Raw genomic sequence first — 45,029 nt, 5'->3', positions numbered from 1 at the left:
CCCCCCCCCCCGAGCGAGCAAAGCAAATGACCCGGGGTGTATAAGCCGAGGACCTAACGCACGGTGACTGCACCTGATTACTGGCTGACTAACGGAAGACCTAGCGTAAGAGGAGCGCCATCTATTTGCTATCATCCTGATGCTTTTTTGTGGCCGAATGCGCGAGCGACACGCCCACGTAGCGTCTCGCGCTGGCCACCGGCGGTCCGGCAATTCGACTATTCATGTAAGGCACGTTAATGATCTCCGAATTGGCAGTCTCGAATCTTTTAGGGCCATGGCGCGGGGATGCCCATACCGGGCTGATGCAACGCTGCAAGGAGTCATGGGATACACCGCTAGTGCATTTGAGCGATCTGATGGTCGCTACTTTTTTGAATCAGAATATCGCACCCGAACACCTGTTAATCGAGGCAAAACACCGCATCGAAGTGCGGGAAAGAGATGGCTCCGAATACTTCGACGGCCAGCTTCTCGAAGCGATGGAAAATGTGAGATCTCGGGGGCTGGATTTTTCTGGAGTTTGATATGGGGTTCTCCTCCACGCTATGGGCTTGGTACGGCCAGAATGAGTACAAGCAGGTTCTTGCCGTGTGCGAGGCCATCGAGGCGCTTGGGTTTCTGGCTCAAGCTTCGGACATACAGCAGGCAACTATCCCGGATTGCCCCGCCTGTGAAGTCTGGTCCGAGATGATTCTCCCGATAGAAAAGGTACTTTCAATCTGCGGCAGTGGGCTATCGGAGGACGTGAAGAGCCGGCTGGAAGACATTTGGGAGCGATGCAATAGCCTTACTGAGGCCGCATTTCACTGTAATGATCGCCTGATCTTTGATCACGCAGAATGGATGCCCATCAGGACACGAGCCACCGAGTTGCTGGTTTTAATGGAGTCGACGGAAATCCATCCATTCCTGGGTGACGTGCTATTGGACTGTAAAAAGTTGCTCTCGGAATAATTCGGTGAGTCTTTCAGGCGCACCAAAACGGTTTTACGTTTCAACCGTTGAGTGAATGCGCATCACCGCCGACCTGAATGAGCGGCAAGTCGGCGGTGCTGCGCAGAACGGTTACTGCACTCGCAGTTCCAGCAGTTCACCACCCTCTTCACTCAGACGCTGCAGATATGCACCGGCGTCAAGCAACTGATAAGGAAAGTAAAGACCTGCCGGAGTCGGCGGCTGACCATCCAGACCGAGCAATCGCTCGAGCAACATGGCGACGCTAAGGCCCGTCAACGCTGCAGCGCCTGCCGGGTGAACGAGGGCATGCCGGGTGTGCAACGGGCGCCCTTGGCGATCCTCACCCAGCAGTTCGATAAGAATCTCGGTCGACATCGGCCGTCCCGCGCGCCGTGAAGAACTCACCCCGCTGGCGAGATTGAACTGCACATTCGGTGCATCGGTGGCCGCCGCCAGCCCAGCGACATCGATGGACGAGAAACCGCTGGCTTGCATCGGCGTACCGTCCAGCGCTCGGAAATTGACTGTCTTATCCTGCCCTTCGCGCCAGATGTAATCGCCTTCGCGCCGAGTCAGGGCGGCGGGCAACATTTTGCTCAAGTGTTCGAAATCCTTGGCCACGGTGGGCCCGCCGCCGTCCTGCTCGTCGACCAACGCATCAATACGAATATCGCGCACCCGGGCAAAGGCCTCGGCAAGGTGCAACACCGCCACAGTCGTCGCGCCTACCATCCACTCATAACCCAACACGATGGGCGCCGCCTCAGGGCGATGGATGTAGCTCGCGATTTGCGGCGCTATCTCGAAAATGCCGGAAGAAATGCTCAGGTGCGGCACCTTGCGCCTCTGCGCGAAACGCAGCCCGACAAGAGAATGATCCATATAAAAAACCGCCACGGCACTGACCGGTCGATCACCCAGCCCCAGGTCATCGGCAGCCAGGTCAATGACCACGCCCTGCGCCCCGCCCATTTCCTCGGCGGCTTGCTCAGCCTTGGCCAGGTCTCGGCCGCCGATCAGCAACGGGACGCCGGGATAAGCAGCACGCAACGCTTCGGCAGAACGGTGGCCAATGGCGCCGGAACCGCCCAGGAACAAAATCGGATGAACTGACATGGGTATCCTTCCTCGTCTTTTTTGGGTTGCAACCTAGTGTTGGTGCGTGCCCTGTCGTGAGGGTTCCCGGCCATTGCCTGAGCTTGAAAGTAGACCGACGAATGTCATTTTGAACGGCGTGTTGATGCGGCGTGTTTAGGCGTTTTTCGTAGTTGTTTAAAAGACACGTCGCGTTACTTGCTTGAGGCTACAACGTCTTGCGTCATTACCTACGACTACGCCAGAATCCGCCGGCTTGTGCGCCTCAAGGGCCACCGGTAACTTGGTTCGCGTCACTGAATCCCAGTGATCGGGTTTAGTAGCCCGTGGTAAATGAAAGTGCACAAGCGTCCATTGGAAGGTATTCACTTACCTGCACTTGATGGCGGCTGTGCGTAGGGTGCCCTCGGGCGCGCCGGCTTTCTTCTTTTCCCCGGTCTACTAACCTGCGTACAGCTGCCACCCCCTGTTTAGTAGCTCGGAGCGGCGGCCACCCAACAGGAAAAAGAAGAAATGTTCAAGATCACGCCAAATCCGCCGGAAACAGATCCGGCCTCCCCGTATGAATCATCCGACTCAAAGAAATTCCACGAAGCCGCCGAACGCGCACTCGATCACTACCTCAAACCCGCCGACCAGATAATGGCCACACCGTACCGCCCCAGCACGATGTTCCAGGCCAACCCGAAAACCGCAACAGAGGAATTACTTGTCAACGCCAGTGAGTCGCTGGGCTCTGCTTCGGTGATGTTGGGCAATGTGATCGCAATGGTGGAAGGTCCGGCGCGCAAGACGCTTCAGTGCATTGCGCAAGTGGTAATGCTGGGAGAATTGGCGGTGAATCAAGCGCTGGATAATGTCGTGCCGGTAGATTGAGGGGGAATCCCTTTGTGGCGGCGGTCTGGCTGCTGTCACAAAGGGATCGAATTTGCATTTTGCGTCGGTTTCGGCCAGAAGCGAACTTCCTGTGGTCCGCTTCGAGACTACGACGCAAAACGCCAGCGCGCCACGCGCCCCTAAAGCTGCATGACTGCGAGCGCCCTGCGCAGGGGCTCGTCGGATATCTGGATAGGACCATGAAATGGCACGTCCATGTCCAAAACAAGGTATACGGACGCCGCAATGAGTAATGACGAGATGATGAACATTCCTATCACCATCGAATTACGGGGCGCGCGGTATCCAAAACTGGCGAAAATGAGCGTCAACCAGGCAACTAGCATCCCAATAAGCGGGCCAGGAATCGCTCCCTCGGATTGCTCTACGATCCTCCAGCGTTGCTCGATGAGCGAATGATATTGCTGACGAATATCCTGAAGCATCGTTTCATGGTAGCGGTCCGGGGGTTTGATAAGAGCCAAAGACTTGCCTATATCATCCAGGTATTTAGCCGCCTGGCTGTTACGATGCTGCAGCGCCTCGTCTCCCCGATACGGGGTCTCGATAGCGCGTTCAAGATAGGTGATCAGACGATTTCGCGTATCTTGCGCCGCATCGCCATAGCCCCGCAGTGTCCGATCAAAAATGATCATGCTGGTTGCATACCCATGGAAGTTTGCATCAATGGACTCGAAAGTGTTTTTGGCAGAATTGATCATCAAGCCAAAGACCAGCGATGTCATAACCACAAAAATATTGGCTACCAGACGAATGACGGCGTTGGTTTCGTCATCCCTGTGGTGGGATGCCAGCTTCGGGTACCACTGCATCATGAGAAGCGAGGCAGCAACGAGGCACGCAAAAATGGCCAGTGCGATCCAGAGAGAGTTCATACATCAGCGCCCCGATCAATTTGAGTCAAGTCTTGAAGGATAGACCGTTGGGTTCTCTCCGAATTCTGCTCGGCAGATACTGAGTTTGCAGTTCGGGAATGACCCCAATACTGGTTTGAACGCCAGCGCTGATCATCGGTAGATATGGGTAGTCGATGTCCACGCTCGCACCCAAGCAGTCACTGGATGTAATAGAGAACACGCGATGAAGCACGAATCACAACTAAAGGCTCTGCTAACTCACGACCCTGTAAGGATGAAAATCCTGCGCATCGCTCGCGATCTGAACTTGCCTGACTGCTGGATCGCCGCCGGCTTCGTGCGCAGTCTGGTATGGGACCACCTGCATCAACGCAAGCCTTCCGCGCTGCCCGATGACATTGATGTCATCTGGTACGACCCGGCACATGCCGATACACCAACGGATTCGGCTTTGGACAGAAAACTGTCGGGCCTGTGTAGTGAAGTGAACTGGTCTGTAAAAAATCAGGCGCGAATGCACCTGCGCAATGCCGATGTCCCTTATCGATCGGCGGCCGATGCAATGACCTGCTGGCCTGAGACTGCCACGGCCGTAGCTGTCAGGCTTGATCACCGCGATGAGATAGAAGTTTTGGCGCCGTTGGGACTGGAAGATCTGTTCTCGCGGGTGGTGCGGCCCACAGAACGATTCCGAACCGAAAAACATGCCATGTTTCTGGAACGCATTCGTGTCAAAGGCTGGCGTGAGACTTGGCCCGATTTGATCGTTGTTACCGATCGCTGAGGTTCACGCCCCAATCCGGTTTGTGCCACAAGCGGCCTTTCGCAGATAGCCCCTTCTGAGGCTATGATCGCAATACTCCAGCCTATCCCGAACAACGCCAATGCCCACCCCAAAAACCCGCCCAACCCCCGCCCCGCTCCTCAACCCCGGCGAATCCGTGGTCCTGTTCGATGGCGTGTGCAAACTCTGCAACGGCTGGGCACGGTTCCTCATCCGCCACGATCATCAACGTCGCGTGCGTTTGGCAGCGGTACAATCGCCGGAGGGACAGGCCTTGCTCGCGTGGGCCGGCCTGCCGGTCGATCAATTCGACACCATGGCCGTCATCCGTGACCGTCACTACTGGGAACGCTCGGACGCGTTCTTCGAAGTCATCAGCCAACTACCCGCTCGCTGGCAGCCACTGCGGTTGCTGCGCATCTTCCCGCGTGGCCTGCGCGATTGGGCTTACGACCGCATCGCGCTTAACCGCTACCGATTGTTCGGCAAGTACGACACCTGCCTGCTGCCCACCCCGGATCATGAACAGCGTTTTCTGAAAACAACGGCACCTACGTCAACAAGCTGAACAACTGCAGCGGTGTCATCTTCGTCACCATCATCAGCACGATGACAAACATCCCGGCAAACCCGAGCACGCCCATCCACAACCATTGGCGGTATACGCCCTGGTATTGCTCATCAAGCCCCGCCCCCGCTGCGCTCGCACTCGACGCCATGACGTAAAGCCGCTTCTGCAGGAGCAACACCGGCAGCCACAACGAGCCAACGCAGAAGAAGATGATCAGCGAGGTCAGCACCCAATCAGTACTCATCGACAACCCTGAAAGCCGCATCAGCAGATAACCGGTGATGATCTGCATAAACCCCGCTGGCGTGGTAATCCACGTGTCGAAGCCCACGACCATGCGCGCGACGTGCGCGATCACTTGCGGGTTGCGCGTGCGGCTGGCGGCGATCAGGTAGAGGTAGGAGCCCATGCCGAAACCGAACAGGAAAATCGCCGCGATGATGTGCAGGTACTTCAGGCACAGATAGAGCATGTCAGTGCTGCCCGTCCGAGAACTGCACGGCGAGGCTCAGGTTGGCCGGGTCGTTGATCGCGGCCATGTATTCGGCGACGCTGATTTCGCCCACGCATGGTCGGGCGCCGGCGGTCGGCACGTAGCCCTGGGCCATTTTCGTGGCCAGGGCCACGGCGGCGCAGCTGGGGATCTCTGGGCCTTTGTCGTTCAGGGCGGTGAGTTGCGCGGTCATCGACAGCGCTTTGCCGTCAACACCAAGGCCCTGCACGTCGATGTACATCGCGCTTTTGCCATCGCCGAAACGCTCGAAACGCGTGCCGAGGCGATGCAGTCTTCCGGCCCACAATGCATGGTCGCGCAGCAGCCCGACTTTCAGTGCCTGAGCCAGCAGACCGTTGGCGATGCCGCCGAGTTTAAGACCGGCGCCTGCCTTGAAGCTCAAGGTCTGCGCGCCATAACGAGCGGCGAAGATGTCCATGTCCGGGACATCAACGTTGGACAGCAATCGGGTGCCCATCTGCGGCATCTTGCGCAGGGTCAGGTCCAGCCAGCCGGAGACTTCATGCACCTTGCCGTTCTTGAGTTGTTTGATCGGTTTGCCGGCGTAAGCGAGTACGCCTTCGATGGTCGACAGGCCCGGCATTTTCGCCGAGGAAGAAATGCCATGCTCGATCGAGTCAATGCGCGAAAAGCGCTGGCGCTGTTCATCAATGATCGCCGACGACAGGGTTGGCACCGAGCTGCAACCACTGAGGATCGCCACGCCTGCTTGCTTCGCTTGGGCATCAAGCACATCGATGCCGTTGACGAAGGTGCGGCAGTCCGCGAGGTCGCAGTAATTCACGCCGGCGTCGATGCAACGCTGCGCCACCGCATAGGATTGCCCCTGAAACGGCCCGCCGGTGTGAACGACCAACTGAATGTTCAGTGCACGCAAAGCGGCTTCGAACTCCGCGCCCATCGCATCGCCGCACCAGCCTTCGCAGACGTTGCCCGATTGGCTGTTCAGCTCATCGAGTTTGCGCTGCAACTTGCGCGGATCACGGCCGGAGAGCACCAGGCCGATGTCCGGCATCAGCGCCAGATGCCGGCACACGATGCTGCCGAAGTTTCCGTAACCACCGACCACCATCACCCTGAACGGCATGCAATTCTTCCCTAAATCAATCCATCAAACAGGCGGGAAGGATATAGGGCCGGACGTCGGCAAGCCATTCAATCAGTTGATCGCCACCCATTTTCGGTACTGCCGGGTGCGCAAGGTATGTCCTGATTGTTGCACGAGCAGCGCGCACAGCGGTGACCCTGCTCCAGTGGTGTACGGTTACCTGCCACCCTACCGTTTGGACAAACGGAACACCGTCATCGGCCATTGCACCCGCGTCGTGCCGTCATTGAACAGACCGACACGATCCATTTGTGCAGCAGGCAGCCAGAGTGTGCCGTCGCGATCAAGAAACGGCGCATCGACCCAATGCAAGCGTGGGTCGACGATCAACGTCTCGATACGCCCATCAGGCCGGCGAACCCGTATGGCGTCTTGAGCCAGATCGGAGAAGTACAGATTGCCACTGGCATCCATCACGGTGCCCCCGGTGGGTGGCAGGTCAGCAAAGGGTTCAACGCGGCTGGCGAGTTGCGCAGGCGTCAGTGCAGAAGCGGTCAGATCAGCGATTCGAACCTTGGACCATGGGCCTTGCAGCGGCCCGAAATACAGCCATTCGCCGTTCGGACTGACCTCCAGTGGATCGGCATTGACACGAAGCGCAGTACCGTCCGGCGCCTTGAGCGTTTGGCCGCCGAGCACAATGTTTCGCTCATGGCCGGCCGTCACCGAACGATGCCCGTTCAGCACCCGTCTGGCGTCACCGCTGACGAGATCAAGGACGATGATGCCCGCGTTACCGGCGTCAGTCAGAAAGGCATGCTGGCCCTCAAAACGAACGTCATCGATGTAACTGCCAGGACGGGCGACTTCAGCAGAAAACGAATAACTTTGCACCACACGCTTTTCAACCAGATCGATGGCAACAAGTTTGGCGCCACCGGGTACAGGATTTCCGCCAAAATCCGCCGCCCCGGTGTCCACGACCCACAACACGGACTTTTCCAGGCGCAAGGCATTGATATTCACAAACGCCTTGCGCGGATCTTGCCCCGGCCCCCAGGCATTCCAGCTCGGGTCCGGGAAGGCCGAGCGCTGGCCCTGAGCATTGAAAACGCTGAGTTGCGAACCACTGCCGCCTGTCCAGCGAGGACCGGCAACATAAGTCTGACCGTCGAAACGGGCCACTGCGTTCCAGATCTGTTCGTTGCTTTGCAACGCAACCTCCAGCACCGGAGGTTGCGGGGACTGGCTTGCACACCCGGCCAGCACGGCTGCGAGCAGCAGCCCACATAACGAGGCGCGTGCGACTTTTACAGGCATGACGCCGAATTCGAAAAAAGTACCGAACGACATGGATCTGCCTCTGAGGTTGGTTGATGAAAGAAGCAACACGCGACGTGAAAGCTCAGCAGTTCCAGGGGGCTTCGGCGTCGGCGTCGATAGCGTATTTCGCCCGAGCCTGGGCATGTGCCTGCGGATCGACCGAAGCCAGCGCCGCCAAAACGATGTGATAGCGATCCACTTCAAAGAAGCTGCGCAACGCCGAGCGTGTGTCGCTGCGTCCAAATCCGTCGGTGCCCAGGCAGATGCACGGCGCCTGTAAATACGGCGCCACCAATTGTGCATAGGCACGCACGTAATCACTGACCGCCACGACCGGAGCGTTACCGGGCAGACAATGCAGCAGGTGACTCTGGCACTCGACATCGCCGCCGAACACTTGCTGGCGCTGTACCTCGCGGGCATCACGGGCGAGTTCGGAAAAGCTGGTCACACTCCACACTTCGCTGCTGACTTGCCACTCTTGATCCAGCATGTGCGCGGCGGCGATCACCTCGCGCAGAATCGCTCCCGAACCCAGTAAACGAACCGCCGGTACCTCCTCGCCATAGCGGGCATAGAGGCGCATGCCGCGAATCACGTCCGCGTGTTCGTCTGGTTCAAGTGAGGCCTGAACGTAGTTCTCGTTGGTTACCGTCAGGTAATAGAACTCATCCTCTTGCTGCTCAAGCATGCGCCGGGAGCCATGGTCGATGATGACCGCCGCCTCGCTGGCAAATGCCGGATCGTAGGCGCGGCAGTTGGGCACAGTGGCCGCCATCAACTGACTGGAGCCGTCCTGATGCTGCAGTCCTTCACCGGCCAGCGTTGTGCGCCCCGAAGTGGCGCCGATCAAAAAGCCTCTGGCGCGCTGGTCGGCCGCCGCCCAGATCAGATCGCCAATGCGCTGAAAACCGAACATCGAGTAGTAGATGTAGAACGGCAGCATCGGCTCGCCATTGACGCTGTAGGACGTGGCCGCAGCGATCCAGGAAGAAATCGCACCGGCTTCGGTGATGCCTTCTTCGAGCAGTTGCCCATCGGTGGACTCCTTGTAATAGAGCAGCGCGCCGGCATCTTCTGGCTCGTACAACTGGCCGACAGATGAATAAATCCCGATCTGCCGGAACAGATTTGCCATACCGAATGTGCGCGCTTCATCGGCGACAATCGGCACAATGCGCGGCCCTAATTGTTTGTCCTTGATCAGATTGGTGAACAGTCGCACCACCGCCATGGTCGTCGAATTTTCACGCTCATCGGCCTTCAGCGCAAAACAGCCATAGCTGTCGAGCGGTGGCACTGTTATTGGTGCAGCCACACCGTTGCGCTTGGGCAGGTAACCGCCGAGTGCCCGTCGTTGCTGATGCAGGTATCGCAACTCGGGGCTGTCGTCGGCCGGTTTGTAGAAGCGCATTTGTGCCACGGCCTCATCATCCAGCGGCAAGGCGAAACGATCACGGAATGCCTTGAGCATCTCGATATCGAGTTTTTTCTGCTGGTGCGAGGTATTGCGCGACTCGCCGATCTGGCCCATGCCGAAACCTTTCTTGGTTTTGGCGAGCACCACGGTCGGCCTGCCCTTATGCTTGCGCGCGGCCTCGAACGCGGCATGCAACTTACGAAAGTCGTGACCGCCCCGGCGCAACGCGTCGATCTGCTCCGGGCTCATGTCTGCAACCAACGCCTGCAACTGCGGGTCCTGGTCGAAGAAATGGCTGCGGTTATACGCACCGTCATTGGCCCCCAGATTCTGGTACTCGCCATCCACCATCCCGGCGAAGTGGCGCAACAGTGCATGGCCGTCATCGCGGGCAAACAATGGGTCCCAGTCCGAACCCCACAACACCTTGATCACATTCCAGCCGGCGCCGCTGAACAGTGACTCCAGTTCCTGAACGATTTGCCCGTTGCCGCGTACGGGTCCGTCGAGACGCTGCAGATTGCAGTTGATCACGAAGGTGACGTTATCGAGATTCTCCCGCGCTGCCAGCGAAAGCGCAGCGATGGACTCCGGCTCGTCCATCTCGCCATCACCAAAAACGCCCCAGACATGCCGCCCCTCCGTCGAGGCAATCCCTCGGTGCTGCAAATACCGCAGGAACCGTGCCTGGTAAATCGCATTGATCGGGCCAATACCCATTGAGCCCGTGGGAAACTGCCAGAAGTCGGGCATCAACCAGGGATGCGGATAGGAACACAATCCGCCACCCTTCACTTCTTGCCGGTAACGCTCCAGTTGCGACGCCTGCAAACGCCCTTCAAGAAAGGCCCGCGCGTACACCCCGGGCGCAGAGTGCGCCTGGAAGTAAACCAGATCACCCCGCCCGGCTTCGCTGTCCGCACGGAAAAAGTGATTGAAGCCGACCTCGAAAATTTCCGCCGCCGACGCATAACTGGCAATGTGACCACCCAATTCGCCATAGGCCTTGTTCGCCTTCGCCACCATGGCCAGGGCGTTCCAGCGAATGATCGAAGTGATGCGCTCCTCCATCACCAGATCCCCGGGATAAACCGGCTGCTGTTCGAGCGCAATGGTGTTCTGGTACAGCGAATACGCACTCGCCGTCGTTTGCACGCCGAGACGGCTGGCCTGCTCGGCCAGTCGCAGCAGCAAGAACCGCACGCGCGGTCTGCCACCTACTTTCGCGACACCTGCCAAGGCTTCCAGCCACTCATTGGTTTCAATGGCATCGATGTCTTCGTAAACCGGCGTCACGTGGGTTGGCCGTTGCGCGTTATCTTTCATGGCAGAACATCCTGACAGGTTGCGTGGACGACTGGATCAGTTCGAGACGTGCTCGAGAAATATCAGTTGCAGCGGCTCTTCCAGCAGGTCATCCGCCACGGCGGCAAAGCGCTTGAAGTAAGGCATGGCGAAATGCGCATCCAGTGCCGCCTGATCCTTGAAGGCCTCGCGCATGTAGAACGTGCCGCGCTGGTCGCGCAGTTCAAACAACACGTAATCGAGATTGCCCGGCTCTGCGCGTGTCGGCTCAACCAGCGCCAGCAAGCCTTCTTTCAAGGCCTGCTCCTGGCCTGACCTGGCCTTGAGCACGGCAATCGAGATCAATGTTTCTGTGGACTGGCTCATCTTCAATACTCCAGGGACCGGTTGCATTCAGAGAAAGGTAAACAGCGACTGGGACGGCAAGCGGGACTTGGGCAGGCCTGCGTTGAAGTCTTCGCTGCTGTGATAGCCGAGGCTCACCACGACCAGACTGGTGAACCCCTGTTCGCGCAAGCCCAGTTCACTGTCGAGGACTTTGCTGTCGAAACCTTCCATCGGCGTCGCGTCGATACCCAGCGAGGCGGCACCCAGCAGCAATGTGCCCAGCGCGAGGTAGGTCTGCTTTTCCATCCAGTGCTGCAGGTCTTTCTGATCGAAGCGATGCAGATCGACAAAACCGCGCCGTCCACGCTCCTGCCCTGCTCGCGCCTCGGCATTGTGAAAACGCCCGTCCATGGCTTCCTGAGCCAGCAACGCCTGCAGGTATTCCTCCGGCAGATGCGTGCGAGTGCAAAAGACGATGACGTGCGACGCGTTGAGTATTTTCGGCTGATTGAAGCTGAACGGTCCCTGAGTACTGTGGGCGATTCGGGCCCGGCTCTGATCACTCTCGGCAACCACGAAATGCCAAGGCTGGGAGTTGACCGACGACGGACTGTTACGCAGTTGTTCCAGCAGTAACTCCAGTGTGTGCCTGGGAATCTTGCGGTCGGCATCGAAAACTTTTGTGGTGAATCGGCGCTTGGCCAGAGAAACGAGATCCATGATTGAACTCCTGATCTGAAAAGTGAAAACGTAAACCTCAATGCCGCTTGGAAATCAGCGCGTCGGTGCCGGCGCTGCGTCGATCTTCAGACGCATCAGGCTGTAAGGTTTTTGCCGCTGATCCTGCCCGGAACGGAATGCCGCCTGGCGGTGCAACTGGTTGGCGATGAAATACAGATAGCCGTCGGGGCCAATCGACAATGTGTCTGGCCAGAGCAGGCGCGGGTCGTGTACCAGCGTTTGCCATTGGCCGTCCGGCAGGCGTTTGCGGATCGCGTTGTGCTCGTAATCGCCGGCATAGATGGCGCCGGCGGCGTCAGCCTCCAGACCATCGGACGCGCCCTTCTCCCCCAGATCCTGCACGGCGGCCGTCAGTTGCTGTTCACTGAAGTTGGCATCACGCAGCAACGCGGTGGACACCGAATACAGGTGCCGACTCGACAGCGGCGTGAAATACAGCGTCTTGCCGTCCGCCGACAGCGCGATGCCGTCCGAGGCCACGCCCAGCGGTTTGCGCTTGCCGTCCGGACTTTCAACGGTGAGTGGCAGGCCTTCAACCACCGGAACAAAAGTCGGGTCAACCGAGGTTGCCGGCACACCGCTCAAACGGCGCATTGCACTGCCGCTGGCGATGTCCATGACGATGATTGCGCCCGGTCCGCGCAGGGACGAGTCAGTGAGATAGACCGTACCCTCTGGGCCTTTGCGAAAGTCGAAACGCATGTCGTTGACGTAGGTACTCGGCAACATGACGTTGTCCGGGAACACCAGACGCTTGACGATCTTGTTGCTGACCAGATCCACCGCGATCAGCTTCGCGCCTTTGGGTTTTGGCTCTGCGAAACCCGGTGCGGCGGTATCGAGCAACCAGACACGGCCCCGCCCGTCGGCCACCACGCTTTGTACGCTGATCAGACCATCACTGGGATCGTTGAGGTTTTCCTGGTTGATCGCCGCGTTCGGGTAAGCCACGACTTTGCCGTCGCGGATCTCGCCCACGGTGAACGGCACGTTGTCGCCCCAACGCGGGAAGTTGACGAAGATTCGCCCGGTCTCGGTGACGGTCACGCCGGTGGGCATCGCGTCGTAGAACGCATGGACCTGTTCAAGCTTGCCGAACGATCGGTCGGCGGGGGCATCAGCCGGCAACGCGACGGCGCTGATTGCATGGGCGAACGGCGCTGCCATGACCATGGCCAATGCAGCAGAAAGCTTTTTCATACGCATGAGCTGCTCCTGACCGGCCCGCGTGCAGGCCCGTCTGAATGAGTGAAATCAGAAACCTTCGAGAACCAGTTTGCCTCGGGCCTTGCCGCTCTCGACCAAGGCATGGGCACGGCGCATGTTTGCCGCGTTGATCGCGCCAAAATGTTCACCGACCGTCGTTTTCAAAATGCCTTGGTCAATCAGATCGCTGACGCGATTGAGCAGGTGATGCTGCTCGATCATGTCCGGGGTTTCGTACAGCGAACGGGTGAACATCAGCTCCCAGTGCAGCGACAGCGACTTGCGCTTGAGCGGCATCACGTCGAGGCTCTCAGGATCGTCGATCACGCCCAGACGCCCTTGTGGTCGAAGCACTTCGATCAACTGGGCAAAATGCTGCTCGGTATGGGTCAGGCTGGCGACATGGCTGACCTCGTCGATGCCCAGTGCCTGCAACTGTGCGATCAACGGCTGACTGTGATCGATGACGTGATGCGCGCCCAATTGCCGGACCCAGTCAGCCGTTTCCTGCCGCGAGGCGGTGCCGATGACGGTAAGTCGCGTCAACTGTCGGGCCAGTTGCACCAGCATCGAACCGACGCCGCCCGCTGCACCCGTGATCAACAGGCACTTGCCCTGCCCTGAACCCTCGGTGACACCGAGACGGTCGAACAACAGTTCCCAGGCGGTGATCGACGTCAACGGCAATGCCGCCGCATCCGCTGCAGTTAATGAACGCGGTTTGTGCCCGACGATTCGCTCGTCCACCAGGTGAAATTCGCTATAACTGCCGGTGCGGGCAAGGGAGCCTGCGTAGAACACTTCGTCGCCAGGCTGAAACAGCGTCACTTCAGCGCCGACCTCGCGGACGATGCCGGCGGCATCCCAGCCGAGGATTTTCGGTTCTTTGGTGAAAGTGCCGGCGCGCACTTTGGTATCGACCGGATTGACCGACACTGCTTGAACCTCTACGAGCAAATCCCTTGGGCCGGGCGTCGGCACCGGGAGGTCGATGTCCTGCAACGACTGCGGATCCTCAATGGGCAAGGCGTGTTGTGTGAAGGTGATGGCTTTCATGGAAACTCGCTGTCTGAAGAGCTGATGTGCTCGCTTGTCGCCATCTTCGACTTCCCAAGCACAAAGAAAAACCAGCAGAATGCGCCAACACTTTCACTGCAGGAGTGAAAATGATCCGCATTGATGATCTTGGTTTGTTCACCCGCAGCGCCGCGCTGGGCAGCTTCACCGCTGCCGCCCTTGAGGCGGATTTATTGCCCGGTCAGGTTGCCGCGGCGATCAAGCGACTGGAGCGTGAGCTGGACGTGCGCCTGTTTGCGCGCACCACCCGCAGCCTGCGATTAACCGCCGAGGGCGAGCAATACTTGCCCACCGCCCACTCGGTGCTGGAGGCGCTCAAGCAAGGCAAGGAAAACCTGCGCGGTGAAACCGCCACGTTGCGTGGCGTGCTGCAAGTGACGGCGCCGTCGGATCTGGGGCGCAACATTTTGCTGCCGTGGCTCACGCTGTTTCGCCGCCAGCACCCGGAGCTGACCTTGCGATTTTCCCTGTCGGACCAGATGGCCGACTTGTTTCGTGACCCGGTAGACGTGGCGATTCGATACGGCTCGAATGAAGATGCCAACTACGTGGCGCTGCCGCTGGCACCGTGGAACCGGCGAGTGCTGGTCGCCGCACCGGAATACGTGGAGCGCCACGGATACCCGCAAACGCCGGTCGATCTGCACAACCACCCTTGCCTGCTCTACCAGCAAGGTGGCCGGATCTACGACAAGTGGAGCCTTGGCAGTGAAACGATCCAGGTCTCGGGACCGCTGTTCAGCGACGACGCCGACATCGTGCGCCGCTGGGCGTTGAGCGGCGAAGGCATCGCCAACAAATCCTGGCTGGACGTCAGTGCAGACGTGATCGCAGGACGACTGGTCGTGCTGCTGAAGGATTTTCCCGGCAATGCCTCACCGTTGAGCCTGGTGTGCCCGCATCGCAAGCAGATCACCCCGGCGGTGTCTCAGCTTTATACGTGGTTGAGTGGCCAGTTTGTCGCTCTGGAACGCATTCAATAGACTTCCTCCGTTGGTTGACACATTGACGAGACGCTCGTCGAATGTTCAGATGCCGGCCAGTTTCAGGTGTCCCATGCCGCCGTGCATGGGGTGAAACGGGAAACCGGTACGTTCTTTTCGAACAAGTCCGGTGCTGCCCCCGCAACGGTATGCGCGTGATGCTTTCAATACACCACTGTGGCCACACAGCCATGGGAAGGTGAAAGCCTCGATACGCGCGAGCCCGGAGACCGGCCTGGAAAGTGTTTGGCAAAATCCTGCGGTGGGCGGGCATGGGCCGGTATTGGCTGTGCGCGATGCCTTCTCTTGCATGCTCTTCTGCGAAGATCCTTTTCGAGAAGACAATGATTCGACCTTTCTACACCTCGGCTCCAACGTTCTTGTGCGGCTGCCTGTTCAGCCCTGTGCTGCTGGCCGACGACGCGCCACTGCAACTCAATCAGCAAATCGTTTCTGCACCGTCGGTGGAGTCCACCACCGTCGCCGACATGGCCAGATTCGGCAGCAAGGTCGAGATCGTCAGCCGCGAGCAGATCGAACGCGCCGGCCCCAGCGCCGATGTCAGCCGCGTGATGCAGATGTTCATTCCCGGCTTGTATGTCGCGCCGAAAAACGGCCCGTTCGACTACGGCACCTATTCGCTGCTCGGCGGGCGCAACGACGACACGCTGATCCTGCTCGACGGCGTGCGCCTGAACAATCGCCTGTACGGCGGCCTCTATCTGGACACCCTGCCGGCCAACGCCATCGAGCGCATCGAAGTGCTCAAGGGTGGCCAGAGCCTGTTGTTCGGCACCCAGGCCGTGTCCGGCGTGATCAATATCGTCACCCGCAGCCCGCAGTCGCGCAAAGCCTCCGGCGAGGTGAATCTAGGCGTCGACAGCTTTGGCGGCACCACCGAAGACGCCCGCGTCGAGAATATCTTCACCAACGGCTTTGGCGATCTCGGTCTGCTGGCGTACGTCAGCCACAACGTCTCCGACGGTTACCAGCCGTACCGCAACCGCGACCTGAAGAACGTCAGCGAGAAAAAGCGCGCCTACGAAGTCACCACGTTCGGCGGCAAGGCGATTCAGTCGTTCGAGGATGATGCGCGGCTGGAACTGTTCTACCAGTACGCCGACGCCAACCTCGACTTCGCCCGCCCGCTGGACAATCACCAGACCAACAACGACCGCGTGCAGCAGATCGCCACAGCGACCTTCGAACAAACCCTCAATGAACGCCTGAGCTACTTCGTCAAAGGCCATATCAACGACTGGGACACACGTTATACCCGCGTCAACAACGTCAATGGCAGCGGCACCAGGGTCATTAATCACAACGACTATTGGGGCTTCACCGACTGGGGTGTGCAGGCCGAAGGCAAGGCTCAATTGCCCGGCGGCCATGTGCTGGTGTTCGGCACCGACAATCAATGGTTCAAGGGTCAGGACGATGTGTTGATCATCGACAACGACAAGGCCGAAGCCCACGCGTTCTACACGCAACTGCGGCCGCAAATCGACGCCCTGCCCGACTGGCACCCGAGCATCGGCGTACGTCACGAAGCCATGAGCGGCGGCGACGGCGCCACGGTCGGCATGCTCACTTCGCTGTATGACCTCAACGACAACTGGTCGGTGCGCGGCCAATACGGTAGCGCCTACAAACTGCCGAACGCCGAGCAACTGTTCGTCAACGAGCCGGGCGACGAGATCGGCAATCGCAACCTGAAGCCGGAAAAAAGCCGCAACGCTGAACTCGGTGTCGACTACAAAGGCTTCTTGCTGGACCGTGAATTCAGCGCCAGCGTGACCCTGTTCAAACGCAAGATCGATGACCTGATTACCCTTGACGACATTCACTGGGTCAACGGTGAAGGCCTGGTGCGCATGCGTGGTTTCGAGGCCGACGCCAAGCTCGCGCTCAACGATCGGTGGAGCCTGCAAGCGGACATGACCCGCAACCTCACCGAATCGCGCAGCGGTGTGACCCTCAACGATATCCCGAGCTTCTTCGCCCGCTCGCGGCTGGGCTATGAATCGGAAAACCGCCTGTGGGGCGCCGGCGGTGCGATCCGTTACATCCGCGACATCAAGAGTTCCAAGCAAGTCGAATACGGCAATTATTCCGTGGTCGACGCCGACGCTTATCGCTACCTCGACAATGCCCACCAGCACCGCGTGAGCCTGCTGGTGGAAAACCTCTTCGACCGTGATTACGTCACCAGCCGTTCGAGCAACGTCGATAACCTCGGCCGGCCGTTCACCTCCGAAGTGCGCTACACGTACCGCTTCTGATGAGTGAGATCACAACCGTCGACGGCGTCGACACGCACCCGGACTGGTCGCAAGTGCCCGAGCATGCGCGCCATGTATTCGTCTGCACCGGCCCGCGCTGCACCCAGCGCGGCGCCTTGCAGTTATGGAAAACCTTGCGCCGGCATTTGCTGACACACGATCACATCGAGACGCCGTGCGGGGTCTTGCTGACCCGCACGCACTGCCAGTTTCCGTGCAATCTGGGGCCGATTGTGACGGTGTACCCGGAGCGCTGCTGGTATGGCGTGCGCAGCCATGAAGATGTGCAGCGGCTGGTCGAGGGACATCTGGTGGGCGGTGAAGTGGTTGCGGATTTGCTGATCAAGGCGCAGGTATGAGATCGATCCTGGTGGCGCTTGCCGCCCTGCTCTGCGCAATGCCCGTACTCGCCGACAGTTACCGCAATTGCGGCGAGCAATGGGACGCCGTAAAGCCTTCGCGCATCGTCGCGCTCAATCAGCATGCGGCCGATATCGTCCTGGTGCTGGGCGCCGGGCCAGCGTTGGTCGGCGTGGCCTATCTGGATGACACCGCTGCCGCTCAGCAGCCATCCGAGTATTTCGGTGTGCCGGTGATCGCGCGGCAGTACCCGGCCAGCGAAGTCCTTTATGCACAAAAACCGGATCTGGTGATCGGCGGGTTTGCCACAGCGTTCGGCGACGGTGTGACCTCGCGTTCGGGGCTGGCGCGCAATGGCATCGCGTCCTATTTGCTCGAGTCGGCCTGCAACGGGCATTCGCTGGATTACTTCGCGCAAGTTCGCAGTGACTTGCTGACCTTGGGCAAATTGCTGCACAAACAGCCACAGGCGCAGCAGTTGAGCGAGGCCATGGACGCCGATCTCGCCAGCGCCCGGGCCTTGGGCGCCACTGGCCAACCGCTGTCGGTGTTCTATCTCGACAGCGAGGTCAAAGGCCTCGACAGCGAAGGTCAACGCGGCTTTGTCACCCAGCTGTTGGCCGCTGCCGGTGCGCGCAATGTGTTCGCCGACATCAACCTTTATCGAGTAACCGTGAACAGCGAAACCCTGCTGGCCAGCGATCCCGACGTGATCCTGCTGGCCGACGCCGACTGGTCACCCGCCAGTCGCAAACGCGATCTGCTGAGCCACGACCCGGTACTGTCGCAACTGCGCGCGGTGCGGGAAAACCGAATGATCGACATCCCCTTCACGCACCTGCTGCCGACCTTCAACAGCGGTCGGGTCGCTCTGGAACTGGCCCGCCAGCTCAATGCCCTGAACAAAAATAAATGAACCCGCCGCCCCCCACGCCACCTAACGCACAGACCATCAGGAGGTAGCCAATGCAAATCGAAACCGTGTGGATCGTACTGGCGGCAGTTCTTCTGCTTATTGAACTCTGGGCCATCAATCGGGTGCGCAAGAGCGAGGGCAAAGCGAGCAATAAAGGCGTGTGGATTGTGCTGATCGTGTTTGTGCCGTTGTTCGGGTTGATTGCCTGGGCGTTGGCGGGGCCCAAGCACGTGGTACCGCAGTGAGCGTCAACGACAAGTCTTGAGTCTGCGCGGGCATTGATTGCCCGCGTTGTTTTTGAGGTCAGCGGTAGAACGGTGACAGCAGCATACCCCGCTTCGGCGCCTCGGCTGTGAACTGCAATGGTCGCACGACACACGTCATGCAGGCTGCATGAAGGCAGTTTGCCTAAGGCGCTGCAAGCCTTTGAAGCCGCAGCATTTTTCCGGATCGATAAATTGGCATGGCAAATGCCACAGGTTCAGAGCATTCACAGCGCCGTGAGAAAACGGCCTGTGTTCACTCCGTGACAGCCGAGGAACCATAATGAACGCCATCGACCTTCTCAAAGCCGATCATGTAAAAGTCAAAGACATCCTCAGCCAACTCAGCGACTCGACGGAGCGGGCGCTGAAAAAACGCGTGGAACTGTTGGGTAAACTGGAAATGGAAATCACCATCCATACCCGGCTCGAAGAGGAAATTCTTTATCCCGCGTTCAAGGAAGTAGGCGGCAAGGAACAGGACATCATGTATTTCGAGGCCAAGGAAGAGCACCGCACCGTCGACTCACTGGTGCTGCCTGATCTGAACCAGACCGATCCGGGCACCCCGGAATTTTCCGGCCGGGTAAAAGTGGTCAAGGAATTGCTCGAGCACCATATCGAAGAGGAAGAAACGGAAATGTTTCCTCAAGCAAAAAAACTCCTGGGCAAAGCCAAACTGGACGAGTTAGGCGCGCAGATGGAAGCCATGAAGGCCAGTTACAAGAAAGAAATGGCTGCCGGAAATATGGCCGCTTAAACCGTTGCCCGTGCCCAAGCCCGGCTTCGGCCGGGTTTTTTCTGATTGCTCAAATCACCCGCCCTGCTGCACGATCAGCCGTCGCCAACAGGGAATGTTGAAATGGAACAGAAAGCGCCTCAGCGAATCCAACCCGCCGACTGTGCGGACATGCAAGATATTCGAAGTGAAATCGACCGACTTGATCAAGCGGTGATCAAACTGCTGGGCAAGCGTTTTCAATACGTACTCGCGGCCTCGAAGTTCAAAACCTCGGCGACCTCAGTGCGGGCACCGGAGCGTTTTCAGGCGATGTTGGCAACCCGTCGCGACTGGGCCGAAAACGAAGGTTTGAATGCAGACGCCATTGAGAAAATGTACCGCGACCTGGTCAATCACTTCATTGCTGAAGAGATGAAGCACTGGGCGGCGGCACAGACGGACAGCTGACTGCTTTGGCACAATCGTCCGTTTGCTCCGAAGGCAGACAATCAAGGAGAACAGCATTGACGACGCCACCCAAGGACGCGTTCGCCTATCAGGAGGTCTACCACTACCTCCTCGGCCTGATCGAGGCGGCCAGTGGCACGACTGAGCAGAAACTGCCGTCCCTGCGACAACTGGCCCTGCGCCTTGGCGTTTCGGTCTCGACAACCAAATACGCCTATGCACTGCTCGAAGACGAGGGCCGGATCCACGCCAGAGCCAGGTTTGGCTATTTCACCCGGTCGATGCCGGCGGCACCTGTGGCGGCCAGCTCCGGCAATCTTCTCGACAGCGTCTTCGCCAGTGCCCGTCAGCCCGCCATGCTGGCGCTGAGCAGCGATGCCCCGGCGATGTTGCTGTCGCTGCAGGCGCCGTTGTTGCTGATGGAGCGCGAACTGACCCGCCAATATCCGCACGCCCACACGCCGCTCTATCAGCCGCTCGGCGAGCCTGAATTGCGCGAAGCCCTGGCGGAGCGTTACACCCGTTCCGCGCACAGCCACTGGCAGGCCGACCAGGTGTATATCGGCGCGGACCTGCGCAGCGTGCTGGAATTGTCGCTCAGCGCATTGAACCTGGGCGGCAGCGTAGCGCTGGTGGAATCGCCCTGCTCATGGGCGATTCTGCGCCAATTGCAGGCGGCCAATATTCGCGTCATCGAAATGCCCCTCGACGAAGACGGCTGCTTCAACCTGCCCGCGCTGAACGAACTGCTCACACGCGAACCGGTACGCCTGGCGGTGCTCTCCTCCACGGTGAATATTCCCCAGGGCCAGTTGATGCCGGCGCAGGATAAACAGCAGATCTGTGACTGGCTGGCCGAGCGCGATATCTGGTTGTTTGAAAACGATACGTGGGGCGAGTTGAGTTTCTCCGATTCACCCGCGCGCTATCGCGATTTTGCCGACCCGGACAAGCTGTTGGTGCTCTCGACATTCGACAAACTGATTGGCGGAGAAGCGCCGTACGGCTATGTGCTGTGCCGTCAGCATGCATCGCAATTTCATCGATTATTTATGCAGCGTGGATTTCGCCTCTCACCCGTTCGGCAGAAAGCAATTGCCAGACTCTACAGCTCCAGGCGCATCGACCAGCACCTGACCACCCTGCGAGCGATGTTGTTCAAGCGCATGCAACAGCTGCAAATCTTGCTGGAAGAACACGGCAACGGCCAGTGGCAGGTGGTCGTCCCGCAAGGTGGTGCGAGCTTCTGGCTCAAGGCTGTGCGGCCGATCGACATGCAACGGGTGTTCGAGCGCCTGCTGGCCGAACGAATCGTCATCGCCCCCGGCGAAATCTTCAGCCAGCAAGGCGCCTGGAAGCAGTACCTGCGCCTGAGTTACACCCTCGACTGGGACAAGGACATCGGCCACGCGGTGAAACGCCTGGCGCAGGCGATCACCGAAGAAAACCGCGCTTAAAGTCCATAGCAATGCCGTGCTTCAGGAAACCGGCCATGGCGCACATCCTCGGCAAACTGCGCACACGCCTCGCTGATCACCGCGCCGACATCGGCGTACCGTTTGACGAAACGCGGCTGATGCTCACCGCCCAGGCCGAGCACGTCTTCGGTGACCAGCACCTGCCCGTCGCAGGCCGGTGAGGCGCCAATGCCGATGGTGGGCATTGGCGAGTCCAGCGTGATCTGCCGTGCCACGCCTTCGGCCACACCTTCGAGCAACAGGCTGAAAGCGCCTGCGTCGAGATTGGCTCGCGCATCTTCGGCAATCACTGCGCCGGTTTCAGCGGTCAGGCCCTGGGCCTTGAAGCCGCCCATGACATTGACAAATTGCGGCATCAGCCCGACATGCGCCATAACCGGAATTCCGCGCGCCACGAGAAATTCGACAGTGGACGCCAAGGCCTTGTTTGCCTCCAGCTTCACCGCGTCGCAACCGGTGCGCGCCAGCACCTGAGCGCAATTTCGAAAGGCTTGCTCATTGGATTCCTGATAACTGCCGAACGGCATGTCGGCCACCACACAGGCCAGGCGCGTGCTATCGACCACCGCCCGCGTGTGGCCGATGATTTCTTCGAGCTGCATGCTCAGTGTCGAGGGGCGGCCATAACCGACCATGGCCGTGGAATCACCGACCAGAATGAAGTCGACGATCGGGTCGATCAGTTTGGCAATACTGCTGGAATACGCCGTGAGCGAGACGATTTTCTGTTGGCCTTTCATGGCAACCAATTGCGGTACGGTCAGGCGTTTGGTGCGGGTATGCTGGCTCATGGGCGGCTCCTTGAGACAGCCGTCCGTAAACAACAAATGTTGTCGAAATCAACGCGAAAATCTTCCATACAGTGCTCAATTCCAAAGGTTTCGAGCGGTCGATTATTCGCCTGACGTAAAAACATTCAATGCACAGATTTGCGTGAAAAAGCGACCCAGGTGCGGCCTGCTTCGTTGAAATGCACACAGGATCCGGGGTGCATTATTTCGCCGGTTACCGCAGGATGCGACGTACATGCACAGTCCAATCGATAAGTTTTGATCTCGGGCTACAACTCGAAACGGAAGTCACCTCATGTTCGAACGCAACAAACTGGTCCCGGAATTGATGGTGACCGACCTGCAAAACAGCCTGGTGTTCTGGGTGTCTTGCCTGGGGTTCAGCATTGCTTATCAGCGGCCCGAAGACGGTTTCGCCTATCTGGATCTGAATGGCGCGCAGGTCATGCTCGAACAGGTTGATCCGCACGCCGGTCAATGGTTGACGGCACCGCTGAGCAAGCCCTTCGGACGAGGTATCAACCTGCAGATCGACGTTGTGGCAGTCGCGCCGATCATCGGTCATCTCGGGCAGGCCGGTTTTTCGCTTTACCGTGATTGCCAGGACACCTGGTATCGCGCTGACAACGTTGAAGTCGGCCAGCGCGAATTCATCGTTCAGGATCCGGATGGTTATCTGGTCAGACTGGTAGAGCGCTTGGGTGAGCGCGCAATTTGAGCTTTATCCCGACGTAACGCTACGTTTCCCGAACAACACAGGAGCGCCATTCATGGAAGAAGTCATTACTTACCGAACCGCCACCGCCAACGATGCTCTGGCGATGTGCGATCTGGGCCAATTGCTCAACTCGGTCCACCACGCCGCCCGCCCCGATATCTACGCTGCCGCCACCGAAGACGTTGCCCGCGACTTGCCGCACTGGTCCGGCGTATTCGAAAAGCCTGGTCAGATCGTCTTCATCGCCAGCACCGGTGAACGGCCCGTCGCGTTCATTACCGCCAACCTGTCCGCCAGTTCCGGCCCGTTGATGCAGCCGCAGAATGTGGTGCGCATCGGTTCGGTGTGTGTCGCCGAACCGTTCTGGGGCAAAGGTATCGGTCGTACGCTGATTCAACGCGTCAAGGACTGGGCCATCGCGCACGATGCGCAGGATTTGCGCCTGACGGTATGGCCCTTCAACGAGCGCGCGGTGCGCATGTATGCCGAGTTCGGGTTCGAGACCCGCGCCTTTGAGATGGGCATGCGTTTGTAAGGACCGGGCAACGCCGACCATGAGTAAACCCTGCGAAATTTCCGCATGAACCCTATCGAATGGTTGGATCCTGCCGACAACATGCTGGTGGCCTGCGCAAGACTGAACGACGCACGTCCATCCCTTTTTAAGGGCCACTTTCCATTACGACTCAAGAGGCTGCACCCATGAGCAATGCCTGGAACGAAGGTTATTTCACCGACGAAGGCTACACCTACAGCTATAGCCGGGAAATCAATCCGGTATTCCAGCGTTACTGCCTGTTGTTGCGCGGCGTTGCCGGTCTGGACCATCCCGACGGTTATCACTGCGAACTGGGTTTTGGTCAGGGTGTGTCGATCAATATCCACGCCACGGCGAGCCCTGCAGGCTTCGTCGGTACGGACTTCCACCCCGGTCAGGCGGCCCATGCCATTGAGCTGGCGGAACTCAGCAACAACGGCGCAAAACTCTATGACGACAGCTTCGAGCAACTGCTGGCGCGTCATGATTTGCCGCAGTTCGACAGCATCAGCCTGCACGGCATCTGGACCTGGGTCAGCCGTGACAACCAGAAGCTGATTGTCGAGTTCGCCCGGCGCCACCTCAAACCGGGTGGTCATCTGTATGTCAGTTACAACGCATTCCCGGGTTGGTCGCCTGCCGCGCCGTTGCGCCAATTGTTCAGCCTGCACGACCGCTTCGCCAATCACTCGACGCGGGCGGATCAGCGCATTGACGCCGCGCTGCAGTTTTCCGAAGCGCTGCTGGCGGCCAACCCCAAGTACGCCATTGCCGCGCCAAGTCTGGGCGCCCGACTGCAGACCATCAAAGGTCAGGACCGCCAATACGTCGCTCACGAATATTTCAATCGCGACTGGAACTGCATGTACTTCGCCGACATGGTGGATGCGCTGGCCCCGGCCAAGCTTGATTTCGTGACGACAGCAGTACCGATGGATTCGGTCGATGTACTCAATCTGAGTGCCGACGCCCTGACCTTCCTCGACAGCATCGAGCACCCGGTGATGCGCGAGCAGGCACGTGACTACTTCGTCAATCAGTCGTTCCGCCGCGATCTGTACGTGCGTGGTGCCAACCGACTCTGCGCCGCCGAGCGCCGGTCGCGCATGCTCAATACGCGATTTGTCCTGATGCAACCGGCAGAAACCGTAGCGTCCAGCGTCACCGGCCCCGCTGGCGAAGCGTCTTTGCAAGCGGAAATTTACGGCCCGCTGCTCAATGCACTCGCGGGCCAGACGTATGAAGCCCAAACGATGCAACAGTTGCTCGATGCGGTGTCGCCAATCGCCTATGACGATCTGGAACAGGCCATCGCCATCCTGGTCAGCATGGGCGCGGTAGCCCCTTGCCAGAGTGAAGCCGCCGAGGCGCGGGTATACGAACGCTGCGCCGCGTTTAACCTGCAACTGTGCAAGCGCGCGCTGTTCAACGCCGACATTCAGGTGCTGAGCAGCCCGGTCACCGGTGGTGGCGTCATGGTGAGCCGCTTCCAGCAACTGTTCCTCATTGCAATCCGCCAGGGCAAACAGCACCCGGCGGAGTGGGCGCAACTGGCGTGGAGCGTCATCGCCGAACAAAACGAAGTGCTGGTCAAGGACGGCCAACCGCTGACCACTGCCGAAGCCAACATCGCCGCGCTGACCGAGCAGGCCCAAGTCTTTGCCGAGCAATCGTTGATCGTGCTGAGTGCTTTGAAAATCGTCTGATCGAGGTGAGTGGCGCGCAGTGGTACAGGCAGGAAATCTGCGGCCACTCGCGCCAGCAGCACACACCACTGCTGGCCATCAAAAACCCCACGGTCAACGGCGAGATCTCATAAGGGTGCCTTAATCAAACGCCCCGTTCAGCACCTCGTATATCAGACCGGTTGCCAGCGCGACCAATATCAAGTCCGTGCCCGCCTGCTGCCATTCGTAGCCATCGTAATGTGGCAGATGACCAACCAGGCGCCCATCGAGCTTTTTGGCGATACCGGGCGGCAGTGGTTTTCCGCGCGCAAGGTTCTTTTGAACCCCCGGTGGCAGCGAAGGGCCCGGGCTCCAGTAATCGCGATAGCCGCCAACAATCCCGAGCACATTGCCGCGATCGATGCTGGGGCCATGACTCCAGTCACCACCAGAATTGTTGCCCTTGTTGCCGTTACCTTTCTGGTTACCGTGGCCCTGCACATTCTGCGAATTACCCTTGCCATTGCCCTGGCCCTTTCCATTACCGGGATCAGCCAATGCCATCGCCGAACTGACCACCAGCGCAAGGGAAGTAATCGTTGCAATCAATGTGCGTGACTTGATCATGCGGCGCGCCTTCATGGTGGGTTGCTCCTGTGTCATCTTGACGTTACACATCAGCTTAGTTTATTCGGACTAGCCGCTCGTCGATTACAACCCAGTCCATCGACACTGCCTGACAGGAGCTATTTCATGGATTTGAAATTCAGCCACATCGACGTATTGGTCAACGACCTCGAAGAAGCATGCGCCTACTATGCGCAAATCCTCAAGGCACGAACCTCCACAACGCAGATCTGGAATCGTGGTGGCCTCCACGTGCGCTATGCCGTCGCGCTGATGGGTCAGGAGCGGTTCATGCTGGTCCAGCCACTGGCGGGGAATCTGAAGGAACTGCTGGATACCGTGGGCGAAGGCATGATTTATCGCCATTGCTACACCACCCCGGATATCGAGTTGGCCTACGACGAACTGCTCGCCAGCGGGGTTCAGCCGGAAGACGAGAACGGCCAGCCGTTGACCCGCGAGAACCTGCAATCGCCCTCCGGGGCCCGCATTATCTGGTTGCCCAAACGTTTCGGGCATTTCTCGATCGAGATTCTCGAAGAGAAGGCGCTGGGGGCGTTTGTCGAGGCGGCGTTTGCCTGAGGGTTGTGCGATATCCCTGTGCGTGACTTTATCGCGATGTGAGGAATGGGCATTGCCTTGGCCCGACGCTTACGTCAGGATTCGCCCCTTTTTGAGCGCAAGAGCAGGCCGGATAGAAAACATGAATCGTCAAAAGAAACTGCAGCAGCTGTTCAAGGAAAAGGCCAAAAAGGCCAGCGCCAAACTGGCACCGAAAAAGCCCAAGTACATCAGCAAGGCTGAGCGGGCGAAACTGGAGGCCGAGGCAGCGGTGGAACCAACCGATACCAGCGAGAGCTGATTCCTGCTCTACGAGAGCGGAGATGTTCAGCAGCGCCCGCTCGATACGGAGGTCGTTCTGCGCCACTCTCGCCTCGCTCCGTCGGCTACATCTTTTCGGTGCGGGCGAAGCAGGGAATACGTCAAGAAAGCGTTTTACACGCCAGCCAGCCCCCCCAGAACAAACTGCTGAAAAACCGCGTCGCCTCGCCAAACCCGGCCTCATGCAACAACGTCTGAACCGCCGCTTCGGAATGCGGCGGGTCGGCGCCTTGCAGAATCTTGCCCAACTTGGCCTTCACCTCCTCCGCACTGGCGCCCTGCTGCCGCCAACGCTGTCCCCACGCCTGGAGTAACAACGGTTGGCTGGCATAGGCGTAATGGTTGCCGGCGACAATCAGCGGCGCGCCCGGTTTGAGACGTGCCTGAATCGCTTGCAGGATCTGGCGCTTGGGCTCATCACCATTCAGATGATGAAGCACGCCGATCAACGTCGCTGCATCGAATGAGGCAGCGGCCGGCAGGTCTTCGACGTGGCCGAGATGCACTTGGGTTCGGTGCAGTAAATCGTTGGCTTGCAACTGCGCAGTCGCGGTTTCCAGCATCGGTACGGAAGGGTCGACTGCGGTGAAACGCCACTGCGGCTCCAGCGCCGCCATCGCAATGATTTCCTGCGCCGTACCGCCGGCGCCGACCACCAGTATGCTGGCCGGGCGCGAACCCAGACTCGCCGCCAACATGCAGGCCGCCAGGTCGTGACAGGCGTCGTAGCCGGCCAGAGCGATGCGGCTTTGGCGGGCGTATTCGCTGGCGCGGGAAGTGTCGAATTTTTCTGCGGGGCTGGTCGAGGTTGGGCTCACGGCAATGCTCCTTGTTTTTCGAGCACGCTACGCCGAAGAGCGCGAGAGGGAAAATTCATTCGCTTCATGCCCCGCATTCCTCGCGGGAATGCGGCCATCGACATCTCGTCTCCCCTTGCACTTGATCATCCGCCGATCCCGGCAGCGGACTACCGGGATCGATCGATACTCAGGCCTCGAACTGGTGATAAACCTTGGCGATGACCTTCCAGGTGCCGCCAATTTTGATCAGGGTCAGGTAGTCGTTGTAATCGGCACCAATCGCATCGGTTTCCAGGTCCACACGCACTACTGCAGTGGTCGGTGTGATCGCCAGCACGTCAAGACGTGTGCTGATGTGCGGGGCCGCGCCGTTTTTCTCGACGAAATCAAACAGGTTCTTGATCGGGCCGCCGAGCAATTCGCCGTTGGTGAAACCGTACATCACCGCCTCTTTATGGAAGGCCTGAGCGACGCCTTGGGCATCGCCGATCCGAAGACCTTCAACGTATTGATTGGCAGTGGCGATGACAGCGGTGTATTCGGCGGTCGGTACAGCCTTGATGTTGTTTGACATGGTTGTTTCCTTTCGTTGGAGGTGAGTTACAGAGGCCACCGGAAGCCAAGGTGGGCACACGGCGGCAGGAGCTGCCGACATTCACCAATCCTGGCGTGTCGGCGAGATGATGAAATGGGTGACGGTGAGGTTTTATGTCAGGGCTGCCATTCAGGCATTAGCGGTTGGCCAATCGATGTAGCCTTTGGCGCCACCGCCGTAGTAACTCTCACGCGGGGCAATGGTCAGTTCGAGCCCGTGGCGCAGGCGCTCGACCAGGTCGGGGTTGGCAATAAACAAACGCCCAAACGCCACCGCATCGATACGGCCCTGCGCCCGACGCTCAAGTGCCATCGCCAGGTCATAGTTGTTGTTGCCAATGAACGGCCCTTCGAACTGCGCACTCAGGGCGTCGAGATCCACCCCCGCAGGAACGCTGCGAGAAGTAGCCGTGGCACCTTCGACGAAATGCAGGTAAGCCAGGTTGAATCGATTGAGTTGCTGGATCAGATAGCCGTAAGTCGCCATGACGTTGCTGTCGGGCGGCGTATTCCCGGCATCGGGCGTTACCGGTGACAGGCGGATACCGACACGGTCGCTGCCCCAGATGGACGCCACCGCTTTCGTCACTTCCAGCGTCAGCCGGGCGCGGTTCTCGATGGAGCCGCCATAGAGGTCCGTACGCTGATTGGTCGAGTCGCGCAGAAACTGGTCGAGCAGATAGCTGTTGGCCGAATGCACTTCGACGCCATCGAACCCGGCTTGCCTGGCATTCTCGGCGGCGAGTTTGTACTGCTCGATGATCCCGGGAATTTCCGCGGTCTCAAGCGCGCGAGGCATCGATACCTCGACAAAACCTTTCTCGGTGTACGTGCTGCCCTCAGCCTTGATCGCCGAGGGTGCGACCGGTGCTTCGCCATTGGGCTGCAACTCGACACTGGAAAAACGCCCGACGTGCCACAGTTGGCAGACGATCTTTCCGCCGGCCGCGTGCACCGCATCGGTGACTTTTTTCCACCCGGCGACCTGCGCTTGCGACCAGATACCCGGTGTCATCGCATAGCCACGTCCCTGAGCGGAGATGTTCGTCGCCTCGGCGATGATCAAACCTGCACTGGCGCGCTGAGCGTAGTAAGTCGCGTGCATTTCATTCGGTACGCCGTCGTCGGCCATCCGGCTGCGCGTCACGGGCGCCATGACAATTCGATTGGCCAATTGCAGCGCGCCCATGTGCATGGGCGAGAAAAGGTCGGTATCAACAGCGTTATCAATCATGAACACTCCAAATCAATAGACTGGTCGTCTAGTAAAACAACCCCAAAAAAACGCCCCTGCGCCAGCGGGCGTGCACACGTTCTCGATGCGGTTTGAACGATTGAAGACTCAGACTTCAGCAGCGCAATGAACACGCGACGGTTCAAGCGCTGCTCTTTCCCACTTGGCAATCACCAGCGGTGCGATGGCATTGCCCAATACGTTCAGCGTGGTCGTACCGCTGTCGATGATCCTGAAAATACCCGCGATCAATGCCACGCCTTCCAGGGGCAGACCGGCCGACGCCAACGTCGCGGAGAGGATGATGATGGCAAACCCGGGCACCCCTGCCGCGCCTTTCGATGTCAGGACCATCGTCACCACCAGCAAGATCTGCTGCGACAGTGACAGGTCGATTCCATAGAGTTGCGCCACGAAGATCGTCGCGACGCCGAGGAAGATCGAAGCGCCGTCCAGGTTGAATGCATAACCCACCGGCACCACGAAACTGACGATCCGCCGCGGTACGCCGTAGCGCTCCAACCGGCTCATCAATTGCGGCATGACCGCGGCGGAAGCGGCGCTGGAAAATGCCAGAATCAGTTCACTGCGGAAGTAGCGGATCAATTTGAAAATGTTCTCGCCGATCAGGTAGCAAATGCCGCCGAGTATCACCAGAGCGAAGACAATCAGCGCCAGATAAACCACACCGATCAACTTGAGCAATGGCAACAGTGAGGCAAAACCAAATGTCGCAACCGTTGCGCCAATCATGCCGAAGACACCGACCGGCGCGTAAGCCATGACGATTGAGACCACTTTGAACATCGCATCGCAAATGCTTTGAACCAGGGCAATGGCTGGTGCACTTTTTTCTCTTGGCAGCGCATTCAAGGCGAGGCCGAACAGCACGGCGAAGAACAGTACCGAGAGCAATTTCGCTTCCGACATCGCCACCAGAACATTGTCCGGCACGATGTTCTGCACGATCACCAGCGCACCTTTTGACGGCTCCATGTTGATCGATGCCGTGCCGTGGGACAGGCCGGAAATATCGGTGCCGGTGCCCGGTTCAAAGAGGTTTGCGAAACACAAGCCAATGACAATGGCCAGCGCGGTAATCGCAAAGAAATAACCCAGCGACTTGATGCCCATGCGGCCAAACGACTTGTTATCGCCACCGCCGGCAATGCCCAGAATCATGCAACAGAAGACAATCGGTACAACCACCATCTTCATCATCTTGATAAAGATGTCACCGAGGGGTTTGAGGATCTCCGCACTGACCCACGTTTGATACTGCGGATGGGTATTGAAATACCAACCGACGAGCACGCCAAGCAACAGCCCGGCAACGATTTGCCACACCAGGGGAATACGTTTCATGTCTAGCCTTTTTGTTGGAAGGAAAGGTCTGCGTCAGCGGCAGTTGCTAGAGTCATGAGCTTCCAGCTCACTAGGGAACGAATGGCACAACCGGGTTGTGCCATGACGGTTGTCACTTGGCGAAGAGCTGGCTCATATCCTTGAACGCCTTGAACTCAAGGGCGTTACCGCAAGGATCAAAGAGGAACATGGTGGCCTGCTCACCCACCTGCCCCTGAAAGCGAATGTACGGTTCGATCACAAACTCGGTGCCAAAGGACTTCAGACGTTCGGCCAATGCTTCCCACTGTTGCCATCCCAAAATGATGCCGAAATGCGGAACAGGTACGTCGTGACCGTCGACCGGGTTGCTGTGAACGCTTTCCTGAGACGCGGTTTTCGGGTGTTCGTGAATGACCAGTTGGTGGCCATAAAAGTCGAAGTCGACCCACTGGGTGCTGGAGCGTCCTTCTGCAAGACCAAAGACCTCACCGTAAAAGGTGCGCGCCGCAGCCAGATCGTAGACGGGGATAGCGAGGTGAAAAGGCGAGAGGCTCATCAGAACTCCAATAATGTTTTTGTTGGTTGGCGAACATTCCTGCCGACATTGGCGCTTTCGGTTGAGTCGCTGCCGGGGATGGAAAACATCCTAGGACGGAAAACCAAACATAAAAATCAATATATATTTCTTAGAAACACAATTAATATTTGTGAATGATCAAAGAACTCAAGACACTCATTGCCGTAGCACGCGAAGGTACTTTCGCTGCAGCCGGCAACAGGATCGGCCTCACGCAGGCTGCCGTCAGCGCCCAAATCCAGCGCCTGGAAGCCGAACTCGGCTTCGAGCTTTTCGACAGAAAGGGGCGCTCGGCACACCTCAACAGAATGGGCCACCAGATACTTCTGCAAGCGCAAGAACTGCTCAGGCTCTACGACAGTCTCGGCTCGACAACCACGGGGCTGCCTCCCAGCGTGCTGGTCAACATCGGCGCCATTGCGTCGGTGCAGCGCTCTTATCTACCGGATGCGCTCGCGAAGTTTCACCAGCACTGCCCGCAGTGCAGATCCCGGATCGTTCCGGGGCTGTCGATGGAACTGGTCAACCTGGTGGATGCTGGCGAGATCGACATGGCCGTGATCATCCGCCCGCCCTTTTCACTGCAGAGTGACCTGCGCTGGACGACCTTGGCGCTGGAGCCTTACCGGTTGATCGTGCCCCGCGATGTGCCGGGCGATGACTGGAGCCAATTGCTTTGCAGTCAGCCGTTCATTCGATATGACCGCTCCTCCTTCGGCGGCAGGCAGGTCGATCGTTTTCTGCGGCAGATGCATTTCACCCTGCACGAGGTCTGCGAGCTGGATGAACTGGAGGCGATTATCAAACTGGTCGAAAACGGTGTCGGTGTCGCGCTGGTGCCGCAGACGGCGCCCGACTTTGCATGGCCTGCCGGCGTCAGAGTGCTCGATCTCGGCCAGCACACGTTCCACCGTGATATCGGGCTGGTGCACCGATCGCGCCAGACCTTCACCGAGCCTGTGCGGATGTTGGCTGAGCTGATCAGTGCGCAGGTGAGGATTGGCTATGAATAACTGCAGATCCTCGCATTCACAAACAGCCATTAATCGCATCAATAACAACCATTGACTCAATGAAGTTCTCTTATCAATAGCGCGGCGTAAGATCGGCTCCAGACCCCACCACTGCATCACGGAGCACACACTCATGAAACGCCAAGCCCTTCTCAGCATCGCTTTCTCGTTCTTCGCCCTGAATGCTTTTGCCGCTGCCCCTGCCGAACCTCTGGTCGCCGAAGGCGGAGCTGATCGTCTGCTGGAACAGCGCACCGTTGCGGCTGCTACTCAAACCGATCCACTGTTCAGTGATGCAGTCGCCGCCGCGACTCAAACTGATCCATTGTTCAGCGACGCCGTAGCCGCAGCCACCGAAACCGACCCGCTGTTCAGCGATGCTGTTGCCGAAGGTGGTTCCGACCGTTTGCTTGAACGCCGCGCCGTCTGAATGCAGCGCTTCAGCGCCGTCACCGAACAAAAGCCCGACCTCACCCGTCGGGCTTTTTGCGTCTGCAGGCTCTGCTCACCGCCCCTGCCCTGCCGGAAACTTTTCCTCGCCAATCGTCTCGATCACCTAACCTCATAGACTGTGTGATCAATTCGGGCTGGCCCACCCATGCGCAACCCCTTGAAGTCGTTGTTTTTTGTCGCGGTCATGCTGCTGGTTGGCGGCAGTCCGACGCTGTGGGCAGCCGATTTGCCGGCGCCGGCAACCACCGCCGCCGCGCCGCTGCCGGTGATTTCGCAAAGCGATCTGCAAGCCTTGCAACAACGCCTCGACGGTCTCAAGCAACAGATTTCCGCCGCGAACAATTACAACCAGCTCGAAGGCCCGCAGGACCGGGTGCAGGCGTTCATTCTGGATGTCGATCGATTGTCGGCGGGGTTGTTGCCGCAGCAAGCACAACTGGCGGTGCAGCTGGGAGTGCTAGGGGCCGCGCCGGATACGGATCTGGCGGCGGAACAGGCGGATATCGTCGCGCAACGGGCGGCGCTGGCGGAGCAGAAAAGCAAGGTTGACGGAACCCTGAAAAGCCTGGCGGCGCTGAAGCAGAGCGCGGCAGATTTGATTACGCAGATCGCCGGTATCCGCCGCACGTTGCTCGAGAGCGAGTTGACCCTGGGCACTGACAGCGTATTGAGTCCGCACTTCTGGGCGCCGCTGGTGAGTCCGAGCGACGATGATCGCCAGCGTCTGCGATTTTTCGTCGATCACGTGAGCGACACTTGGGCCACGGTTTGGGCGCCGGGCGAACGCTTCTTCACCAGTATTCTGGTGTTATTGGCGCTGATCATCTGGACATTCGGCCGCAGGCTCGCGGATCGGGGCCTGACCTGGGTGTGTATTTACCGCATGCCGGAGGGGCGTTTGCGGCGCAGTGCGCTGGCTTTCGCCTCGGCGCTGGCGACCATCGCCACCACCGCCATTGCTTTGCAACTGCTGTTCTACGCCTGCACCCGCCATCAAGCGTTGCCGCCGGTGCTGGAAACCTTCTCCGAAGAGTTCGAAAAAGTCGTGTATGCCTGCGTGCTGCTCACTGGGTTGAGCCGCGCGCTGTTATCGACCGAGCATCCTTCGTGGCGCCTGCCGGCGATTGCCGATCCGGTGGCGCTGGCGCTCAAACCTTACCCGCGCATTCTGTCCTGCGCGTTACTGGTGCTGGTGACGCTGGTGCAGGTGAGCAATGCCACCGGCATGAGCAGCCAGATCGTGATCGCCGGACGCGGGGTTATTTCGATCGTCGTGCTGGTGATCGTGACGGTCATGCTGTTGCGCGTCGGCAAGGTGCGCAAGGCGCTGGTCGCGGCGAATGATGCGGCAGCGGCAAACAGCACGGTTGCCGGGGTGATTTACACCATCGCCAGCGTCTCGATGTTTGTCTCGGCGATTGCCCTGCTCGCCGGCTACGTGTCGCTGGCGCGGTTCATCAGTTACGAGTTGGTGTGGGCGTACATCGTTCTGTCGGGTTTCTACCTGCTGATCCAGTTGATCAAGGACGCCTGCGAGCACATTTTTTCTCCTCGGCACGCGAGCGGCAAGGCACTCAAACAGCTACTGGGCATCGGCGATCGCCGCCTCGATCAAATCTCGATCCTGCTCTCCGGCTTCAGTCGGGCCGCACTGATGCTGCTGGCGGTGATCGCTCTGTTTGTCGGCGGCATCGGCACCACGCTCGGGCAACTGGCGAGCAACATCATGGCCATCCTCGGCGGCGCCGGGTTGCGCAAGCTGAATATCGTCCCCGGCCACCTGCTCAATGCCGTGCTGGCGCTGATGATCGGCATCTGGCTGATCCGCGCCTTGAGTCGCTGGCTCGACAACGAGTTCCTGCCCAAGACCGACATGGACCCGGGCATGTGTGCCTCGTTGAGCACGCTGTTTTCCAACATCGGTTACGCGTTCGTGATTCTGCTGACGCTGTCCTCGCTCGGCGTGCAGTGGACCAATCTGGCATGGATCGTTAGTGCATTGTCGGTGGGCATCGGCTTCGGTTTGCAGGAGATCGTGAAGAACTTTGTCTCAGGGCTGATTCTGCTCACCGAACGACCGGTGAAGGTCGGCGACCTGATCAGCATCAGCGGCGTCGAAGGCGACATTCGCCGCATCAACGTGCGCGCCACGGAAATCCAGCTCAGCGACCGCTCGATCGTCATCGTGCCGAACTCGCAACTGATCTCGCAGAACCTGCGCAACGTGACGCTGGGCGGCAGCGCGCAGGGTGTGGCGTCACTGGAGTTGATGTTCCCGCTGGATATCGATCCTGAAGAGGTCAAGGAGTTGTTGCTCAACACTTACCGGGAGAACGAAACCATCCTCGACAAACCGGCCCCGTTCGTGCGCTTCAGTAAGTTGTCGCCGGACGGGATTACCTTGACGGTGACCGGTTATGTGGGCAGCCCGAGGATTGTCGGGGTGACCAAAAGTGATTTGTTGTTCGAGATTCTCAAGCGCCTCGGAGCGGCGGGAATCGCGTTGGCGAAACCGGCCGGGACGACGTAATCAGGTTATTCCCCAAGCGCCTGGATGCCTGCGTTTCCAAGGTGACCGCTCTCGCTCGGCGCCCAGATCGAACTGTTCACGCAGATCGGGCTGGCCACGGGTGATCTCCGAAGCGGCACGGTTGTACCCGCGAAAGTGCGGTGAGTTGATCATGCCGCCGGCGGTTTTCTCGCTGTCGGGCAATGCGAAGAACTGCCGGGCGTGGGCCTGCACCTGCTTGAGCAAGTCGCTGTCGATACCGTGGCCGGTCAGGTAGAAAAAGCCGACGTCGCGGGCGGCGTGGCGCAGGTCTTCAAGGAATTCGTAACGTTGTTGCGCCGTGCCTTCGAACAGCGACAGGTCCAGCGCCGGCAATGTGGTGATGTCGAGGGTATGTGGCATGATTTCCCTCACCCAACCCTCTCCTTAGGGAGAAGGCGCCGACCACGTTTTCTTGCGTTATACATCGACCTGAAAAAGCGCGTTGATTCTGGATTCAGCAAAAATCGTTCAGGTCGGCGTAGCGTTTTAGATCACCTCGGTCAGTCCCCTTTTCCTTCGGAAGAAGGTTGGAGTGAAGGCTTTAAACTATGCCTACACTCGCCGAAGAAATGGCCTACGCAACCAAGAAATCAAATATATAAAAATCATACTTTTGACAGCCTTTAAAGAACAAAAAAAGCCCGTTCCAGTCGAAACTGAAACGGGCTTATCCCACCTCAACGGCCGTTACTTCAGGTCGTCAAAATGGTCTCGCAGGAACTCGTAAAAGCGCAATGCTTTAAACAATCTCCATACAAGGCTCAGCGTACGCAGCAAAAGCTTCATACGTTTTGGCCTCCAGGGCTGGGGGCCAAACCTCCAGCAAACTTACCGGATCATGCTTGCCTTCAGCTGGCATGTCATAGCAGCTAGTGAGGCGGCCGGTTGAAAGCCCTCCGAAGTATCATCCCGGCACGGGTGCAAAACCGTGTCAGAGGGAATGAAACCGTTGAGTTGCCAGCCAAACCCCATCGCTGCACAGACATGTGAGCGTCGGCATCATAACCTTCAATCAGCCGATACCTGACGAAGTCATTCAGCGGCTTTGTAAAACGTTATTTCTGTCAGCCTTTTCTTTCTAAATCGGATATCGGAAACAGGTGCCTGAAACAAAATATTAGTGTTGCGACGGGTCGTAAAAATTCATACCATGGGCGCGGTCATAGCAGCTAGTGAAGCAACAAACCTCGGTCGCAAACCAGGGTTTACAAAAGAACCGCCCCGCAAAGGCGGTTTTTTTTCGTCTGCCTTTTCACTGCGCCCACCGATGAAAAACACATCACAACGCCCGCGCCCACGTCTGACTCAGCAGATCCTTGCCAAAGCTGTGAATCGCTTCCTCCTCCACCAACTCAAACCCGGCCTTCTGATAAATCTTGCCTGCAGCCGTCAGGTTGCTGGTGGTCCACAAGGTCATGTGCTTGTAGCCAATCTGCCGGGCAAAGCGCAGGCACTCCTCGACCAGACGACTGCCAATGCCCAGGCCCCGTGCGCTGGCATCGACGTACAGCATGCGCAGTTTGGCAGTGGTGGCGTCCTGGCGGACGATGAACACGGAACCGATGACCTTGCCGTCCTTTTCCGCAATCCAGCAGCGCTCGCTCGTCGGGTCGTAATCACGCAGGTACTTGGCGACCACCTCGGCCACCAGTGTTTCGAACTCCGAGTTCCAGCCGTATTCACGGCTATACAGTGCGGCTTGTTGCTGCATCACCGTACCCATGTCGCCGGGCTGCGGATCGCGTAACACGTAAGTCGAGTCCTTACTGCCTTCCAACAAGGTCTGGATCAGCGTCATGGCGCCGATCAGCTGCTTCTGCTGCGGCTCCGGCAATCGTTCGAGCATGGCAACGATCTGTTCACGGGAGGCCTTTTCCAGCGGGATCAGGATGTCGCGGCCCAGGTCGGTAAGGTGTAATTGCGCAGCGCGGGCGTCGGTAGGCGACGGGATTTTCTGGATCAGTCCGCGCTTCTCGAAACCGCTGATGATCCGGCTCATGTAGCCGGCGTCCAGGCCAAGCATCTGGCGCAGATCTGCGCTGGTCAGGTCGCCACGCGAGGCCAGCTCATAGAGGATCCGCAGTTCAGTCAGCGAGTAGTCGCTTTGCAGCAGATGCTCCTGCAAAACGCCGATCTGATGGGTGTAAAAGCGGTTGAAACCACGCACGACGTCGGCTTGCTCGAGGAGATGGCTGCTGGACATGGCAAACACTCAGATAATTGCTTAAAGCAACTATATATTTGCCAAAAGCAACCATGTCAACAAATAAACTATCGGCACTTCGCCAACACCACCTGACAGGTATCCGGCGTACCCCCGGAGCGACCGGCATAGCGAATACAGTTGTTCATCGACTTCTGCCGGGCCATGTTCAAACTGGAGCCCCAAGCCAGACCGCCCTCGCCGACCGACGGCAAGGCTTTCGCGTAGCAGGCATCGCCAACACCCGACGGTGGATAGTGTTTTCGGCTGGAGCAGCCTACGGTCAGCGCCAGGCTCAAGCCGATCACGGTGAGCAAAACCCCACGCGAGCATTGGTTAATCATCGCATTTCACCTGTTGCCAAGGGGCCGTGACCTACAGAGTCTAGCCCCCTCACCTGCACAAATCTTCTAAACGCCCTTCACTATTGCGCGGTATTTTATGGGGCCGCACCTTTCAATGGCGAACTCTGGAGCCTTCGTGGATAAACGCAACTGGATCGAGCTGTCCCAGGATGTTGACACCGGGATTGAGTCGATTCGCGCTCACTTCGAGGGCCATGCCTACGATCCGCACTGGCATGACAGTTTTCTCGTCGGCGTCACCGAGCAAGGTGTGCAGCAGTTCAATTGCCGCCGCATGCGCCATCGCAGTACGCCGGGCAACGTGTTCCTGCTGGAGCCGGGGGAAATCCACGATGGGCAAGCCCCGACCGAGGAGGGTTTTACCTATTCGATGCTCTACCTCGATCCGCATTGGCTTGAGCGTGAAATGCACGCGCTGTTCGAAGACGCACCGTCCGACAGCCAGCCCGGTTTTGCCGACACGCTGAGTCAGGATCCGCGTTTGGCTACTGCGATCAATCAGGCCTTCCATGCGCTGCATGACGGTGATTTACGCATCGTCCGCCAGACCACCATCGACGCTCTGCTGGGTTCGCTAACGTGCCATCTCGACTGGCGCAAGCGCCAGGCTTTCGACCCGCGCCTGCCATTGGTGGCGCAACTGGCGCGGGATTATCTGCACGCGCACACCTATGAAGATATCGGTCTCGATGACCTGGCGCGGGCCTGCGGCGTCGACCGTTTCCGTCTCAGTCGGGCGTTCAAGTCTGCCTTCGGACTTGCGCCGCACGCGTACCTGATCCAGTTGCGCCTGGCCAAGGCGCGGCAGTTGCTGGCGCGCGGTGAAACGCCGGCACAAGTTGCCAGCGTGCTCGGTTTTGCCGATCAGAGTCACCTGGGTCGCTGGTTCCGGCGCGCCTATCAACTGACGCCAGCGGATTACCGCAAACGCTGCTCAAACCTTCCAGACTGACGCACGCCGTCTGGCGATGATGGATACCTGTGTTGCTATTCAGGGAATCCCGATCATGGCGTCATTACTGCCCTTTCTGTTGTTTGCTTTCGTTGCTTCGATCACACCGGGGCCGACCAATATTCTGGTGTTGAGCCACAGTTCGCGCCAAGGCTTGCGCGCCACGCTGCCGATCATTTTTGGCGCCTGCGCGGCGGCGGCACTGATTGTGCTGGTGGTCGGCCTCGGTGCCGGCGAAACCTTGCTGCGCTACCCGCGTGTGCAGCAAGCGATGGCCTGGGGCGGTGTACTCTGGCTGAGTTGGCTGGCGTGGCAGATCTTTCGAAGCACGCCGCCATCGCTGGCCCCCACAAATGTACAAGACGAAGGCTTCGGCGTGCTGGGCGCCGCCATGTTGCAACTGGTCAACCCCAAGGTGTGGATGATGGCCGTGGCGGTGGTCAGCGTGTTCGTCGACGGTGGTGACAAGACCTTGCGACTGCTGGTGCTGTCGCTGGCGTTTTTGCTGGTGTCATTGCCGTGCATGACGTTCTGGGCATTGCTGGGTGTGGGCAGTGCGCGGTTGATGGGATCGCCGAAAGCGTTCAAGCGGATGAACACAGCACTGGCATTGTTGCTGCTGCTCTCGGCATGGCTGACCGTCCTGGTTTAACTGTAGGAGCTGCCGAAGGCTGCGATCTTTTGATGTTGATTGCAAAAAACAGGATCAAAAGATCGCAGCCTTCGGCAGCTCCTACATTGCGCCTCGATACCACTTCATCAGGCTGACGTCGCCTGCCGATACTCTCGCGGCGTAAACCCGGTCGAGGCCTTGAACTGGCGAGTGAAGGCGCTGTGATCGGTGTAGCCGCATTGCAGCGCCACGTCGGTTATCGGCAAGTCGGTGTGCAGCAATCGATGCGCGTGTTCAAGGCGCACTTTCTGGATCATCTGCCGTGGTGTCAGGTGGAATACCCGTTTGCAGTAACGCTCCAGTTGCGCCACGGAAATACCGGCGATGCGGGTCAATTCACCGAGGGTGACGCGGCGATTGAAATTCGCGCGAATATGCTCATCGACAGCCGCCAGCCGCTCGAATGCCGGGTGGGTTTCGCTGGCCGATTGCAAGTCAACCGAGATTCCCGCCAGGCCAATGATCACCCCGTCACGGTTGTACAGCGGCTGCTTGTGCGTCAGGCACCAACCCGGTTCGCGACTGCCATACAGATGCAGTTCGAGCTGATCCTCCAGCACAAGGCCCTCCTCCAGTACCTTGCGATCCTGCTCGGTGTAGCCCGGCCCGAGTTGCGCCGGAAACACCTGCGCACTGGTTTTGCCGAGCAACGGGCGTAAATCCTTCAAGCCACAGCGCTGCACCAGCGTGCGATTCGCGAGCACGTAACGGGCCTGCACATCCTTGATGAAAATCGCCGCGTTGGGAATCACATCGAGCATCGGCAACAACAGCGCCGCGCCGGCCAACAGCTCCTCCAGTGTCTGCGGACGCTGGCCAGTCATGCCTTGAGCCAGGATCGAAAACGCCTGCTGCATCGAAGATTCCCCTCGTGACGTGGACAGACCAAGTGCCCGCCATGCGCCGTTCGCCCTGCAGATTGCAGCATCGGTCACGACGTGTCGAGGGCCCTGTTTCATCGGCGCCATTGTGCCGATTTCGTCATCGAACCCGGCAAAAAGCATCAATCGCCGCGAGGGCGATGCGTTCAAAGTCTGGCCGTCCCAGTGACACAACTGCCTATCCAATAACTCACAAGAAGGCGATGCCATGTCAGGCCAAGGCAAGTTCAAAAAACAGCTTTCACTGATCGACCTCACATTTATCGGGCTGGGGGCGATCTTCGGTTCCGGCTGGTTGTTCGCGGCCAGTCACGTGTCCGCCATCGCCGGTCCGGCGGGGATTTTTTCCTGGCTGCTGGGCGGCTTCGCCGTATTGTTGCTGGGCATCGTTTACTGCGAACTGGGCGCTGCATTACCGCGCGCCGGCGGCGTCGTGCGTTATCCGGTTTACTCCCACGGGCCGCTGCTCGGCTATCTGATGGGCTTTATCACCTTGATTGCGTTTTCCAGTCTGGTGGCAATCGAAGTGGTTGCCTCGCGCCAATACGCAGCGGCATGGTTTCCCGGCCTGACCAAGGCTGGCACCGGTGATCCGACGATTCTCGGTTGGATGGTGCAGTTCGGCCTGCTCTGTGTGTTCTTCCTGCTCAACTACCGCAGCGTGAAGACCTTCGCCAAGGCCAACAATCTGGTCAGCGTGTTCAAGTTCATCGTGCCGTTGCTGGTGATCGGCGTGCTGTTCACCTTCTTCAAACCGGCGAATTTCCAGGTGCAAGGCTTCGCCCCGTTCGGCTTGTCCGGCGTGGAGATGGCCGTGTCGGCGGGCGGGATCATCTTTGCCTATCTGGGGCTGACGCCGATCATCTCGGTGGCCAGTGAAGTGAAGAATCCACAGCGCACCATTCCCATCGCGCTGATCCTTTCGGTGCTGCTGTCGACATTGATTTACGTGCTGCTGCAAATGGCCTTTCTCGGCAGCATCCCGACGGAAATGCTCGCCAACGGCTGGGCCGGAATCAGCAAGGAATTTGCTCTGCCCTATCGCGACATCGCCTTGGCGCTGGGCGTGGGCTGGCTGGCGTATCTGGTGGTCGCCGATGCGGTGATCTCGCCAAGCGGCTGCGGCAACATCTACATGAACGCGACCCCGCGGGTGATCTATGGCTGGGCGCAGACCGGGACCTTCTTCAAGGTCTTCACCCACATCGACGAAAAATCCGGCATCCCGCGCCCGGCGCTGTGGCTGACCTTCGCCCTGTCGGTGTTCTGGACCTTGCCGTTCCCGTCGTGGGAAGCGCTGATCAACGTGGTCTCCGCTGCGCTGGTGTTGAGCTACGCCGTGGCGCCGGTGTCGGTGGCTGCGCTGCGCCGCAATGCGCCAGACATGCCGCGGCCGTTCCGGGTCAAGTGCATGGGCCTGCTCGGGCCAGTGTCGTTCATCATCGCAGCGCTGATCGTCTACTGGTCGGGCTGGAACACCGTGTCGTGGCTGCTCGGCCTGCAAATCCTGATGTTCGTGGTGTACCTGCTCTGCGGTCGTTTTGTGCCGACCGCTCACCTGAATCTGGCGCGCCAAGTGCGCTCATCGGCGTGGCTGATCGCCTTCTACGCAGTGACCATCGTGCTGTCGAAACTCGGCACCTTTGGTGGCCTGGGCATCCTCGCTCATCCGTTCGACACGATTGTCGTCGCCGCATGCGCCACCGGCATCTATTACTGGGGCGCGGCGACTGGTGTACCGGCGCATCTGCTGCGTCTGGAAGAGGACGACGAAGAAAGCGAGATTGCCGCCCCTGCTTCGACCGTGTCTGCGCGCCCTGCCGGCGCCTACTGAAATCATCCAACAGGACATGTTCATGAAACGAGTACACGTGATTGATTCCCACACCGGCGGTGAACCGACGCGCCTGGTGATGAACGGCTTCCCCGAGCTGCCTGGCAACAGCATGGTCGAGAAACGCGATGCGCTGCGCACCCAACATGATCAATGGCGCCGCGCGTGCCTGCTGGAACCCCGCGGCAACGATGTGCTGGTCGGCGCCCTGTATTGCGAGCCGGTCTCGGCGGACGCCACTTGCGGGGTGATTTTCTTCAACAACGCCGGTTATCTGGGCATGTGCGGCCACGGCACCATCGGCCTGATCAACTCGCTGCAGTACCTGGGCAAAATCGAACCGGGCGTGCACAAGATCGACACCCCGGTCGGCCCGGTCAGTGCCACGCTGCATGACGACGGAACCGTCACCCTGGGCAACGTCCTTGCTTATCGCCACCGCAAACAGGTGCCGGTGGATGTACCGGGATTCGGCCGCGTATTCGGCGACATCGCCTACGGCGGCAACTGGTTCTTCCTCGTGTCCGAGCACGGCCAGACGCTGACGATGGACAACGTCGAACACCTCACGGCGTACACCTGGGCGATGCTCAAAGCCCTTGAAGACCAGTGCATTTTCGGCGAGGACGGCGCGGTGATCGATCACATCGAACTGTTCGCCGATGACGATCAGGCCGACAGCCGCAACTTCGTCATGTGCCCCGGCAAAGCCTACGACCGCTCCCCGTGCGGCACCGGCACCAGCGCCAAACTGGCCTGTCTGGCCGCCGACGACAAGCTGCAACCCCGCGCGACCTGGGTGCAGGCAAGCATCACCGGCAGCCAGTTCGAAGGCCGCTTTGAATGGCAAGGCGAACGCATCCGCCCGTACATCACCGGCCGCGCCTGGATGACCGCCGACAGCACGTTGCTGATCGACGAAGCAGACCCGTTCGCGTGGGGCATCTGAACCGCCACGCTGACTTTTCACCTCAATTTGAACGATGTGCCAAGGAGTTAAAACAATGAGCGACAACATCTTCACCGGTTGCATGCCGGCCCTGATGACCCCGTGCACCGCCCAGCGCAAACCGGACTTCGATGCTTTGGTTGCCAAGGGTCGCGAACTGATCGATATCGGCATGAGCGCCGTGGTCTATTGCGGCTCGATGGGTGACTGGCCGCTGCTGACCGAGGCCGAGCGTCAGGAAGGCGTGGCGCGCCTGGTCGCGGCGGGCATCCCGACGATCGTGGGCACTGGTGCGGTGAACTCCCGTGAGGCAGTTGCCCATGCGGCGCACGCGGCGAAAGTCGGCGCGCAGGGTTTGATGGTGATTCCCCGTGTGCTGTCCCGTGGTGCTTCGGCTACTGCGCAAAAAGCCCACTTTGCCGCGATTCTGCAAGCCGCGCCGAACCTGCCGGCGGTGATCTACAACAGCCCTTACTACGGCTTCGCCACCCGCGCCGATCTGTTTTTCGAACTGCGCCGCGAGTACCCGAACCTGATCGGCTTCAAGGAATTCGGCGGTGGCGCCGACCTGCGATACGCCGCCGAAAACATCACCAGCAAGGACGATGACGTGACCTTGATGGTCGGCGTCGACACGCAAGTGGTACACGGTTTCGTCAACTGCAACGCCACCGGCGCCATCACCGGCATCGGCAACGCCCTGCCCCGCGAGGTGCTGCAACTGGTCGCGCTGAGCAAGCAAGCGGCCAAGGGTGATGCCAAGGCCCGGCGTCAGGCGCGGGAACTGGAATCGGCACTGGCGGTGCTGTCGTCGTTCGATGAGGGCTGCGATCTGGTGCTGTATTACAAACACCTGATGGTGCTCAACGGCGACAAGGAATACACCCTGCACTTCAACGAAACCGATGCGTTGAGCGATTCGCAACGGCGTTATGCCGAGAAGCAGTATTCGCTGTTCCGTCACTGGTACGAGAACTGGTCGGCGGAACAGAACTTCGCCTGATCACGTCCCCCTCACCTGCCGCGAAACCTTTGTGATTCGCGGCAGGCCTCCCTCTTTTTTATCAGGAAGACACCATGACTTTGACGGGCCACATGCTGATCGGACAGCACACGATTGCCGGCAATCGCAGCGCCATTCGCGGGATCAATCCGGCCACGAATGAAACGCTGGAACCGGCGTACGCCGGTGGGTCGGCCGAGCATGTCGAACAGGCCTGCGCGCTGGCCTGGGCTGCGTTGGATGGGTATCGCGAGACAACCCTGAATGTCCGCGCCGAATTTCTGGAAGGTATCGCCGAAGAAATTGAAGGCCTCGGCGATGCGCTGATTGACCGGGCCCACGCGGAAACCGGCCTGCCACGCGCACGCCTGCTAGGAGAACGCGGGCGTACTTGCCAACAATTGAGAATGTTCGCCCGCACCGTGCGCGCCGGCGAATGGCTGGATGTGCGTGTCGATAGCGCGCAGCCGCAACGTCAACCGCTGCCGCGTGCTGATTTGCGTCAGCGGCAGATTGCGCTGGGGCCGGTCGCGGTGTTTGGCGCAAGCAACTTCCCGCTGGCGTTCTCGGTGGCCGGCGGTGACACCGCATCGGCGCTGGCCGCCGGTTGCCCGGTGATCGTCAAGGCGCACGGTGCGCATCCCGGCACCAGCGAACTGGTCGGCCGCGCGGTCGCTCGGGCGGTAAAAGCCTGTGATTTGCCGGAAGGTGTGTTCTCGTTGCTGTACGGTTCCGGCCGCGACGTGGGCATTGCGCTGGTCACTGACCCACGGATCAAAGC

47 protein-coding genes, 1 pseudogene and 1 riboswitch are annotated in these 45,029 nt (G+C 59.1%); of the genes and pseudogenes, 27 read left to right on the top strand and 21 right to left on the bottom strand.

Annotation, left to right across the window (positions count from 1 at the left end):
- The first annotated feature begins 239 nt into the window (after positions 1 to 239).
- Both M9827_RS07525 and M9827_RS07520 read left to right on the top strand, forming a co-directional pair.
- Positions 240 to 527 carry a hypothetical protein gene (locus M9827_RS07525; protein WP_095049912.1) on the top strand — a complete coding sequence of 96 codons (288 nt, stop codon included), beginning with the start codon at positions 240 to 242 and terminating at the stop codon, positions 525 to 527.
- Position 528: 1 nt separating this feature from the next.
- Entirely contained in the window at positions 529 to 957 is a 429-nt protein-coding gene (locus M9827_RS07520; protein ID WP_250604738.1) for a hypothetical protein, read from the top strand.
- 111 nt (positions 958 to 1,068) lie between these two features.
- Here the strand turns inward: M9827_RS07520 and M9827_RS07515 are convergent, their stop codons facing one another.
- The gene (locus M9827_RS07515) at positions 1,069 to 2,076 is read right to left on the bottom strand and encodes an NAD(P)-dependent oxidoreductase (protein ID WP_250604736.1); all 1,008 of its coding nucleotides are present in this window, start codon (positions 2,074 to 2,076) and stop codon (positions 1,069 to 1,071) included.
- A 492-nt stretch (positions 2,077 to 2,568) separates the two neighbouring features.
- On the opposite strand from M9827_RS07515, the gene M9827_RS07510 reads away from it, so the two are divergent.
- Positions 2,569 to 2,931, top strand: a complete 363-nt coding sequence (locus tag M9827_RS07510; RefSeq protein ID WP_250604734.1) for a DUF6124 family protein — start codon at positions 2,569 to 2,571, stop codon at positions 2,929 to 2,931.
- Between the two features lie 140 nt (positions 2,932 to 3,071).
- Here the strand turns inward: M9827_RS07510 and M9827_RS07505 are convergent, their stop codons facing one another.
- Complete coding sequence (locus M9827_RS07505; RefSeq protein ID WP_250604732.1) at positions 3,072 to 3,827, bottom strand: bestrophin-like domain; 756 nt, start codon at positions 3,825 to 3,827, stop codon at positions 3,072 to 3,074.
- A gap of 205 nt (positions 3,828 to 4,032) precedes the next feature.
- Between M9827_RS07505 and M9827_RS07500 the strand changes: the two genes are divergently transcribed.
- Positions 4,033 to 4,593, top strand: a complete 561-nt coding sequence (locus M9827_RS07500) for a nucleotidyltransferase family protein (protein ID WP_250604730.1) — start codon at positions 4,033 to 4,035, stop codon at positions 4,591 to 4,593.
- A 100-nt stretch (positions 4,594 to 4,693) separates the two neighbouring features.
- Positions 4,694 to 5,161 (top strand): thiol-disulfide oxidoreductase DCC family protein, encoded by a 468-nt coding sequence (locus tag M9827_RS07495; protein ID WP_250604728.1) that lies wholly within the window; start codon positions 4,694 to 4,696, stop codon positions 5,159 to 5,161.
- Here the strand turns inward: M9827_RS07495 and M9827_RS07490 are convergent.
- From M9827_RS07490 to M9827_RS07455, 8 genes are all read right to left on the bottom strand, one after another.
- The gene (locus M9827_RS07490) at positions 5,145 to 5,636 is read right to left on the bottom strand and encodes a DUF2269 family protein (protein WP_250604726.1); all 492 of its coding nucleotides are present in this window, start codon (positions 5,634 to 5,636) and stop codon (positions 5,145 to 5,147) included. The two genes, M9827_RS07495 and M9827_RS07490, sit on opposite strands and share 17 nt — an antisense overlap.
- A gap of 1 nt (position 5,637) precedes the next feature.
- The gene (locus M9827_RS07485) at positions 5,638 to 6,765 is read right to left on the bottom strand and encodes a saccharopine dehydrogenase family protein (protein WP_250604724.1); all 1,128 of its coding nucleotides are present in this window, start codon (positions 6,763 to 6,765) and stop codon (positions 5,638 to 5,640) included.
- Positions 6,766 to 6,954: 189 nt separating this feature from the next.
- The gene (locus M9827_RS07480) at positions 6,955 to 8,079 is read right to left on the bottom strand and encodes an L-dopachrome tautomerase-related protein (RefSeq protein WP_250604722.1); all 1,125 of its coding nucleotides are present in this window, start codon (positions 8,077 to 8,079) and stop codon (positions 6,955 to 6,957) included.
- A 52-nt stretch (positions 8,080 to 8,131) separates the two neighbouring features.
- The gene (gene mdeB, locus M9827_RS07475; RefSeq protein WP_250604720.1) at positions 8,132 to 10,795 is read right to left on the bottom strand and encodes an alpha-ketoglutarate dehydrogenase; all 2,664 of its coding nucleotides are present in this window, start codon (positions 10,793 to 10,795) and stop codon (positions 8,132 to 8,134) included.
- A 36-nt stretch (positions 10,796 to 10,831) separates the two neighbouring features.
- Positions 10,832 to 11,140: a putative quinol monooxygenase gene (locus tag M9827_RS07470; RefSeq protein ID WP_250604718.1), complete on the bottom strand. Its 309-nt coding sequence runs from the start codon at positions 11,138 to 11,140 to the stop codon at positions 10,832 to 10,834.
- A gap of 27 nt (positions 11,141 to 11,167) precedes the next feature.
- Positions 11,168 to 11,821, bottom strand: coding sequence for an oxygen-insensitive NAD(P)H nitroreductase (gene nfsB / locus M9827_RS07465; RefSeq protein WP_095049900.1), 654 nt, complete (start codon positions 11,819 to 11,821; stop codon positions 11,168 to 11,170).
- 54 nt (positions 11,822 to 11,875) lie between these two features.
- Complete coding sequence (locus M9827_RS07460; protein WP_250604716.1) at positions 11,876 to 13,048, bottom strand: L-dopachrome tautomerase-related protein; 1,173 nt, start codon at positions 13,046 to 13,048, stop codon at positions 11,876 to 11,878.
- Positions 13,049 to 13,096: 48 nt separating this feature from the next.
- Entirely contained in the window at positions 13,097 to 14,104 is a 1,008-nt protein-coding gene (locus M9827_RS07455) for a zinc-binding alcohol dehydrogenase family protein (protein WP_250604714.1), read from the bottom strand.
- A 110-nt stretch (positions 14,105 to 14,214) separates the two neighbouring features.
- Here M9827_RS07455 and M9827_RS07450 point away from each other — a divergent pair, with 110 nt between their 5' ends.
- From M9827_RS07450 to M9827_RS07415, 8 genes are all read left to right on the top strand, one after another.
- On the top strand, positions 14,215 to 15,108 hold the full coding sequence (locus M9827_RS07450) for a LysR family transcriptional regulator (protein WP_250604712.1): 894 nt from the start codon (positions 14,215 to 14,217) through the stop codon (positions 15,106 to 15,108).
- Positions 15,109 to 15,155: 47 nt separating this feature from the next.
- Positions 15,156 to 15,361: riboswitch (cobalamin riboswitch) on the top strand.
- A gap of 91 nt (positions 15,362 to 15,452) precedes the next feature.
- Positions 15,453 to 17,390, top strand: coding sequence for a TonB-dependent receptor plug domain-containing protein (locus M9827_RS07445; protein ID WP_250604710.1), 1,938 nt, complete (start codon positions 15,453 to 15,455; stop codon positions 17,388 to 17,390).
- A complete protein-coding gene (locus M9827_RS07440) occupies positions 17,390 to 17,749 on the top strand; it encodes a (2Fe-2S) ferredoxin domain-containing protein (RefSeq protein WP_250604709.1) in 360 nt (119 codons plus the stop codon). The genes M9827_RS07445 and M9827_RS07440 overlap by 1 nt, the downstream gene beginning before the upstream one ends.
- On the top strand, positions 17,746 to 18,666 hold the full coding sequence (locus M9827_RS07435; RefSeq protein ID WP_250604708.1) for an ABC transporter substrate-binding protein: 921 nt from the start codon (positions 17,746 to 17,748) through the stop codon (positions 18,664 to 18,666). Before M9827_RS07440 ends, M9827_RS07435 begins: the two co-directional genes overlap by 4 nt.
- Before the next feature lie 50 nt (positions 18,667 to 18,716).
- A complete protein-coding gene (locus M9827_RS07430) occupies positions 18,717 to 18,911 on the top strand; it encodes a PLDc N-terminal domain-containing protein (protein ID WP_250604706.1) in 195 nt (64 codons plus the stop codon).
- 301 nt (positions 18,912 to 19,212) lie between these two features.
- Positions 19,213 to 19,689 (top strand): PA2171 family ribosome-binding persister protein, encoded by a 477-nt coding sequence (locus M9827_RS07425; protein WP_250604704.1) that lies wholly within the window; start codon positions 19,213 to 19,215, stop codon positions 19,687 to 19,689.
- Between the two features lie 102 nt (positions 19,690 to 19,791).
- On the top strand, positions 19,792 to 20,118 hold the full coding sequence (locus M9827_RS07420) for an isochorismate lyase (RefSeq protein WP_250604702.1): 327 nt from the start codon (positions 19,792 to 19,794) through the stop codon (positions 20,116 to 20,118).
- A gap of 56 nt (positions 20,119 to 20,174) precedes the next feature.
- Positions 20,175 to 21,575: an aminotransferase-like domain-containing protein gene (locus tag M9827_RS07415; protein WP_250604700.1), complete on the top strand. Its 1,401-nt coding sequence runs from the start codon at positions 20,175 to 20,177 to the stop codon at positions 21,573 to 21,575.
- On the opposite strand, the gene panB is transcribed toward M9827_RS07415, so the two are convergent.
- Complete coding sequence (panB, locus tag M9827_RS07410; RefSeq protein WP_250604698.1) at positions 21,572 to 22,387, bottom strand: 3-methyl-2-oxobutanoate hydroxymethyltransferase; 816 nt, start codon at positions 22,385 to 22,387, stop codon at positions 21,572 to 21,574. The two genes, M9827_RS07415 and panB, sit on opposite strands and share 4 nt — an antisense overlap.
- 295 nt (positions 22,388 to 22,682) lie before the next feature.
- Here panB and M9827_RS07405 point away from each other — a divergent pair, with 295 nt between their 5' ends.
- From M9827_RS07405 to M9827_RS07395, 3 genes are all read left to right on the top strand, one after another.
- Entirely contained in the window at positions 22,683 to 23,105 is a 423-nt protein-coding gene (locus M9827_RS07405; RefSeq protein ID WP_250604696.1) for a bleomycin resistance protein, read from the top strand.
- A gap of 52 nt (positions 23,106 to 23,157) precedes the next feature.
- Positions 23,158 to 23,640 (top strand): GNAT family N-acetyltransferase, encoded by a 483-nt coding sequence (locus tag M9827_RS07400; RefSeq protein ID WP_250604694.1) that lies wholly within the window; start codon positions 23,158 to 23,160, stop codon positions 23,638 to 23,640.
- A gap of 167 nt (positions 23,641 to 23,807) precedes the next feature.
- The gene (locus tag M9827_RS07395) at positions 23,808 to 25,349 is read left to right on the top strand and encodes a methyltransferase regulatory domain-containing protein (protein WP_250604692.1); all 1,542 of its coding nucleotides are present in this window, start codon (positions 23,808 to 23,810) and stop codon (positions 25,347 to 25,349) included.
- 120 nt (positions 25,350 to 25,469) lie between these two features.
- On the opposite strand, the gene M9827_RS07390 is transcribed toward M9827_RS07395, so the two are convergent.
- Positions 25,470 to 25,937 carry an anti-virulence regulator CigR family protein gene (locus tag M9827_RS07390; protein ID WP_250605460.1) on the bottom strand — a complete coding sequence of 156 codons (468 nt, stop codon included), beginning with the start codon at positions 25,935 to 25,937 and terminating at the stop codon, positions 25,470 to 25,472.
- 126 nt (positions 25,938 to 26,063) lie between these two features.
- Here M9827_RS07390 and M9827_RS07385 point away from each other — a divergent pair, with 126 nt between their 5' ends.
- Both M9827_RS07385 and M9827_RS07380 read left to right on the top strand, forming a co-directional pair.
- Entirely contained in the window at positions 26,064 to 26,519 is a 456-nt protein-coding gene (locus M9827_RS07385) for a VOC family protein (RefSeq protein ID WP_250604690.1), read from the top strand.
- Positions 26,520 to 26,640: 121 nt separating this feature from the next.
- A complete protein-coding gene (locus M9827_RS07380; RefSeq protein WP_123450288.1) occupies positions 26,641 to 26,799 on the top strand; it encodes a DUF2986 domain-containing protein in 159 nt (52 codons plus the stop codon).
- Positions 26,800 to 26,920: 121 nt separating this feature from the next.
- On the opposite strand, the gene M9827_RS07375 is transcribed toward M9827_RS07380, so the two are convergent.
- From M9827_RS07375 to M9827_RS07355, 5 genes are all read right to left on the bottom strand, one after another.
- Positions 26,921 to 27,637, bottom strand: a complete 717-nt coding sequence (locus tag M9827_RS07375; protein WP_250604688.1) for a class I SAM-dependent methyltransferase — start codon at positions 27,635 to 27,637, stop codon at positions 26,921 to 26,923.
- 169 nt (positions 27,638 to 27,806) lie between these two features.
- On the bottom strand, positions 27,807 to 28,193 hold the full coding sequence (locus M9827_RS07370) for a nuclear transport factor 2 family protein (protein ID WP_250604687.1): 387 nt from the start codon (positions 28,191 to 28,193) through the stop codon (positions 27,807 to 27,809).
- Positions 28,194 to 28,343: 150 nt separating this feature from the next.
- A complete protein-coding gene (locus M9827_RS07365) occupies positions 28,344 to 29,447 on the bottom strand; it encodes an alkene reductase (RefSeq protein ID WP_250604684.1) in 1,104 nt (367 codons plus the stop codon).
- 108 nt (positions 29,448 to 29,555) lie between these two features.
- On the bottom strand, positions 29,556 to 30,812 hold the full coding sequence (locus tag M9827_RS07360; RefSeq protein WP_250604682.1) for a cation:dicarboxylate symporter family transporter: 1,257 nt from the start codon (positions 30,810 to 30,812) through the stop codon (positions 29,556 to 29,558).
- A 112-nt stretch (positions 30,813 to 30,924) separates the two neighbouring features.
- Positions 30,925 to 31,350: a VOC family protein gene (locus M9827_RS07355; protein WP_108225465.1), complete on the bottom strand. Its 426-nt coding sequence runs from the start codon at positions 31,348 to 31,350 to the stop codon at positions 30,925 to 30,927.
- 155 nt (positions 31,351 to 31,505) lie between these two features.
- On the opposite strand from M9827_RS07355, the gene M9827_RS07350 reads away from it, so the two are divergent.
- The 3 genes from M9827_RS07350 to M9827_RS07340 all read left to right on the top strand — a co-directional run bounded on the left by M9827_RS07350 (position 31,506) and on the right by M9827_RS07340 (position 35,367).
- Positions 31,506 to 32,384, top strand: coding sequence for a LysR family transcriptional regulator (locus tag M9827_RS07350; RefSeq protein ID WP_250604680.1), 879 nt, complete (start codon positions 31,506 to 31,508; stop codon positions 32,382 to 32,384).
- Positions 32,385 to 32,517: 133 nt separating this feature from the next.
- Positions 32,518 to 32,814 carry a hypothetical protein gene (locus M9827_RS07345; protein WP_250604678.1) on the top strand — a complete coding sequence of 99 codons (297 nt, stop codon included), beginning with the start codon at positions 32,518 to 32,520 and terminating at the stop codon, positions 32,812 to 32,814.
- A 168-nt stretch (positions 32,815 to 32,982) separates the two neighbouring features.
- Positions 32,983 to 35,367 (top strand): DUF3772 domain-containing protein, encoded by a 2,385-nt coding sequence (locus M9827_RS07340; protein WP_250604676.1) that lies wholly within the window; start codon positions 32,983 to 32,985, stop codon positions 35,365 to 35,367.
- A gap of 21 nt (positions 35,368 to 35,388) precedes the next feature.
- Here M9827_RS07340 and M9827_RS07335 read toward each other — a convergent pair.
- The 3 genes and pseudogenes from M9827_RS07335 to M9827_RS07325 form a co-directional block, all read right to left on the bottom strand.
- A pseudogene (locus M9827_RS07335) lies at positions 35,389 to 35,748 on the bottom strand (2-oxoglutarate and iron-dependent oxygenase domain-containing protein); the annotation flags it as partial.
- A gap of 919 nt (positions 35,749 to 36,667) precedes the next feature.
- Positions 36,668 to 37,591, bottom strand: a complete 924-nt coding sequence (locus M9827_RS07330) for a bifunctional helix-turn-helix transcriptional regulator/GNAT family N-acetyltransferase (RefSeq protein WP_250604674.1) — start codon at positions 37,589 to 37,591, stop codon at positions 36,668 to 36,670.
- A gap of 68 nt (positions 37,592 to 37,659) precedes the next feature.
- Complete coding sequence (locus M9827_RS07325; protein ID WP_250604672.1) at positions 37,660 to 37,935, bottom strand: hypothetical protein; 276 nt, start codon at positions 37,933 to 37,935, stop codon at positions 37,660 to 37,662.
- 136 nt (positions 37,936 to 38,071) lie between these two features.
- Here M9827_RS07325 and M9827_RS07320 point away from each other — a divergent pair, with 136 nt between their 5' ends.
- Together M9827_RS07320 and M9827_RS07315 are read left to right on the top strand one after the other, a co-directional pair.
- Positions 38,072 to 38,908 carry an AraC family transcriptional regulator gene (locus tag M9827_RS07320; RefSeq protein ID WP_250604670.1) on the top strand — a complete coding sequence of 279 codons (837 nt, stop codon included), beginning with the start codon at positions 38,072 to 38,074 and terminating at the stop codon, positions 38,906 to 38,908.
- A gap of 55 nt (positions 38,909 to 38,963) precedes the next feature.
- A complete protein-coding gene (locus M9827_RS07315) occupies positions 38,964 to 39,560 on the top strand; it encodes a LysE family translocator (protein WP_250604668.1) in 597 nt (198 codons plus the stop codon).
- A 107-nt stretch (positions 39,561 to 39,667) separates the two neighbouring features.
- Here the strand turns inward: M9827_RS07315 and M9827_RS07310 are convergent, their stop codons facing one another.
- Positions 39,668 to 40,438: an AraC family transcriptional regulator gene (locus tag M9827_RS07310; RefSeq protein WP_250604666.1), complete on the bottom strand. Its 771-nt coding sequence runs from the start codon at positions 40,436 to 40,438 to the stop codon at positions 39,668 to 39,670.
- A 232-nt stretch (positions 40,439 to 40,670) separates the two neighbouring features.
- Between M9827_RS07310 and M9827_RS07305 the strand changes: the two genes are divergently transcribed.
- From M9827_RS07305 to M9827_RS07290, 4 genes are all read left to right on the top strand, one after another.
- Entirely contained in the window at positions 40,671 to 42,296 is a 1,626-nt protein-coding gene (locus tag M9827_RS07305; RefSeq protein WP_250604664.1) for an APC family permease, read from the top strand.
- Between the two features lie 22 nt (positions 42,297 to 42,318).
- Positions 42,319 to 43,245, top strand: coding sequence for a 4-hydroxyproline epimerase (locus M9827_RS07300; protein ID WP_250604662.1), 927 nt, complete (start codon positions 42,319 to 42,321; stop codon positions 43,243 to 43,245).
- Positions 43,246 to 43,300: 55 nt separating this feature from the next.
- Positions 43,301 to 44,248: a dihydrodipicolinate synthase family protein gene (locus M9827_RS07295; protein ID WP_250604660.1), complete on the top strand. Its 948-nt coding sequence runs from the start codon at positions 43,301 to 43,303 to the stop codon at positions 44,246 to 44,248.
- 74 nt (positions 44,249 to 44,322) lie between these two features.
- On the top strand, positions 44,323 to 45,029 hold a 707-nt coding region (locus M9827_RS07290; protein WP_250605459.1), incomplete at its 3' end, for an aldehyde dehydrogenase family protein.

Source organism: Pseudomonas sp. AKS31, assembly GCF_023634765.1.
In the GTDB taxonomy this organism is placed as follows: Bacteria; Pseudomonadota; Gammaproteobacteria; order Pseudomonadales; family Pseudomonadaceae; genus Aquipseudomonas.
This window is presented reverse-complemented; position numbering and strand designations above follow the sequence as displayed.

Excerpts from the sequence above, each read along its gene's own strand:
- M9827_RS07525 (WP_095049912.1), top strand. The coding sequence starts at position 240 with ATGATCTCCGAATTGGCAGTCTCGAATCTTTTAGGGCCATGGCGCGGG.
- M9827_RS07520 (WP_250604738.1), top strand. The coding sequence starts at position 529 with ATGGGGTTCTCCTCCACGCTATGGGCTTGGTACGGCCAGAATGAGTAC.
- M9827_RS07515 (WP_250604736.1), bottom strand. The coding sequence starts at position 2,076 with ATGTCAGTTCATCCGATTTTGTTCCTGGGCGGTTCCGGCGCCATTGGC.
- M9827_RS07510 (WP_250604734.1), top strand. The coding sequence starts at position 2,569 with ATGTTCAAGATCACGCCAAATCCGCCGGAAACAGATCCGGCCTCCCCG.
- M9827_RS07505 (WP_250604732.1), bottom strand. The coding sequence starts at position 3,827 with ATGAACTCTCTCTGGATCGCACTGGCCATTTTTGCGTGCCTCGTTGCT.
- M9827_RS07500 (WP_250604730.1), top strand. The coding sequence starts at position 4,033 with ATGAAGCACGAATCACAACTAAAGGCTCTGCTAACTCACGACCCTGTA.
- M9827_RS07495 (WP_250604728.1), top strand. The coding sequence starts at position 4,694 with ATGCCCACCCCAAAAACCCGCCCAACCCCCGCCCCGCTCCTCAACCCC.
- M9827_RS07490 (WP_250604726.1), bottom strand. The coding sequence starts at position 5,636 with ATGCTCTATCTGTGCCTGAAGTACCTGCACATCATCGCGGCGATTTTC.
- M9827_RS07485 (WP_250604724.1), bottom strand. The coding sequence starts at position 6,765 with ATGCCGTTCAGGGTGATGGTGGTCGGTGGTTACGGAAACTTCGGCAGC.
- M9827_RS07480 (WP_250604722.1), bottom strand. The coding sequence starts at position 8,079 with ATGTCGTTCGGTACTTTTTTCGAATTCGGCGTCATGCCTGTAAAAGTC.
- mdeB (WP_250604720.1), bottom strand. The coding sequence starts at position 10,795 with ATGAAAGATAACGCGCAACGGCCAACCCACGTGACGCCGGTTTACGAA.
- M9827_RS07470 (WP_250604718.1), bottom strand. The coding sequence starts at position 11,140 with ATGAGCCAGTCCACAGAAACATTGATCTCGATTGCCGTGCTCAAGGCC.
- nfsB (WP_095049900.1), bottom strand. The coding sequence starts at position 11,821 with ATGGATCTCGTTTCTCTGGCCAAGCGCCGATTCACCACAAAAGTTTTC.
- M9827_RS07460 (WP_250604716.1), bottom strand. The coding sequence starts at position 13,048 with ATGCGTATGAAAAAGCTTTCTGCTGCATTGGCCATGGTCATGGCAGCG.
- M9827_RS07455 (WP_250604714.1), bottom strand. The coding sequence starts at position 14,104 with ATGAAAGCCATCACCTTCACACAACACGCCTTGCCCATTGAGGATCCG.
- M9827_RS07450 (WP_250604712.1), top strand. The coding sequence starts at position 14,215 with ATGATCCGCATTGATGATCTTGGTTTGTTCACCCGCAGCGCCGCGCTG.
- M9827_RS07445 (WP_250604710.1), top strand. The coding sequence starts at position 15,453 with ATGATTCGACCTTTCTACACCTCGGCTCCAACGTTCTTGTGCGGCTGC.
- M9827_RS07440 (WP_250604709.1), top strand. The coding sequence starts at position 17,390 with ATGAGTGAGATCACAACCGTCGACGGCGTCGACACGCACCCGGACTGG.
- M9827_RS07435 (WP_250604708.1), top strand. The coding sequence starts at position 17,746 with ATGAGATCGATCCTGGTGGCGCTTGCCGCCCTGCTCTGCGCAATGCCC.
- M9827_RS07430 (WP_250604706.1), top strand. The coding sequence starts at position 18,717 with ATGCAAATCGAAACCGTGTGGATCGTACTGGCGGCAGTTCTTCTGCTT.
- M9827_RS07425 (WP_250604704.1), top strand. The coding sequence starts at position 19,213 with ATGAACGCCATCGACCTTCTCAAAGCCGATCATGTAAAAGTCAAAGAC.
- M9827_RS07420 (WP_250604702.1), top strand. The coding sequence starts at position 19,792 with ATGGAACAGAAAGCGCCTCAGCGAATCCAACCCGCCGACTGTGCGGAC.
- panB (WP_250604698.1), bottom strand. The coding sequence starts at position 22,387 with ATGAGCCAGCATACCCGCACCAAACGCCTGACCGTACCGCAATTGGTT.
- M9827_RS07405 (WP_250604696.1), top strand. The coding sequence starts at position 22,683 with ATGTTCGAACGCAACAAACTGGTCCCGGAATTGATGGTGACCGACCTG.
- M9827_RS07400 (WP_250604694.1), top strand. The coding sequence starts at position 23,158 with ATGGAAGAAGTCATTACTTACCGAACCGCCACCGCCAACGATGCTCTG.
- M9827_RS07395 (WP_250604692.1), top strand. The coding sequence starts at position 23,808 with ATGAGCAATGCCTGGAACGAAGGTTATTTCACCGACGAAGGCTACACC.
- M9827_RS07390 (WP_250605460.1), bottom strand. The coding sequence starts at position 25,937 with ATGATCAAGTCACGCACATTGATTGCAACGATTACTTCCCTTGCGCTG.
- M9827_RS07385 (WP_250604690.1), top strand. The coding sequence starts at position 26,064 with ATGGATTTGAAATTCAGCCACATCGACGTATTGGTCAACGACCTCGAA.
- M9827_RS07380 (WP_123450288.1), top strand. The coding sequence starts at position 26,641 with ATGAATCGTCAAAAGAAACTGCAGCAGCTGTTCAAGGAAAAGGCCAAA.
- M9827_RS07370 (WP_250604687.1), bottom strand. The coding sequence starts at position 28,193 with ATGTCAAACAACATCAAGGCTGTACCGACCGCCGAATACACCGCTGTC.
- M9827_RS07365 (WP_250604684.1), bottom strand. The coding sequence starts at position 29,447 with ATGATTGATAACGCTGTTGATACCGACCTTTTCTCGCCCATGCACATG.
- M9827_RS07360 (WP_250604682.1), bottom strand. The coding sequence starts at position 30,812 with ATGAAACGTATTCCCCTGGTGTGGCAAATCGTTGCCGGGCTGTTGCTT.
- M9827_RS07355 (WP_108225465.1), bottom strand. The coding sequence starts at position 31,350 with ATGAGCCTCTCGCCTTTTCACCTCGCTATCCCCGTCTACGATCTGGCT.
- M9827_RS07350 (WP_250604680.1), top strand. The coding sequence starts at position 31,506 with ATGATCAAAGAACTCAAGACACTCATTGCCGTAGCACGCGAAGGTACT.
- M9827_RS07345 (WP_250604678.1), top strand. The coding sequence starts at position 32,518 with ATGAAACGCCAAGCCCTTCTCAGCATCGCTTTCTCGTTCTTCGCCCTG.
- M9827_RS07340 (WP_250604676.1), top strand. The coding sequence starts at position 32,983 with ATGCGCAACCCCTTGAAGTCGTTGTTTTTTGTCGCGGTCATGCTGCTG.
- M9827_RS07330 (WP_250604674.1), bottom strand. The coding sequence starts at position 37,591 with ATGTCCAGCAGCCATCTCCTCGAGCAAGCCGACGTCGTGCGTGGTTTC.
- M9827_RS07325 (WP_250604672.1), bottom strand. The coding sequence starts at position 37,935 with ATGATTAACCAATGCTCGCGTGGGGTTTTGCTCACCGTGATCGGCTTG.
- M9827_RS07315 (WP_250604668.1), top strand. The coding sequence starts at position 38,964 with ATGGCGTCATTACTGCCCTTTCTGTTGTTTGCTTTCGTTGCTTCGATC.
- M9827_RS07310 (WP_250604666.1), bottom strand. The coding sequence starts at position 40,438 with ATGCAGCAGGCGTTTTCGATCCTGGCTCAAGGCATGACTGGCCAGCGT.
- M9827_RS07305 (WP_250604664.1), top strand. The coding sequence starts at position 40,671 with ATGTCAGGCCAAGGCAAGTTCAAAAAACAGCTTTCACTGATCGACCTC.
- M9827_RS07300 (WP_250604662.1), top strand. The coding sequence starts at position 42,319 with ATGAAACGAGTACACGTGATTGATTCCCACACCGGCGGTGAACCGACG.
- M9827_RS07295 (WP_250604660.1), top strand. The coding sequence starts at position 43,301 with ATGAGCGACAACATCTTCACCGGTTGCATGCCGGCCCTGATGACCCCG.